Below are 51571 nucleotides of genomic sequence, written 5' to 3'. Positions count from 1 at the left end.
TTTCGGCGGCCATAGCGTGAGGGAAACGCCCGGTTTACATTCCGAACCCGGAAGCTAAGCCTCACAGCGCCGATGGTACTGCAGGGGGGACCCTGTGGGAGAGTAGGACACCGCCGGACTTCTTTTACACAGAAAAGCCACCCAATGTTGGGTGGCTTTTCTGCGTTAACGTGTGCGCAAGAGCAGTCGCCGACTGACCGGGCGCGGCAGAGAATGCGCAGCGTCAGCGCTTGAGCCGTGACTCGAGTACGGACGCCGTCTCGATCACGGCGTCCGCAAGGATACGCTCATCGAGCTCGCCGCCGGCCCAGGTCACAGCGACCGCGGCCACAGGCCAGCCCGCATGATCGCGGACGACGGCGCCGACGCTGCGCAGTCCGTCTGCCACCTCGCTGTCCTCGGTCGCATAGCCGCGTTCACGAACGGTGCGCAGCAGCTCGCGCAGTTCACTCGGCTTCCTGGGGCCGCGTCCCGTACGGTCGGGGAACGCAGACGCGCTCGGATACAGCGCACGCACCTGCTCGCGGGGGAGCGCAGCCAGCATGGCCCGCCCCGAGGCGGTGAGGTGCGCAGGCAAGCGGACGCCGACATCCGTCACGAGAGCCTGCCGTCGGGGAGCGCGCTCCTCGACGATATAGAGCACGTCGCCGCCGCTCATCACCGCCAGGTGGGTGCTCTCTCCGAGACGATCTGAGAGGGCGGCCACAAGAGGCCGCCCGATGCGCGCGAGCGGCTGCTGCCGCGCGTATCCGCCGGCGAGTTCGAATGCCGAGGTGCCGAGGCCCCAGCGCCGGTCTTCCTTCATGTGCAGCACGAACCCGTGCGCAGCGAGGGTCGTGAGCAGGTGATAGACGGTCGAGCGGGGCAGCTCGAGTTCTCGGGCGATCGCCGAGGCGGCGACGGGCGCGGGGCGTCCGGCCAGATAGCTCAGGATCCGCAGCGTGTTGTGGGCGGCGGGCACCTGCGCGGCGGCCTCCATGTTGTCTGGGATCACAGACACAGGATGTCACGATCGCCTGCCACGCGCGACCCGTCGGGTGTGGAATCGAGACATGACCGATCTTCCCGCCGTCCTCGTCGGCGATGCACCCCTGAGCCCCGCCGACGTCGTCGCGGTGGCGCGCCATGGCGCGAGCGTCACGATCAGCTCCGCCGCTCTCGACCGGGTCGCCGAGACGCGGCGCGTGATCGACGGACTCGCGGCAGATCCGCACCCGCACTACGGCGTCTCGACGGGTTTCGGCGCGCTCGCGACGACCTTCATCGCCCCCGACCGCCGCCTTCAGCTGCAGGCGAGCCTCATCCGCTCGCACGCGGCCGGCACCGGCGCCGAGGTCGAACGCGAGGTCGTCCGCGGCCTGCAGCTGCTGCGCCTTCAGACGCTCTCCTCCGGCCGCACGGGTGTTCGCCCCGTCGTGGTCGAGACTTACGCTGCTCTGCTGAACGCGGGCATCACCCCGATGGTGCGTGAATACGGATCGCTGGGGTGTTCCGGCGACCTCGCCCCGCTCGCGCACATCGCACTCGCGGCGATGGGAGAGGGCGATGTGCGCGACGCCGAGGGCACGCTCATCCCGGCATCCGACGCGCTGGCCGCCGCCGGCATCCATCCCCTCACTCTCGTCGAGAAGGAGGGCCTCGCGCTCATCAACGGCACTGACGGCATGCTCGGCATGCTCGTGCTGGCGCTGCACGACCTCGAGACGCTGCTCGTGACGGCCGACATGGCGGCGGCGATGTCGGTCGAGTCGCAGCTGGGCACGGATGCCGTCTTCGCGGCCGACCTCATGGCGCTGCGACCGCAGTCCGGCCAGGCCGAGTCGGCGGCGAACCTGCGGGCCTTCCTGCACGATTCGCCGATCGTGCACAGCCACAAGGGACCGGAGGACGGGCGCGTGCAGGACGCATACTCCCTGCGTTGTTCGCCGCAGGTCCACGGCACCGCGCGCGACACGATGGGCTACGCATCGACCATCGCCGAGCGCGAGCTCGCCAGCGTCATCGACAACCCGGTGATCACGGTCGATGGGCGCATCGAGTCGAACGGCAACTTCCACGGTGCACCGGTCGCAGCGGTGCTGGACTTCCTGGCCATCTCGGTCGCCGACGTGGCCTCCATCTCCGAGCGGCGCACGGACCGGGCGCTCGATCCGGCACGCAACCACGGGCTGCCGCCCTTCCTCGCCGACGAGGTCGGTGTCGACTCGGGGCTGATGATCGCGCAGTACGCGGCGGCCGGAATCGTCTCGGAGCTCAAGCGGTTCGCCGTTCCGGCATCCGTCGATTCCATCCCGTCCTCGGCGATGCAGGAGGACCACGTCTCGATGGGGTGGGCTGCTGCTCGCAAGCTGCGCCGCGCGATCGACGGCCTCGGCCGTGTCATCGCGATCGAGGTGCTCACCGGTGCCCGTGCGCTGGATCTGCGCGCTCCGCTGCAGGCCGGCCCCGCGACGGGAGCGGTGCGCGACCTGGTGCGCACGGTCGCCGCGGGCCCCGGACCCGACCGATTCCTCTCACCCGACATGGAGGCCGTGACCGCACTCGTGCAGTCCGGCGCCATCGCCCGCATCGCAAAGGAGCACGCGAATGACTGACATCACGACGGATACGACTCCGACCACCGGGCCGCGCACGGTTCGCGCCGCCCGTGGCAACCAGCGCACCGCCAAGAGCTGGGGTGCGGAGGCGGCGAAGCGGATGCTGATGAACAACCTCGACGCCGAGGTCGCTGAGCACCCCGAAGACCTCGTCGTCTACGGGGGCACGGGCAAGGCGGCGCGCAGCTGGGAGGCGTACGACGCGATCGTCCGCACGCTCGATGAGCTCGAGCCGGACGAGACGCTGCTCGTGCAGTCGGGCAAGCCGGTCGGCGTCTTCCGCACGCACGAGTGGGCGCCGCGCGTGCTCATCGCCAACTCGAACCTCGTGGGCGACTGGGCCAACTGGCCCGAGTTCCGCAAGCTCGAAGAGCTCGGTCTGATCATGTACGGCCAGATGACCGCGGGGTCGTGGATCTACATCGGCACCCAGGGCATTCTGCAGGGCACGTACGAGACGTTCTCCGCGGTCGCCCGCTCGCTGGGCAAGGACTCGCTCAAGGGAACGCTGACGCTGACCGGCGGTGCGGGTGGCATGGGCGGCGCGCAGCCGCTCGCGGTGACGCTCAACGACGGCGCCGTGCTGATCGTCGACGTCGACGAATCGCGTCTCGCCCGTCGTGTGCAGCACGGCTACCTCGACGAGTACACCACCGATCTCGATGCGGCGATCGCGCGGGTCGTCGCGGCGAAGGATGCGGGCGAAGCGCTCTCGGCGGGCGTGGTCGGCAACGCGGCCGAGGTCTTCCCCGAGCTGCTGCGTCGCGGGGTGCCGATCGACATCGTCACCGATCAGACCAGCGCGCACGACCCGCTCGCCTACCTGCCGGTCGGCATGGCCGTCGCCGACTGGAAGTCCGAGGCCGAGCGGGATGCGGAGGAGTTCACCCGCCGCTCGCGCGAGTCGATGGCTCAGCATGTCGCGGCGATGGTCGCGTTCCAGGATGCCGGGGCCGCGGTCTTCGACTACGGCAACTCGATCCGGGCCGAGGCGCAGCTCGGCGGATTCGATCGCGCCTTCGAGTTCCCGGGCTTCGTGCCGGCGTACATCCGCCCGCAGTTCGAAGAGGGTCGCGGACCCTTCCGCTGGGCGGCGCTCTCGGGCGACCCCGAGGACATCTACAAGACCGACCGTGCGATCGCCGAGCTGTTCCCCGAAGACAAGGCTCTCCACCGCTGGCTCGAGAAGGCCGGCGAGAAGGTGCACTTCGAGGGACTGCCCGCGCGCATCTGCTGGCTCGGATACAAGGAGCGCCACCTCGCCGGCCTCAGGTTCAACGAGATGGTGGCCTCGGGGGAGCTGGCCGCGCCGATCGTGATCGGCCGCGACCACCTCGACTCCGGCTCCGTGGCGTCGCCGTATCGCGAGACCGAGGCCATGAAGGACGGCTCGGATGCGATCGCCGACTGGCCCCTGCTGAACGCGCTGCTCAACACGGCATCCGGTGCATCGTGGGTGTCGCTGCACCATGGCGGCGGAGTCGGCATCGGGCGCTCGATCCATGCAGGGCAGGTGACCGTCGCCGACGGATCGGCGCTCGCCGCCGAGAAGCTCGAACGCGTGCTCACCAACGATCCGGGCACGGGTGTCATGCGCCATGTCGACGCCGGATACGAGCACGCTCGGGACATCGCCCGTGAACGCGGACTCAAGGTGCCGATGCTGTGAGCGCCTCGCTGATCACGAACATCGCCGAGCTGACGACCAACGTCGCCTCGCCCGACGGCGACCGCTTCGGCACGCTCGTCGACGCGGCCGTGCTCATCGACGGCGAGCGGATCGCATGGGTCGGATCCGCCGCGGATGCGCCGGAGGCCGACGTCGTCATCGACGCGGCGGGTCGCGCCGTCATCCCCGGTTTCGTCGACAGCCACAGCCACCTGGTCTTCGGAGGCGACCGCGCTGCGGAGTTCGAGGCCCGGATGGCGGGGCAGCGATACGCCGCCGGCGGCATCCGCTCGACCGTGGCCGCGACACGAGCGGCGAGCGACGACGAGCTGCGCGCGCGTCTGCGGGGATTCGTCGACGAGATGCTCGCCCAGGGCACCACGACGGTCGAGATCAAGAGCGGCTATGGCCTGAGCGTGCGGGACGAGGAGCGCCTGGTGCGCCTCGCGGCGGAAGTCACGCCCGAGGTCACCTTCCTCGGAGCGCACGTGGTGCCGGTGGAGTACGCCGACCGCGCGGACGAGTACGTCGACCTGGTGACAGGGCCGATGCTCGACGCGTGCGCTCCGCATGCGAAGTGGATCGACGTGTTCTGTGAGACGGGTGCGTTCTCGGTCGAGCAGTCGCGAAGGGTGCTCGAGGCGGGCATCGCACAGGGGCTCGTTCCCCGAGTGCACGCGAGTCAGCTCGGCCCGGGTGAGGGAGTACGCCTCGCCGTCGACCTCGGCGCGGCATCCGTCGACCACGGCACCTACCTGACCGACTCCGACATCGAGGCGCTGGCAGCATCCGACACGGTGCTCACGCTGCTCCCCGGGGTGGAGTTCTCGACGCGCCAGCCGTATCCCGACGCGCGACGACTCATCGACGCGGGCGTGACCGTGGCGATCGCCTGCGACACGAATCCGGGATCGAGCTTCACGTCGTCGATGCCGTTCTGCATCGCGCTCGCGGTGCGCGACATGGGCCTGACCCCCGCCGAGGCGGTGTGGGCGGCGACCGCCGGGGGCGCTCTGGCGCTGCGCCGCGACGATGTCGGCGTGATCACGCCGGGCGCGCGGGCGGACCTCGTGCTGCTGTCGGCGCCGACCCGCATCCATCTCGCCTACCGACCCGGAGTCCCGCTCGTCGAGCGGGTGTGGAAGGACGGCGTCGGGGTCTTCGCAGCATCCGGAACGGCAGAGGGGACGAATCATGGCACTGTCGCACGATGAGCTCTGGCCGCGCGCGGGCTCCTGGCCCGGGTTCGAGACAGGGGATGACGCGGATGCCGTGCTGCTCGGTGTGCCGACCTGGCGCACCTCGCTGTCACCGACCGGAGCACACGCGACGCCCGCCGCGATCCGCGAGGCGCTCACCCGGTACAGCGCGACGCTCATGGGGCCGCCCGTGGTCGATCTCGGGGCGGCACTCCGCGTGCTCGATGCCGGGGACGTCGACGAGCCGGACGGCGAGGACGGCATCGCGACCACCGTCCGGCGCGTGCGCGAGCTCGCTGACGCCACCCGTCTCGTCATCGCACTCGGGGGCGACAACGCCCTGACCTATCCGGTCGCGCGCGGTGCCGGGGCCACCGGACTCATCACCATCGACGCGCACTTCGATCTGCGTGACGGCATCTCGAACGGATCGCCCGTCCGTCGGCTGATCGAAGACGCGCCCGACGGCGAGAGGATCGACCCGACGAGGATCGTCCAGATCGGCATCGCGGACTTCGCGAACTCCGCCGCCTACGCGGCGCGTGCTGCCGGGTGGGGAATCCGCGTGATCACCCTCGACGAGGTTCGCCGCCGGGGCATCGAGGACGTCGTCGCGGAGGCGACGCGCATCGCCGGAGCGGGTGCCGCCGCCCGCATCCACCTCGACGTCGACGTCGACGCGGCCGACCGTTCCGCGGCGCCGGGCTGCCCGGCATCCGTTCCCGGCGGCTTCGCCGCGTGGGAGCTGCGCCACCTCGTGCGCGCGATCGTCGGCGACCCGCGTGTGGTCAGCGCCGACATCGCCGAGGTCGATGCGACCGCTGACACCGACGACCTGCGCACGGTGAGGCTCGCTGCTCTGTGCGTGCTCGAGATGCTCGCGGCGCTCGCGTCCCGCTGACACGGCGTCGGGAGAGCGCCACTCAGTTCAGCGCCGACGTCAGCCGGAACAGGCCGTCGAGGAAGGTCGACTTCGCAGGCTCGCGCAGCCATTCGTCGAGTGTCAGCTCCCGCCCGGCGGCGCGGTACTTCTGCTCGACCTGGCGCATCTGCGCGACGAAGGACCCGCCCCGCACCAGCAGCGACATCTCGGAGTTGAGGCTGAAGGAGCGGATGTCCATGTTGCTCGAGCCGATCACGGCGATGTCGTCGTCGATCGAGAAGTGCTTGGCGTGCAGGATGTACGGGGGGGGTAGAGGAAGATGCGCACTCCGGCTCGCAGCAGCGTCTCGTAGTACGACCGCTGTGCGTGATAGACCATCGCCTGGTCGCCGAGCTCCGATACGAACAGCTGCACGTCGAGTCCGCGCTGGCATGCCGTGGTGATGGCATAGATCATCGCCTCGTCGGGCGCGAAGTACGGGCTCGTCAGGATGACCTTCTCGGTCGCGCCGTGGATGAGCGAGAGGAACATCCGCAGGTTGTTCTCGGTGCCGTATGCCGGCCCGCTCGGCACCATCTGGCAGTGCAGATCGGCGGGTGGAGGTGCGGGAACCGCGGTGGCCGGTACGCGTTCGACCGCGGACAGATCCTCGCCGGTCTCGATGAGCCAGTCCGACAGGAACACCGCATCGACCTGGGCGACGACCGGTCCGTCGACGCGGGACACCAGCTCCTGCCACATGAGGCCGCGTCTGATGTTCTTCTCGGAGTTGTAGTCGCGGGAGATGAGATTCTGCGAGCCGACGAAGCCGACGCGGCCGTCGACGACGACGAGTTTGCGGTGGTTGCGCAGATCGGGGCGCTGGTACTCGCCCTTGAGCGGGCGAACCGGCAGCATCCATGCCCACGTCACGCCGACCCGGTCGAGCTCCGCGAAGGTCTCCTCCGACTTCGGGATCTTGCGCGAGGCGATGTAGTCGGCCAGCAGGCGCACCGTCACCCCGCGGGCGACGGCCCTCTCCATCGCGTCGAAGAAGCCCCGGGTCGTCTCGTCGCGCGCCGCGATGTAGAACTCCACGTGCACGTATCGCTCGGCGGAGTCGATGGCTGCGACCATCGCGTCGATCGATGCCTGGTAGTCGTCGATCAGTTGCGCCGACGAGGCACCGACCATCGGCAGGCCGGTGAGGGCGTGATTCTGCTGCGCGACACGCTGCAGCCACCGCGGAGCCTCGGCATCCGGAAGGTCGAGGGCGCGCTCGGCGATCATCGCCGTGATGCGCTGCTGCTCGTCACGGCGCTTCTTCGGCAGCCGGAAGTCTCCGATCAGCAGGTAGAGCGCGATGCCGATGAAAGGAAGCAGGAACACGAGCAGCAGCCAGGCCATCGCCGCGGTGGGCTTGCGATCGCGCGGGATGTAGATCAGCGCGAGCACGTTGATGCAGAACGCCGCGATCGCGAGCACCGACCAGACCAGGTTCGCGGAGAGCAGCGAGTCCATGACTCCTCCTTCGAGGGATGCCGGCATGCCAGAGGGGTTCCCGTGCGACCTGCGCGATTGAAGTGCACGCTAGCAGTGGCGCGGCCGCCCCTCCACAGGCCCTCACCCGGAGGGTGCGATGCCGTCAACCCTGCTCAGTGCTCAGACCCCGGGGATCAGCAGGTGCGCGATCGTGAAGATCGCCAGGCCCGCGAGCGCGCCGACGAACGTGCCGTTCAGACGGATGTACTGCAGGTCGCGGCCGACCATGAGCTCGATCTTCTCGGTCGTCTCGACCGGGTCCCACCGCTCGACGGTGTCGGTGATGATCGACGCGATGTCGTGGCGGTAGCGGTCGACGAGGAACACCGCGGCATCCGACACCCACGTGTCGACGCGGTGCTGCAGCGCGGCATCCGTCGTGAGCCTGTCGCCGATCTCCTGCAGAGCCTGTGCTGCCCGCACACGCAGACCGCTGTCGGGGTCGGCGAGGGCGGTGAGAAGTCCGTTCTTCGCCGTGTCCCAGGCCTCGGCGGCGAGGGCGCCCACGCGGGGGCTGTCGAACAGCGACGCCTTGGCGTTCTCGAGCTTGGCCCTCGTCGCGGGGTCGTTCTGCAGGCTGTCGGCGAGGCGGGCGAGGTAGCCGTCGACGGCGATGCGTGCCGGATGCTTCGGGTCGGCCTGCACGGCGCGGACGAACTTGACCGCCTCGTTGTAGGCGGTGTCGTCGACGAATCGGTGGGCGAGCTTCGGCACCCATCCCGGGAGCCTGCGCGAGATGAGTCCCGAGAACGACTCGGCGTTCGCATCCAGCCAGCGGGCGATGCTGTCGGCGGCGAGGTCGACCGCCCCGTGATGCGCATCGGCCTCGACGATCTTCTCGAGCCAGGCGCCGGCGGGCGGTCCCCACTCGGGAGAGACGAGGTGCTCGCGGGCGAGGTCGGTGATGAGGTCGCGCACGTCGTCGTCGCTGAGAGCGTTCAGGACGGCGGTCGCGATCGTCGCCCCCTCGGCCGCCACGCGGTCGGCGTGGGCGGGCTCACGCAGCCATTCACCGGCGCGCTTCGCGATCGCCGTGCTCGCGAGCTTGGTGCGCACGACGCTCGCCTCGAGGAAGTTCGTCTCGACGAACTCGCCCAGCGTGCGGCCGATCTCGTCTTTGCGGTTCGGGATGATCGCGGTGTGCGGAATGGGCAGCCCCAGCGGCCGACGGAAGAGCGCGGTCACGGCGAACCAGTCGGCGAGAGCACCCACCATGCCACCTTCAGCGGCGGCGCGGACGTAGGCCAACCACGGCTGTCGCTCCTGGAAGGCGAACGCGATCACGAACACGACCGCCATGAAGATCAGCGCTCCGAGAGCCACCGCCTTCATGCGGCGAAGAGCGCGAAGTCGTACCTGGTCTGCGGGCGACAGGAGCGCCATCGGGGTTCGCGGCATGACGTCATCCTTTCACGGGGAGTCCTCGCTGAGGTCGGCTTGCAGCGTCCGGTCCGTTCGCCCTTCACCGAGTCCACGCTGTGTAGTACTCTCACTACAGTTCGAAACGGGGTCCATCGTGTTCACCATGACCGCTCGAGAGTTCAACCAGTCCGTCGCGCGCGCTCAGCGCGTCGCCGACGGGCAGCCCGTGATGATCACGAGACGTGGCGAGCCCGCCTACGTACTGCTGAGCATCGGAGAGTACGAACGCCTCCGGCCCGCCGCTCTGACGGAGGACACGCGATCCTTCCTGGACGTCGTCCGGCCCCTCCCTGAGGGGGCGGATCCCGATGACGTCTTCGGTCAGATCATGGACGAGATCGCCGCCGACAGATCGCGTGACTTCGGACGAGAGATCGACCTGTGACACCGTTCCTGGTCGACACGAACGTGATCTCGGAGATCCGTCGGCCCAGGCCCGACCTCGGCGTGGCGCGGTGGTTCGGCGCGACGGCTCGGGAGTCCATTCACATCAGCGTGATCACCGGGCTCGAACTCGAGCGCGGCGTCCTCCTGGCGCGGCGACGGGATGCCGTCGCCGCCGCGTCTCTGGAACGGTGGCTGGATTCGGTCAGAAGCGGACTGGTGCACCCCGCTCTCGAGGTGACGCAGGCGATCGCTCAGATCACCGCAGCCATCCAAGTGCCGAACCGGCGTCCGCTCGGCGACTCGCTCATCGCGGCCACCGCGCTGCACCACGGACTGACGCTGGTCACCCGCAACGAGAGAGACTTCGACATCCCGGGACTCGCTGTCCTCAACCCGTTCTCGGGCTGACCGAGGCAGGATCCGAGTACCCTCGAATCGTGATCGAAGACATCAAGAAGCGTGCGCTGCACCGCACCAGCATCCTCGAGGGTCAGATGCGCGGAGTCGCGCGGATGATCGAGAGCGAGGAGTACTGCATGGACATCATCACGCAGTCCCGCGCGATCCAGCGCTCGCTCGAGTCCCTCAACCGCCTGCTGCTCGAGAACCATCTGCGCACGCACGTGACGCACATGTTCGACGAGGGCGGGGAGGAGCGCGACAAGGCCGTCGACGAGCTGCTCAAGGCGTTCGACTTCGACCGCAAGTAGCGCCGCGCTCCTCCGCTCCGCGTCAGCGTCCGCCGCCGAACACCTCGCCCTCCATGGCGTCGTAGCCCTCGGCCTGCGGGTCGCCGTGCGAACCGCCTGACAGCGCGTACTCCTCTTCGGGCGAGAGCACGAGGCGGTGTCGGAAGAACAGGCCGAATCCGAGCAGGATGATCGCGTAGACGATCGCGATCGCGATGATCGCCGGGCCGAACGTCGGGTTGAGCAGGAAGCCCACGAAGATCAGTGCCGCGATCACCAGGGCGATCACCGCGCCGGGGATGCCCCACGGGCTGACGTACGGACGGTCGACGTTCGGGAACTTCTTGCGCAGGATGATGAACGACACGAGCTGCAGCCCATAGGCGACGACGGCTCCCCAGACGGCGATGTTCAGCACGATCGCGCCGGCGACCGTTCCGGCACCCTCCGAGTCGACGGCCGTGAGCACGTCGAGCACGATCAGCGCGACGAAGCCGACCGCCGCGCCGACAGTGAGCGCGACCCACGGGGTCTGCCGCTTTCCGGTGAGCGAGAGGAAGCGGGGGTAGTAGCCGGCGCGGGACAGTGAGTACATGTTGCGTCCGTAGGCGAACATGATTCCCTGCAGCGACGCGAGCAGGCCGATGAGGGCGAACAGCGCGAGCACGGCGGCGAGCTGGTCGCCGACGATCGCGCGGAAGCCGTCGAGCAGCGGCTCACCGGCGGTGCCGGTGGCCTCGGCGCCGATCACGCCGGTGTTCAGGAACAGCACCAGGAGTCCGGTGACGATCAGGGTGCCGCGGGCCCAGAATCCTGCCTTCGGGATGTCGCGGGTCGGGTTGTGCGACTCCTCGGCCGCGAGCGGGAGCTCCTCGATGCCGAGGAAGAACCACATCGCGAACGGCAGCGCGAACAGGATCGGCAGGACGCCGTGCGGAAGGAACGCGGTCTGGCCCTCGTCGGGGACGATGTCCCACAGGGCATCCCACGAGAACGCGCCGGAGAAGATCGCCATGGCGGAGAACACCAGGATGATGCCGATGGAGATCACGGAGACGACGATCGCGAAGCGGAACGAGATGGCGGCGCCCGCGGAGTTCAGGGCGATGAAGACGACGTAGAGGATGAGGTACCAGACCCAGCCCGGCAGTTCGAGGCCGAGCAGCTCGCTCGTGATGCCGTTGGCATACGACGCCGAGAAGTAGACGATCACCGCCGTGGTCGCGACGTACTCGATGGTCTCGGCGGCTCCGGTGACGAGACCGCCCCACGGACCCATGGCCGAGCGGGCGAAGGAGTACGCGCCGCCGGTATGCGGCATCGCGGCCGCCATCTCGCCGATCGCGAAGATCATGCCGTAGTACATCGCCACGAGGATGGCGAACGCGATCAGCATCCCGCCGAAACCCGCGAAGTCGATGCCGAAGTTCCAGCCGGAGAAGTCGCCCGAGATCACCGCGGCGACCGCCAGACCCCACAGGCCCCAGACGCCGGCCGACCTCTTCAGCGTCCGTTTCTCGAAGTAGTCACTCCCGGCACGTGTATAGGTCGCTCCGGCGACCTTGCGGGATTCATTGCTCTGCTGGGACATCCGCTCTCCGTTCGCATGCGTGCAGGCGCCGGGTGCACCTTGCGGATGATTGTGACAGTCAATGGTGGTTTCGTCTACCTTTAGACGACGAGTTGATCTACTCTGAGGGCGAAGCCGGTCGGCCGATCGCTTCACCGCACGAGAACGGAGCGTCAGATGTCGGGCAACCTGAGCATCGAACAGCTGGATGCCGGCATCGCCGCCGGTGAGATCGACACGGTGATCGTGGCCTTCGCGGATGCGCAGGGGCGACTGGTCGGCAAACGCGTGTCGGCGCGGCTGTTCCAGGAGGACATCCTGGCTCACGGGGCCGAGGCCTGCGACTACCTGCTGTCGGTCGACGTCGACATGAACACCGTCGACGGCTATGCGATGTCGGGGTGGGACCGCGGCTACGGAGACATGGTGCTGAAGCCCGACGTCGAGACCCTGCGCAACATCCCGTGGCTCGAGGGCACCGCGCTGGTCATGTCCGATCTCGTGTGGCAGAACGGCGAACCCGTCGGGCCCTCGCCCCGGGCGATCCTCGATCGCCAGCGCGACCGCCTCGCCGAGCGGGGCTGGACCGCGTACTCGGGCACCGAGCTCGAGTTCATCGTCTTCGACAACACCTACCGCGACGCCTGGGCGCGCAAGTACGACGGGCTGACACCCGCGACCGACTACAACGTCGACTACAACCTGCTCGCCTCGACCCGCATGGAGCCGCTGCTGCGTGACATCCGCAACAGCATGGACGGCGCGGGCCTGTACTGCGAGGGCGTGAAGGGCGAGTGCAACTTCGGTCAGCAGGAGATCGCGTTCCGCTATGCGGAGGTGCGGGAGACCGCCGACCAGCACGCGATCTACAAGAACGGCGCGAAGGAGATCGCCGAGCAGCACGGCAAGGCGCTCACGTTCATGGCCAAGTTCAACGAGCGGGAGGGCAACAGCTGCCACATCCACCTGTCGCTGCGCGACGAGTCGGGTGCCCCGGTGATGGCAGGCGACGGCGAGCACGGCTTCAGTCCCGTGATGGAGCACTGGATCGCCGGCATCCTCGCCACTCTGCGCGAATTCACCCTGCTGCTCGCGCCCAACATCAACTCGTACAAGCGTTTCGCGAAGGGCAGCTTCGCGCCGACCGGTGTGGCATGGGGCATCGACAACCGCACCTGCGCTCTGCGGATAGTCGGCCATGGATCGGGGCTGCGGGTCGAGAACCGGGTGCCGGGCGGAGATGTGAACCCGTACCTCGCGATCTCGGCGATCATCGCGGGCGGTCTGCACGGCATCGAGAACGAACTGCCGCTGCCCGAGCGCTTCACCGGCAACGCCTACGAGGATGCGGTCGACCACCTGCCGACCACCCTGCGCGAGGCGGCGAAGCTGTTCAGCGAATCGACCATCGCGCGGGCGGCGTTCGGCGACGACGTGGTCGAGCACTATCTGAACCAGGCCCGCATCGAGGTGGAAGCCTACGACGCGGCCGTCACCGACTGGGAGCGCATCCGTGGCTTCGAGCGCCTCTGACCCCGCGCCGCTGATCGGCGTCACGACCTATCTCGAGCGCGCGCAGCAGGGGGTGTGGGATGTCAGGGCCGCGTTCCTGCCGGAGCAGTACCTCACAAGCGTGACCTCCTCCGGCGGCATCGCCCTTCTTCTCCCGCCCCAGGATCCGGATGCTGCAGATGCGGCGATCTCGGGCATGCACGGCCTCGTGCTCTCCGGCGGGGCGGATGTCGCGCCCGAGCTGTACGGCGAGGACCGGCATCCGCTCACCGACCCCGCGAGGGTCGACCGCGACGCGTGGGAGCTCGCGCTCTTCCAGGCGGCCGAGCGTCGTGGCATCCCGGTGCTCGCCATCTGCCGCGGTCTGCAGCTCGTCAACGTCGCCCGCGGCGGAACCCTGCAGCAGCACCTGCCCGAGTCGCTCGGCACCGAGAAGTACCGCATCGGCGGCGGTGTCTTCGCCGAGAACGACGTCGCGGTGTCGACCGACACACCCCTCGCCGACATCATCGGCGAGACCGAGATGCGGGTGCACAGCTACCACCACCAGGGGGTCGACCGTCTCGGCGAGGGGCTCGTCGCCGCCGCGCATTCGGACGACGGCCTCGTGCAGGCCTTCGTCGACACGTCAGCCGGCCACATCGTCGGCGTCCAATGGCACCCCGAGGAGAACGCCGAGGATCGGCGGCTCTTCACCGATCTCGTCTCACAGGCCCGTGCGTTCGCCGCAGGGCGGAAGGAGGACGCCCGATGAGCGCGTTCACAGTCATCAACCCGTCGACCGGTGCCGCGATCCGCGAGGTCGCGCGCGCCGACATCGCAGAGACGGATGCCGCGATCGCCCGCGCGGTCGCAGCGCAGCGCCGATGGGCCGCGCTCGCCCCGGTCGCGCGGGCTGACGCGCTGCGGTCCTTCGCTCGTGCGGTCGAGGCGGCCACGGAGGAGCTCGCACAGCTCGAGGTGCGGAACTCCGGGCATCCGATCGGCTCGGCCCGCTGGGAGGCGGGCCATGTCGCTCAGGTGCTCAACTACTACTCGGCCGACCCCGAGCGGCTGTCGGGCCGTCAGATCCCGGTGGCGGGCGGGCTCGATGTCACCTTCCACGACCCGTACGGAGTCGTCGGGGTGATCGTGCCGTGGAACTTCCCGATGACGATCGCCGCGTGGGCGTTCGCGCCGGCGCTCGCCGCAGGCAACGCCGTCGTCCTGAAGCCCGCCGAACTCACGCCGTTGACAGCCATCCGACTCGGCGAGCTCGCCCTCGAGGCGGGCCTTCCCGAAGGGCTGTTCGAGGTGGTCACCGGGTCGGGATCCGTGGTGGGGCAGCGTCTCGTCGAGCACCCCGACGTCCGCAAGGTCGTGTTCACCGGGTCGACCGAGGTCGGCATCGAGGTCGCCGCCGGATGCGCACGCGCGCTCAAGCCCGTGACGCTCGAGCTCGGCGGCAAGAGCGCCAACATCGTCTTCGCCGACGCCGACCTCGAGAAGGCCGTCGCCGCGGTGCCCGGCTCGGTGTTCGACAACGCGGGCCAGGACTGCTGCGCCCGCAGCCGGCTGCTCGTGCAGCGATCGGTGTACGACCGGTTCCTCGAGATGCTCGAACCCGCGGTCAGGGCGTGGCGTGTGGGCGACCCGTCGAGTGCCGACACCGACATGGGGCCGCTCATCTCGGCCGCGCATCGCGACACCGTGTCGGGGTTCCTCGACGACGCGAACATCGCGTTCCGCGGCAGCGCTCCGAGCGGCGACGGATTCTGGTTCGCGCCCGCCGTGGTGCTCGCCGACCCGTCCGACCGGATCGCCCAGCAGGAGGTGTTCGGCCCGGTCGTCGCGGTGATGCCGTTCGAGGACGAGGCCGATGCGATCCGCCTGGCGAACGACACCGCCTACGGTCTCGCCGGGTCGATCTGGACCGAGAGCCTCGGACGGGCCGTGCGCGTCTCGCGCGGCGTGCAGAGCGGCGTGCTCTCGGTGAACTCGCACTCGTCGGTGCGCTACGCGACGCCGTTCGGCGGCATGAAGGCATCCGGACTCGGGCGCGAGCTCGGTCCCGACGCCGCAGAGCACTTCACCGAGACCAAGAACGTCTTCTTCGCGACAGACGAATCCTGACCAGCGACACCCGGCCCGACCATCCCCACCTGCAACGGAGAGCACACATGACCATCGATCTGACCCAGCGCCTCAAGGACCGCGTCGCGATCATCACCGGAGGGGCGAGCGGGATCGGCTTCGCCACCGCTCAGCGCTTCGCGGCCGAAGGCGCGTTCGTCGTCATCGCCGACGTCGACCCCGCCACGGGCGAGAAGGCGGCGGCCGAGGTGGGCGGTGCGTTCCGTCCCGTCGACGTGGCCGACGAGACCATGGTGAACACGCTCTTCGACGGCGTCGCCGCGGAGTTCGGCCGTATCGACATCGCCTTCAACAACGCCGGCATCTCGCCCGCCGACGACGACTCGATCGAGACGACCGAGCTGCCGGCCTGGGATCGCGTGCAGGACGTGAACCTGAAGAGCGTGTACCTGTGCAGCCGTGCGGCACTGCGCCACATGGTGCCGGCGGGTCGCGGATCGATCATCAACACCGCGTCGTTCGTCGCCCTGCTGGGGTCGGCGACCTCGCAGATCAGCTACACCGCGTCGAAGGGCGGCGTGCTGGCGATGTCGCGCGAGCTCGGCGTGCAGTTCGCGCGACAGGGCGTGCGGGTGAACGCGCTGTGCCCCGGGCCGGTGAACACGCCGCTGCTGCAGGAGCTGTTCGCCAAGGATCCCGAGCGCGCGCAGCGACGACTCGTGCACGTGCCGATGGGGCGCTTCGCCGAGCCGTCCGAGCTGGCCGCCGCTGTGGCCTTCCTCGCCTCGGACGACTCATCGTTCATCACCGCCAGCGCCTTCGTGGTCGACGGCGGCATCACGAACGCCTACGTCACCCCGCTGTGAAGCGGGACCATGTCACTGTGACAAGGTGAAAGCATGAGCGAGCACCCTTCCGACGGCGATCTCGTCGAGGTGCGCCGGGCGGTCTACCGGCCGCTTCGCCGAGGCAACGCCCTCGAGGATGCGGTGGCTCGCCTCGTGCAGACCATCCGCCTCGGCGTCGTCGCCCCGGGGGAGTCGCTGCCGCCGGAACGAGAGCTCGCCGCCTCGTTCGGCGTCAGTCGCGACACCGTGCGCGAGGCGATCCGCGAACTCGCCGACACCGGATACCTGGTGCCCAAGCGGGGGCGGTACGGCGGCACGTTCATCGCCGATCCGCTGCCCCAGCCCTCGGACGCCGGGGAGGTCACGGCGGACGAGATCGACGATGTGCTGGGGCTGCGGCGGGTGCTCGAGACGGGAGCGGTGCGGGCTGCGGCGAGCCGGGCGCTGGATGCCGCGACCCGCGCCGACCTGTGGGCGCGACATGAGGCCGCGCTGCCCGCCGGGCCCGAGGAGTATCGGCGTCTCGACACGCTGCTGCACCTCGCGATCGCGGAGGCGGCCGGCATCCCCTCGCTCGTCGCGCTGGTCGCCGAGAACCGGGCCGACGTCAATGCGTGGCTCGACACGTTCCCGCTGATGCCGCGCAACATCCAGCACTCGGGTGAGCAGCATGAGCAGATCGTGACGGCGATCCTCGCCGGGCGGCCCGACGTCGCCGAGGCGGCGATGCGCGATCACCTCGCCGGTTCCGAAGCGCTGCTGCGCGGATTCCTGATCTGAACCCGCGCAGCAGCGGCTGCGCCTCACGGCACTGTCAGCTCGTGGCTGCCTCGTCGGCCACGGCGAGAGCCTCGTCGAGCACGGCCAGACCGCGCACGAGATCGTCCTCGCCGATCACGAGCGGCGGTGCCACGTGCATGCGGTTGAAGTGCGTGAACGGCCAGACACCCGCCTTCTTGGCGGCGGCGGCGAAGGCGGCGACGGGCGCGGCATCCACTCCGCTCGCGTTGAACGGCACGAGCGGCTCGCGCGTCTCCTTGTCGCGCACCAGCTCGACGGCCCAGAAGAGCCCGCGGCCGCGTACCTCTCCGACGCTCGGGTGGGTGTCGACCCAGCGGCGCAGGGTCGGCTCGACGATGCGCTCGCCGAGGTCGCGCACCCGCTCGAGGATGCCGTCGCGGCGGAACACCTCGAAGGTCGCGACGCCCGCGGCGCACGCGAGCGGATGCCCGGAGTACGTGAGCCCTCCGGCGAACGGCGTGGTGTCGAAGGCCTTCGCGATGCGCGCGGAGATGACGACGCCGCCGAGCGGCACGTACCCGGAGTTCACGCCTTTCGCGAAGGTGATCAGGTCGGGACGCCCGTCGTACGCGTCGATGCCGAACCACTCGCCGAGGCGGCCGAAGCCGACCATGACCTCGTCCGCGATGTAGACGATGCCGTAGCGGTCGCACAGCTCGCGCACGCCCTGCAGGTAGCTGGGCGGCGGCACGAGCACGCCGTTCGTGCCGACGACGGTCTCGATGATGATCGCCGCGATCGTCGAGGGTCCTTCGAGCTGGATGGTCTGCTCGAGGTGGGCGAGGGCGCGCTCCGACTCCTGCTCCGGCGTCTCGGCGTGGAACGGCGAGCGGTAGAGGTAGGGCCCGAAGAAGCGCACGGCTCCGGAATCCGGTGTGCCGTTCGCCCACCGGCGAGGGTCACCCGTCAGCGAGATCGCCGTGGAGGTCGACCCGTGATAGCTGCGGTACATCGACAGCACCTTGTGGCGGCCCGTCGACTGGCGCGCCATGCGCACGGCGTACTCGTTGGCCTCGGCGCCGCCGTTGGTGAAGAAGACCTTCTCGAAGCCCTCGGGCGCGACCTCGACGATGAGTCGGGCGAGCTCGCCCCGCACGTCGTTGGCCATCGCCGGCTGGATGGTCGAGAGGCGACCCGCCTGCTGCTGGATCGCGGCCACGAGGTCGGGATGCTGGTGCCCCAGGTTGAGGTTCACCAGCTGGCTCGAGAAGTCGAGGTAGGCGTTGCCGGCGTAGTCCCAGAACGTCGAGCCCTCACCCGCGGCGACGGGCAGCGGATCGATGAGTCCCTGGGCGCTCCAGGAGTGGAAGACGTGGCCGCGGTCGTCCGCCCGCACCTGCGCCTCGGCCTCGGGGGCGGGGAGCGGATGCGATGCGCCGTGGCGATCGATGAAGTTCGTCATGTCTCGTGTCTCGGTTCTCAGTGTCTGCTCGGGGGCTCAGTGGTTGCTCGGGAAGCCCAGGTCGATCTGCGAGGGAGTGTGGTCGGGCCAGCGCGTCGTGACCACCTTCGACCGAGTGTAGAAGTGCACCGACTCGGGTCCGTAGATGTGCGAGTCGCCGAAGAGCGAGTCCTTCCAGCCGCCGAACGAGTAGGCGCCGATCGGCACGGGGATCGGCACGTTGACGCCGACCATGCCGACCTCGATGTCGAACTCGTACTGACGGGCGGTGCCGCCGTCGCGGGTGAAGATCGCGGTGCCGTTGCCGTACGCGTTCGCGTTGACGAGCTCGACGGCCTCGGCATAGGTCTCGACGCGCACGACCGAGAGCACCGGGCCGAAGATCTCGTCGTCGTACACGTTCATGCCGGGAGCGACCCGATCGATGAGGCTGACCCCGATGAAGAAGCCGTCGGAGTCGAACTCCTTCGTCGTGCCGTCGACCACGACGGTCGCACCCTCCGCGGTGGCGCCGGTCACGTAGGAGGCGACGCGGTCGCGGTGCTCGCGGGTGATGAGCGGGCCCATCTCGCTCGCGGCGTCCGTGCCCGCGCCGATCGTGAGTCCGTCGATGCGCGAGGCGATCGCTGCGACGAGGTCGTCGGCGATGTCTCCCACCGCGACCAGCACCGAGACGGCCATGCAGCGCTCGCCGGCCGAGCCGTATGCGGCCGAGACCGCGGCGTCGGCCGCGGCGTCGATGTCGGCATCCGGCATCACGACCATGTGGTTCTTCGCGCCGCCCAGAGCCTGCACGCGCTTGCCCGCGTTCGCCGCCCGCTGGTAGATGGACCGGGCGATCGGGGTCGATCCGACGAAGCTGATCGCGTTCACCCGCGGCGACTCGAGCAGCGCGTCGACGGCCTCCTTGTCGCCGTTCACGACATTGAGCACGCCGTCGGGCAGTCCTGCCTCCTGGAAGAGCTTCGCGATCCAGATGGCCGCCGACGGGTCCTTCTCGCTCGGCTTGAGCACGACCGTGTTGCCGCAGGCGATCGCCGAAGCGACCATCCACAGCGGCACCATGACGGGGAAGTTGAACGGCGTGATCGCCGCGACGACCCCGACGGGCTGCTTGACCGAGTGCACGTCGACGCCGCGCGAGACCTGCTCGCTGCGCTCTCCCTTGAGCAGGTGCACGAGGCCGGCGGCGAACTCGACGTTCTCGATGCCGCGCGAGACCTCGCCGGCGGCGTCCGAGAGCACCTTGCCGTGCTCCGAGGTGACGATCGCCGCGAGCTCGGGCGTGCGCTCCTTGAGCAGCTGACGCAGGCGGAAGAAGACGTCGGCGCGCTTGATGAGGCTCGTCTCGCGCCAGGCGGGCAGAGCGGATGCCGCGGCGGCGATGGCCTGGTCGACCTCGGCGGTCGACGCGAAGGCGACCTGCTTCGACACCTGACCGGTGGCCGGGTCGAAGACCTGTCCCGTGCGCGCCGCGTCGGCGGTCTCTGCTCCATTGATGAGGTGACGGACGATGTCCACGGGGCTCCTTCGTGCTGCGTGATCGGTATCGAACACTCTGACCGAGCAGCGATACGCTGGGTTCTCTCCCATAATCACAGAGCACGAGAGGGCGAACAGGTGTCAGAACGTAGCGACTTCGAGCTGGGTCGGACAGAACGTCCGGACGGCAGTACGTTTCTCAGCGTCTCCGACGTGCTCTCCGAGCCCGCCGTGCAGCAGGGCGGCCCGTCGGTGCTCGTGGGCGGCGCCGCTCTCGATGTCGCCGTGCGGTGGGTGCATGTCTCCGACAGCCCGGACGTCGCGCGGCTTCTCGACGGCGGCGAACTGCTGCTGACCACGGGCGCCGGGTGGCCGAGCGACGTCGAGCAGCTGCGGGACTTCGCGACCAGCCTGCACCGCGCGGGCATCGCCGGCATCGTGCTCGAGCTCGGCACAGCCCGGGAGGCGGTTCCCCAGCCGCTGGTCGACCTGTGTGCGACGGCCGGACTGGCGCTCATCGCGTTGACCCGAGAGGTCAAGTTCGTCGCGGTGACCGAGGCGGTGCATCACGCACTCATCGCCGCGCAGACGCACGCGCTGCACGAGCGGCAGCACCTGCACGAGCTCTTCACCGCGCTGAGCCTGCAGGGCGCGCCGGCCGATGTCGTGGTGTCCGAGACCGCGCGGGCGCTGCGCGCACCGGTGATCCTGGAGAACCTCGCGGGTGAGGTGATCGCGGCCGAGGGGCTCGACTCTCCGATCGCCGACGTCCTGAGCTCGCGTGGCGACGCCGAGCGGGTGCCGGTGCAGGCGCGGGGAGTGCGCTGGGGCACGCTGCTCGCCCAGCCGGGACCGGCTCACCCCGCCGGGCGGGTCACGGTGCTCGAACAGGGGGCGACGGCCCTCGCGTTCGGCTGCATCGCCGACGGCGGCGACACCGAATGGTCGCTGCTCGCGCAGCGCACGGTGATCGATGACCTGCTGGGGGCGCGCTTCGCGAGGGCCGACGACATCGACGCGCGGCTGCGTGCCGGCGGTTTCGCCCTCGCCGACCGGCAGTGCCACGGGATCGTCGCCCGAGGGTCGGCGTCGATCAGCGAGCTCGCGTATCGCGCACGGCAGGCGGGGTTCGCCGTCATGGCGGCCAGGGTCGAGGGCGACGACGTCGCTCTGCTCTCGCTTCCGGCATCCGCAGTGCTGTCCGACGAGGTCGTGCTGCGCATCGCCGGTCCCGACCGCGCGGTGTTCGTCGGCCCGGTCGCCGATGACGTCGTCGGACTGCTCGGCTCGCTGCGCGCCGCGCGCGACCTCGCCGACAGCGACCGCGCCGAGGCGGGGGCCAGAGTGCGGCGGGTCGACGATCGCCCGCTCGAGAGGCTCGTCGCCACCCTGCGCGACGATCACCGGCTGCACGAGCACAGTGAGCGGATGCTGGCGCCGCTGATCCGTCACGACCGCGAGCGTCGCGGCGACCTGCTCGCAGTGCTCGCGGCTCTCGTCGCACACCCGGGCAACCGCTCGGCGGCGGCCGCCGCGAGTCACCTGTCGCGGTCGGTGTTCTATCAGCGCCTCACGCTGATCGGCGATCTGCTCGGTGCCGACCTCGACGACGGCGAGACGATCGCGGCGCTCCACCTCGCGCTCCTCGCGAGGCGGCGCACCGTGGTGACCGACTGAGTCAGAGCACCGACTGGGCGTCGGTGAGCACGCTCCGCAGGATCTGCTCGATCTGACGGAACTCCGCGGGGCCCACCGTCAGCGGCGGTGCGAGCTGGATCACGGGATCGCCGCGGTCGTCGGCACGGCAGTAGAGCCCGGCCTCGAACAGGGCGGGGGAGAGGAAGCCGCGCAGCAGCCGCTCGGACTCGTCGTCGTCGAAGGTCTCCCGCGTCGCCTTGTCCTTCACGAGCTCGATGCCGAAGAAGTAGCCGTCTCCGCGCACATCGCCCACGATCGGGATGTCGAGGAGCTTCTCGAGCTCGGCGCGGAACAGGGGCGAGTTCTCGCGCACGTGCTCGTTGAGCCCCTCCTCGTCGAAGATCGCGAGGTTCTCGAGGGCCACGGCCGCCGAGACCGGATGCCCGCCGAACGTGTAGCCGTGCGGGAACGACACGTCGCCCTTCGAGAACGGCTCGTAGATCCGGTCGCTGATGACGGTCGCGCCGATGGGCGAATAGCCGCTCGTCATGCCCTTGGCGCACGTGATCATGTCGGGCACGTAGCCGAGGCCCGTGCACGCGAAGGTGTGGCCCAGGCGACCGAACGCGCAGATGACCTCGTCCGACACGAGCAGCACGTCGTGGCGGTCGCAGATCTCGCGCACCCTGGCGAAGTATCCGGGAGGAGGCGGGAAGCATCCGCCCGAGTTCTGCACCGGCTCGAGGAAGACCGCGGCGACCGTGTCGGCGCCCTCGAACAGGATCATCTCCTCGATGCGGTCGGCGGCCCAGCGGCCGAAGGCCTCGAGGTCGTCGCTCGGGCCGCCCATCTCGGCCGCGCGGTAGAAGTTGGTGTTCGGCACGCGGAACCCACCCGGGGTGACGGGCTCGAACATGGACTTCATCGCCGGGATGCCGGTGATGGCCAGTGCGCCCTGAGGGGTGCCGTGATAGGCGACCGATCGCGAGATGACCTTGTGCTTGGTGGGCTTGCCCATCAGCTTCCAGTAGTGCTTCGCGAGCTTGAACGCGGTCTCGACCGCCTCGCCGCCGCCCGTCGAGAAGAACACGCGGTTCAGGTCGCCGGGCGCCTCGGCCGCGAGTCGATCGGCGAGCTCGATGGCCGCCGGGTGCGCATACGACCACAGCGGGAAGAACGACAGCTCGGAAGCCTGCTTCGCCGCGGCCTCGGCGAGCCGACGGCGGCCGTGGCCGGCGTTGACGACGAAGAGTCCGGCGAGGCCGTCGAAGTACTCCTTGCCCTTCGAGTCCCAGATGCGGTGACCGTCGCCCTTGACGATGATCGGGACGCCGCTCTTCTCCATCGTGGACTGCCGTGTGAAGTGCATCCACAGGTGGTCCTTGGCCATGGCCTGGAGTTCGGGCTCGGACGGTGTCGGGCGTTGCGTGCTCATCTGGTCCCCCAGTTGTAGAGCTGCTTCTGCAGCTTGGCGTAGATGAAGGTCTCGGTCGACAGGACCCCGTCGATCGGGCGGATGTGATCGTTGATGAGGGCGAGGAGGTCCTCGTCGTCCTCGCAGACGACCTCGGCGAGGATGTCGAACGAGCCCACGGTGATGACGACGTAGTCGATGGCGGCGATCTCGGCGATGGCCTCGGCCACGACCCTCGTGTCGCCCGAGACGCGGACGCCGATCATGGCCTGCCGGGGGAAGCCGAGCTGCATCGGATCGGTCACTGCGACGATCTGCATCACGCCGGACTCGGTGAGCCGCTGCACGCGCTGGCGGACGGCGGCTTCGCTGAGCCCCACCTCTCGCCCGATGTCGGAGTACGAGCGTCGCCCGTCCTCCTGCAGCAGTTCGATGATCGTCTTCGCGACATCGTCCAGTGGGGGGTGCTTCTTCGAGGACGCCATGATGCGATCCTCGCACCGCAGCGGCCGGTCTTCAACTGATTCCGCAGAATCGGCAGAGTCTCAGGGGTGAAACCGCAGAATATCGCGCTTATGCCTCGAGGGGTCCGAGCCAGGCGCTCGCCGCGGTGGAGTGCGCCGATTCGGGATCGGAGGGATGGAATGCGCCCGCGAGGACGTCCCGGTAGAGACGCGACAGCTCGTTCGACGAGAAGTACGAGCCGCCGCCGGCGACGAGCATCGCCTGATCGACGACGTGCTTCGACATCGTGATCGCCCGGTGCTTGACGCCCGACAGCAGCGTGAACCACCGAGCGCCGTTGTCGACCCTCTCATCGACATCGCGGGCGAGCACCGCGATCTGCGGCGGGAGCGCGTCGTACGCGAGGCCCATGTCGGCGATGCGCCAGCGGATGTCGGGATCCTGGCTGTACGTCGCACCCGTCTTCTTCGAACGGCGCATCTGCGCGGTGAGCACCGCCAGGTCGAGGGCACGGCGTGCGATGCCCGTGTAGACGGAGGCGAGCAGGATCTCGAAGACGGAGAAGATCCCGAAGACGATGGGGTCGGGGTTCGGGCCCGGATCGATGCGACGCACCACGTGCGCGGCATCCGCCACGGCTCCGTCGAGACGCGTCGTGCGGCTCTGGGTGCCCCGCATGCCGAGGGTGTCCCAGTCGTCGCCCGTGACGACCGCGTCGGTGCGGTCGACGAAGGCGAAGACCAGCTTCGGAGCGTCGGCGCTCGTCGTGTCGAGGCCGTGCAGCCCGAGCCTCGTCCATACGGGCGCGAGCGAGGTGAAGATCTTGGTGCCGGTGAACGCGTAGCCTCCGTCGGCGGTAGGCGCGGCCTCGGTGTCGCTGCCGAACAGCACCAGGTCGTTGCCGCCCTCGCTGATTCCGAAGGCGAAGACCTCGCCCGCGACCGCGCCGTCCTGCACGAACTCGAGACCCGGCACGCCGCGGTCGGAGAAGACCTTCGCGACGCCGGTCCACACCAGGTGCATGTTGATCGCGAGCGCCGTGGCGGGAGCGGCGGTCGCGAGACGCTGCTGCAGGATCGCCGCCTCGGCGAGGCCGAGCCCCGCGCCCCCGCGTTCGGCGGGCACGAGGATCGACAGATATCCCGCGTCGCGGAGCTCATCGAGGTCCTGCTCGGGGAACGTGTTCTCGCGGTCGTGGATCGGGGCCCGCTCGCGGATGCGCTCGAGAAGGTCGTCGGGAAGGTACGCGGTCGGATCGAAGGTGCTCACGCGAGTGCCTCTCTCAGCTGTCGGACGGTCTCTTCGGGCTTGTCGCGGTGCAGCGAGTGCCCGGCGCCCTCGACGACCGACATCGTGACGAGGGGGTTGGAGGCGAGGACGCCGGCCGCGACCTCGCCGGTGAAGATGCTGTAGACCGCGGGATCCGAGGCGATCACATGGGTGGGAACGGTCAGCCGGGCGGCATCCGCAGTGACGTCCCACGGAGTGTTCTGCGCACTCGTCTGCTCGACCGCCCAGGCGCTCGCGCGGTGCACCGCGTCGACCTTCAGCTCCCAGTCCTGCGGGTGCCAGTGCGGATGCTCCTGCCGCACCAGCTCCACCCTGTTGTCGGCGAAGGCGCGCTCCTGGCTCCTGCGGACGATCGCGGCATCCCGGCCGCCGACGAGGATCGCCGGATCGAGCAGCACGAGTCGGCGCGTCCACTCGGGAGCGGATGCCGCCGCCGCCGTGCTGGAGGCCCCGCCGAGCGAGTGGCCGACGACGGCATCCCAGGGTCCCCCTCCGTCGGGCGTCGTGGTGGCGAGGTCTGCCGCGTAGGCGGCGACCGAGTAGTCGAGGGCGCGCGGGGCGTCGCCGTGGCCACGCAGATCGACGGCGGTCGCATGCCATCCGGCGTCGGCGAGGTCGGAGCCGACGCGCCACATGAGAGCCGCGGACGAGCCGAGCCCGTGCACGAGGAGAACGCGACGATCGGATGCCGGGTCGCCCCAGGAGATGCGGGGCAGCGTGAGCGGTGCGAGCATGCAGCAAGCCTACGACCGGCTCGCGGCGGTGAGGCCTGCGGAGTTCAGTCGAGGGGCGGCAGGTCGCCGTGCGTCGTCAGCACGCGGGCCGCGGCGGTGTGGCCCGCGGACAGCCGTGCCGACAGATCTGCGCCGTCGAGGGACGCGGCGAGGAACCCGGCCGCGAACGCGTCTCCGGCGCCGACCGGCTCGACGACCTCGACACGGGGAGCGGGCACGAACACCGGCTCGTCGTCGCCGAGGAACGCGGTCGCCCCGACGTCGCCGTCCTTGACGATGAGCAGCCCGCAGTGCGGCAGACGGGTGCGGATCTCGGCGGCGGTCGCGGTGCCCCAGATGCGCTCGGCCTCGTCGCGTCCGACGAAGGCGATGTCGGCGCCGTCAGCGAGGCGGGCGAGGGTGTCGGCGGCATCCTGCATCGTCCACAGTGCGCGGCGATCATTGACGTCGAAGGACACGAGGGCGCCGACGGCGCGAGCGTCGACGAACAGCTGATCGACCATCGCGCGGCAGGACGGCGAGAGCGCCGGGGTGATGCCCGTGGTGTGCACGATGCGGACGCCGGCGAGCTGGGCGGCGTCGAGGAACCCCGGTGCCATCAGCGAGGCGGCCGAACCGCGCCGGTAGTAGTAGACCGACGACGACTCCACGCCGGGGTCCTTGAACATGACGCCGGTGGGAGCATCCGCATCCGTCGTCACCCAGAGGTCGACGCCGCGCCGCTCGAGCTCGGTCGAGATGCGCACGCCGATCGGGTCGTCACCGAGGCGTGAGGCCCACGCGGCGCGGTGCCCTGCCGACACGAGCCCGACCGCGACGTTTCCCTCGGCTCCCGCCAGACCGAGCGCAGCCGTCTCGGTCTCGGCGAGCGGGGCTCCGAGAGCGGTGACGAGTCCCATGGACTCGCCGATGCAGACGACCTCGGGGGCGGCGGATGCGGGGGAGGGGGCAGAGCTCATGAAGGGGTGACCGCCAGAGGTTCGGTGTCGGGGTGGGGACTCGCGTCGCGATGGCGCAGGTCGGGGAAGGAGCGGACGAAGACGATCGAGACGACGAGGCCGGCTGCGGCGAACAGCGTCGCGGCGAGGTAGGCGCCGCGCGGATCCGTCGCGTCGACCAGGAAGCCGGCGACCGCCGAGCCCGCCGCGGCACCGATGAGCTGTCCCGTGCCCGCCCAGCCGAACGCCTCGGCGGTCTCGCTGAACTTCACGCTCGCGGTCGTGATGGCGAACAGCACGGCGAGGGCCGGCGCGATGCCGATGCCGGCGAGGACCAGCGTGCCGCCGAGCCAGAACACGTTGAGGGAGAACATGGTGAGCGCCAGGCCGACGGTGACGATCGCGAGACGGCGGGCCATCGCCCAGGGGCCGATGGGGATGTGTCCGAACGCGAGTCCGCCGGCGAGGCTGCCGACCGAGAAGACGGCGAGCACGAGGCCGGCGGCGAGGCTGCCGTGCTCGAACGTGGCGACGACGCCGACCTCGACGGCGGAGCAGGCGCCGATGAGGAGGAACCCGATGACGGTGGCGAGCAGCACGGGCGGCTTGAGGACGACCTTGCCGAGGGCGTTGCGGCTGCGGGGGATGCGCACGCGACCGACCTCGGGCGAGAGGATGAACCACGCCCCGCCGCCCACCAGCACGACGGCGACGAGCAGGAGACCCTCGGCGGTGCCGACCTGGGTCGAGACGAGGGTGATCACGACGGGCGCGATGACCCAGATGATCTCCTGCAGCGAGGCATCGAGGGAGAACAGCGGAGTGAGCTGCTTCGAGTTCACGAGCTTCGGATAGATGGTGCGCACGGCGGCCTGCACCGGCGGGGTCGAGAGACCGGCGATCATGCCCAGGATCATGTAGCCGGGGATGCTGAGGGGGAGGAGCGCGAGCCCCAGCACGGCGACGACGCAGACGCTGAGCGTCAGGGTGAGCACGCGGCGCATGCCCCAGGCGCCCATCCACCGACTCGTGATCGGGCCGGCGACGGCCTGCCCGACGCTCGTCGCGGCGAGCACGAGGCCCGCCGAGCCGTATGACCCGGTCTGCTGCTCGACGTGCAGCAGGATCGCGAGCGAGGTCATCCCGTTGGGGAAGCGAGCGGTCAGCTGTGCAGCGATCATGCGCGCCACTCCGGGCGTGCGAAGAAGGTCCCGATATCCCGCCACGGGTCAACGCTACCGGGAGGCGCGGACGCGGGTCCAAGCGGCTCCTCCGCGACACGCCGCGACACGCCCAAACCGAGTTTCCACAGAAAATCCGATGTCCGAGGTCGGCCGTATCGTCCCCCCTGTGGATGGATCTCTCACAGGTCGTTCCCAGCCGCGATTTCTCGCGGTTCGGAGGCACTGTCAAGGGGGCTGTGCCTGTGGAAGAAACGGTGGAGAACCTGTGTTGTAACAGTGGAGAGCGGTGGAAAACTACACGTATGTAACTACTACCCCTAGTGGTCACCCTGAATGTCCGTACCTATATGTAGTATTGAGATCCCGGTGAGGGTCTACCGGAAAACAGCCTGATTCAGATGCAGGCCAGAGATGTGAGGGGAAGCGAAAAGATGTCGATCACGGTCTACACGAAGCCGTCCTGCGTTCAGTGCAACGCCACCTACCGCGCGCTCGACGCCAAGGGCATCGAGTACGAGATCCTCGACCTGTCGGAGGACGCCACGGCGCTCGAGCAGGTCAAGGCGCTCGGCTACATGCAGGCACCCGTCGTCGTCACCGACGAGGGTCATTGGTCGGGCTTCCGCCCCGACAAGATCGACGAGCTCGCCTCGCGTCTGGCGTGATCCGCCATGAGCGCCGTCGCGACCGCCGCGCCGCTCCTGGTCTACTTCTCGAGCGCCTCGGGTAACACCGCGCGCTTCGTCGAGAAGCTCGGGCTCCCGGCCCGACGCATTCCCCTTCTCCGACAGCAGGAAGAACTCGTCGTCGACGAGCCCTTCGTGCTGGTCACCCCCACCTATGGCGGGGGTGAGGGGCGCGGCGTCGAACGAGGCGCGGTGCCCAAGCAGGTCATCCGGTTCCTCAACGACGAGCGCAACCGGCGTCACATCCGCGGAGTCATCTCGGCGGGCAACACCAACTTCGGCGACTCGTTCTGTCTCGCCGGTGACATCATCAGCCGCAAGTGCAACGTGCCTCACTTGTATCGGCTCGAGATCTTCGGCACACAAGACGATGTAGATCGCGTGAGCGACGGATTGGAGCGACGGTGGGTACCGCAGTTGACGAGCAGGCAGGAGCCGACTCAGTGACGGATACGGTGGCGTTCAAGATGAACCCGACCTACGAGGGCCTGGACTATCACGCCCTCAACGCGATGCTGAACCTGTACGACGCGAACGGCAAGATCCAGTTCGACGCCGACAAGCGGGCGGCGCGCGAGTACTTCCTGCAGCACGTCAACCAGAACACGGTGTTCTTCCACTCGCTCAAGGAGCGCCTCGACTACCTCGTCGAGAAGGAGTACTACGAGCCGGCCGTGATCGAGCAGTACTCGCTCGAGTTCATCCAGAAGCTCAATGACCTCGCCTACGGCAAGAAGTTCCGCTTCGAGACGTTCCTCGGCGCCTTCAAGTACTACACGAGCTACACGCTCAAGACGTTCGACGGCAAGCGCTACCTCGAGCGCTTCGAGGACCGCGTCGTGATGACGGCCCTCGGCCTCGCCGGCGGCGACGAGCAGCTCGCCGTCGCACTGGTCGAGGAGATCATCTCCGGCCGCTTCCAGCCCGCGACCCCGACCTTCCTCAACTCGGGCAAGGCCCAGCGCGGCGAACTCGTCAGCTGCTTCCTGCTGCGCATCGAGGACAACATGGAGTCGATCGCCCGCGGCATCAACTCCGCCCTCCAGCTCTCCAAGCGCGGCGGCGGAGTGGCGCTCCTGCTCTCGAACATCCGTGAGGCCGGTGCGCCGATCAAGCAGATCGAGAACCAGTCCTCGGGCATCATCCCCGTGATGAAGCTCCTCGAAGACAGCTTCAGCTACGCCAACCAGCTCGGTGCGCGTCAGGGTGCCGGCGCGGTGTACCTCAACGCACACCACCCCGACATCATGCGCTTCCTCGACACCAAGCGTGAGAACGCCGACGAGAAGATCCGCATCAAGACGCTGTCGCTCGGCGTCGTCGTGCCCGACATCACGTTCGAGCTGGCGAAGAACGGCGAGGACATGTACCTCTTCTCGCCGTACGACGTCGAGAAGGTCTACGGCGTCCCCTTCGGCGACATCTCGGTCACCGAGAAGTACCGCGAGATGGTCGACGACCCGCGCATCAAGAAGACGAAGATCAACGCGCGCGAGTTCTTCCAGACGATCGCCGAGATCCAGTTCGAGTCGGGCTACCCGTACATCATGTTCGAGGACACGGTGAACAAGGCCAACCCGATCAAGGGCCGCATCAACATGTCCAACCTCTGCAGCGAGATCCTGCAGGTGAACACGCCGACCACGTACAACGACGACCTGTCGTACGACCAGATCGGCAAGGACATCTCCTGCAACCTCGGCTCGATGAACATCGCGCTGTCGATGGATGCCGATGACCTGGGCCAGACGGTCGAGACCGCGATCCGTGCGCTGAGCGCGGTGAGCGACCAGAGCCACATCCGCTCGGTCCGCTCGATCGAGGACGGCAACGACCGTTCGCACGCGATCGGCCTCGGCCAGATGAACCTGCACGGCTACCTCGCCCGCGAGCACGTGCACTACGGCTCCGAAGAGGGCATCGACTTCACGAACATCTACTTCTACACGGTGCTGTTCCACGCGCTGCGCGCCTCGAACAACATCGCGATCGAGCGCAAGCAGGCCTTCGACGGCTTCGAGGACTCGACCTACGCGTCGGGGGAGTTCTTCGACAAGTACATCGAGCGCGCCTGGGTTCCCGAGACCGAGAAGGTCAAGGAGCTCTTCGCGGGCAAGCACATCCCGACGCAGGAGGACTGGGTGGCGCTGAAGGCGTCGATCCAGGAGCACGGCATCTACAACCAGAACCTGCAGGCGGTGCCCCCGACCGGCTCGATCTCGTACATCAACAACTCGACGTCGTCGATCCACCCGATCGCGTCGAAGATCGAGATCCGCAAGGAAGGCAAGCTCGGCCGCGTCTACTACCCGGCGCCGTTCATGACGAACGACAACCTGGAGTACTACCAGGACGCGTACGAGATCGGCTACGAGAAGGTCATCGACACCTACGCCGCCGCCACCCAGCACGTCGACCAGGGCCTGTCGCTGACGCTGTTCTTCAAGGACACCGCCACGACGCGTGACATCAACAAGGCTCAGATCTACGCATGGCGCAAGGGCATCAAGACGATCTACTACATCCGTCTGCGTCAGATGGCGCTCGAGGGCACCGACATGACCGAGTGCGTCTCGTGCATGCTCTGATCCGGCCCTGAACACGAGAAACGACGAAGAATCATGACTCCTCACCCCCCGCTCAAGCTGGTCGACAGCGTTCAGGCGATCAACTGGAACCGCATCCAGGACGACAAGGACCTCGAGGTCTGGAACCGCCTGGTGAACAACTTCTGGCTGCCGGAGAAGGTGCCGCTGTCGAACGACGTCCAGTCGTGGAACACGCTCACGCCCGATGAGCAGCTGCTCACCATGCGCGTGTTCACCGGTCTGACGCTGCTCGACACGATCCAGGGCACCGTCGGCGCCGTCTCGCTGATCCCCGACGCGATCACGCCTCACGAAGAGGCCGTGTACACGAACATCGCGTTCATGGAGTCGGTGCATGCGAAGAGCTACTCCTCGATCTTCTCGACGCTCGCGTCGACGAAGGAGATCGATGAGGCGTTCCGCTGGTCCACCGAGAACCCGAACCTTCAGAAGAAGGCTCAGATCATCATGGACTACTACCAGGGCGACGACCCGCTCAAGCGCAAGGTCGCCTCGACGCTGCTCGAGTCGTTCCTGTTCTACTCGGGCTTCTACCTGCCGATCTACTGGTCGTCGAAGGCGAAGCTCACGAACACGGCCGACCTGATCCGCCTCATCATCCGTGACGAGGCCGTGCACGGGTACTACATCGGCTACAAGTTCCAGAAGGGTCTCGAGAAGGAGACCGAGGAGCGCCGCCAGGAGCTGAAGGACTACACCTTCAACCTGCTGTTCGAGCTCTACGACAACGAGGTGCAGTACACGCAGGACCTCTACGACGGCGTCGGCCTGACCGAGGACGTCAAGAAGTTCCTGCACTACAACGCCAACAAGGCGCTGATGAACCTCGGCTACGAAGCGATGTTCCCCTCGACCGTCACGAACGTGAACCCGGCGATCCTGTCCGCGCTCTCGCCGAACGCCGACGAGAACCACGACTTCTTCTCGGGATCGGGATCGTCGTACGTCATCGGCAAGGCCGAGGCGACGGAAGACGACGACTGGGACTTCTGAGTCACCTGCTGAACGACACGAAGGGGGCGGATGCTGCGGCATCCGCCCCCTTCGTCGTGTTCCGCTGCGCGGATCACCCGACGAGTGGCCCACCTCGACGCCAGTAGCCGAGGAAGGAGACCCGTTCCTTCGAAATGCCGAGGTCGGAGGTCAGATACCGGCGAATACCGGTGGTCATGCCGGACTCACCCGCGATCCACGCGTAGAAGGCGGTGTCCTCGCGGGCGGACGCACCGTGGGTGGCGCCCCAGGCGTGCACCGCCCGTTCGATCGCCGTCGAATCCGGGGCGTCGCGCAGCACGCGATGCACGCGCGCGGTGTCGGGGGCAGCCGGCGAGATGAGATCATCGGCGGGGTGACCGCATTCGAGGATGACCTCGGCGCGCGCGTCCGGCCCGAGGGAGTCGAGGATGCCGCGCACAGCCGGGAATGCCGTCTCGTCGGCGATGATCAAGAACCGCCCCGCATCGCCGGGATGCCAGTGCAGTCCGTACCCGGTCCACCCCATCCGCGCGTCGGGACCGTTGACGACGAGGCGGTCACCCGGGGACGCCGCGGCCGCCCATGCAGAGGCGGGCCCGGCGGGCTCGTGGAGGAAGAAGTCGATGTCGATCTCGCGGTCCTCGGCTCTGATCGCGGCGGGGGTGTAGGTGCGCAGCACGTTGCGTTCGTCTTCAGGGAGGGCGCGCCACCGTGTGTACCAGTCGGAGGGATGCGGTGTCGGCTCGTCGAGCAGTCCGAAGTCGGCGATGCCTCCGTCGGCCAGCGGCAGGACGACCTTGATGCGCTGATCCATGCCCCAGTCGGCGAAGTTCCGCAGACTCTCACCGCCCAGGGTCAGCCTGACGAAATGCGGGCTGAGCATCACGCGTGCGCGAACCTCCACCGGGAAAGCGCTGTAGGCCCATGGGCGCTCGGCGGTCACGACCGCACTCCCGCAGGAGTCGAGCCGCGCAGCGGCACCACCAGCGGTCCTCCGGTGACGGGATCATCGATCACGACGTTCGCCAGGCCGAACACCTGCTGCACTCGTTCGCTCGTGATGACCTCGCGGGGTGGGCCTTGAGCGACGATGCGGCCCTCGCGCATCGCGATGATGTGGCTCGCGTAGCGTGCGGCGTGATTGAGGTCGTGCAGAACGGCGACGAGTGTGCGTCCCTGCGTATTGAGATGCGCGAGCAGCTCCATGAGATCCACCTGGTGGGCCACGTCGAGGAAAGTGGTCGGCTCGTCGAGCAGCAGCAGATCCGTCTCCTGCGCGAGCACCATCGCCACCCAGACGCGCTGGCGCTGCCCACCGGACAGAGCATCGACGGGGCGTGACGCGAGATCTGCTGTTCCTGTCGCGTCGAGAGCGTGCCGCACAGCACTCTCATCGGCATCCGACCATTGGCGCATCAGACTCTGGTGCGGGTAGCGTCCGCGGGCGACCAGGTCGGCCACGGTGATGCCGTCCGGCGCTGTCGCACTCTGAGGAAGCAGCCCCAGCCGGCGGGCCACCTCCTTCGCCGGGTACTCGCTGATCGACCGGCCGTCGAGCACGACGCGCCCGCTCGAGGGAGGCAGCAGGCGCGACAGGCCGCGCAGCAGGGTGGACTTGCCGCACGCGTTCGGCCCGATGATCACCGTGAAGCCTCCTGCGGGCACAGCCACGGAGAGTTCGCGGACGATCTCGGTGCGGTCGTATGTGAGCGTGATGCTCTCGGCTCTGAGGCTCGAGGCGGCGCTGGGGTCGGGCGAGGTCGAGTTCTCAAGCACGGCGGCGGATCTCCAGGATGATCATCAGGACGAGGTAGGCGCCGCCGACCGACACGGTCACGACGCCGACAGGCAGAGCAGTCGGCAGCATGTGCTGGGCGATGAGGTCGGCACCGAGCAGGAGGACTCCTCCGAACAGCGCCGACAGCATCAGCGAGAGGTGCGGGGTGCGGGCCACGAGGCGCGCGATCTGCGGTGCAGCGAGCGCGACGAACGCCACGGGGCCGGCGACGGTCGTCGCGGCGGCGACGAGTGCGACGCCGATGAGCAGCGCCACGACCCGGATCCGCCCCGGCCGAGCCCCTGTGGCTGCGGCCGTGTCGTCGCCCAGCTCGAGCTGGCGCAGTCGCGGCACCAGGAGAAGCGCTGCGACGGCGAACGGCAGGGCGCACAGGAGCGCGCCCGCGAGCGGGCCTGCGGTGACGCCGTTCAGTGATCCAGTGCCCCAGGCAGACGCGAACATCGCGGTCTCGAGCTCGATCTGCAGGAGCAGCCAGGTGTTGAGAGAGGCGAGGATCGCCGAGACTCCGATGCCCACGACGATGAGGCGGAAGCCGTGCACACCGCCTCGTGCCGACAACAGCCAGATCACCACGGCTGTCGCGAACCCGCCGATGAGAGACCCGGCGGTGAGCACGGGCCAGCTCCCCGAGACCAGCACCAGCGCGATCAGCATGCCCGTGAACGCGCCGTTGGACAGGCCGAGGATGTCGGGGCTCGCGAGCGGATTCCTCGTGACGGTCTGGAAGAGCGCGCCGGCGATGCCGAGGAGCGCACCGACGGTGATCGCCGCGATCGCGCGTGGCAGGCGCCAGTCGATCACGACCGTGCGGTGCAGGGCGTCGCCCCCGCCGAGCAGCGTCTGCACGACCTCCTGGGGAGTGAGGGGATAGCTCCCCAGCCCCAGCGCCAGGATGCCCAGAACGATCAGAGTGGCCGCTGCAGCGACGCCGACGACGATGCTGCGCCGGCGAACCGGCATCCGCAGCGGCCCCAGGTGCAGGATCATCCTGGAGCGGGTGGCGTCCGTGAGCGCCGAGGCGATCGACGCGCTCACAGGGCACTCACCTGGCGTCGTCGCGCCAGCACGATCAGCACCGGCGCTCCGACGAATGCCGCGACGATTCCGACAGGCACTTCCGCCGGGGCGATGATGACCCGGCCGAGGACGTCGGCGAGAAGCAGGATCACCGGTGCCAGCACGGCGGAGAGCGGCAGGATCACTCGCTGGTCGACGCCGAACGTCCAGCGGATCACGTGCGGCACCATCAGCCCGATGAACGAGATCGGGCCGGCGAGGGCGGTCGCCGCGCCCGCGAGAAGGGTGACGGCGATGATGACCCCGACGCGGATGCCTGCGACATTCGCGCCCTGTGCCCGAGCGACGTCTTCGCCGAGGCCGATGGCGTTCAGGCCGGGACCGAGCAGCACTGCGAGTGCGACTCCGACAGCGACGAACGGGAGGACGGGAATGATGACGTCGAAACCACGTCCGAGCAGCGTTCCGGCGTTCCAGCTGCGCATCGAGTCGAAGGCTTCCGGATCGCTGAGGGAGATGCCCGTCGTGATGCCGGAGAGCACGGCTCCGAGTGCGACCCCGGCGAGCGTGAGGCGGAGCGGGTCAGCGGAGCCGCGTCCCGCCGAGCCGATCAGGTAGACGGCCACCGTGACGATGAGGGCGCCGAGGAAGGCGAGCCAGACGAACTGCGACACGTCGCGCAGGCCGAGCAGGCTCACCCCGAGGGCGACCGCGAGCGCGGCGCCGGCGTTCACGCCGAGGATGCCCGGGTCGGCGAGCGGATTGCGGGTGAAGGCCTGGATGAGAGCGCCGGCCACGCCCAGCGCCGCACCGGCGACGAGCCCCGTGACGGTGCGAGGTATGCGCAACTCGAGCACGATGTAATCCATCTCGGTCGTGCCCGCGCCCCGCAGGGTCGTCCAGACCGCTTCGGGGGAGAGGGGATTCGCGCCGATCGCGAGGGAGAGGACGACGGCGGCCGCGAGCGCAGCAAGAAGGACGATCGCACCGACGACCGCACGACGGCCGCGTCGGGGGATCCGCGCGTGCGGAGCCCCCGACGTCTCGACCGGGGTGAGAGTCGTCACCGGCTCTCTTCGAGGTACGCCTCGATGTCATCGAGCACGGCCTGTGCGCCCTTCGGCCCGACTCCTGAGACCCAGTAGCTCGTGTCGACAGGGGTGACCGAGGGGAAGTCTGCGGCGTTCTGCGTGATCGCGGTGGGGATCTCCGAGGCCGCGTCGACGTCGGTCACGGTGACGAACACATGGTCCGCTGCCGCCGAGACGATGTTCTCGGGCGAGATGTCTGCCTGCAGCCCATCGGCCCACTCCTGCGCGGGGATCGTGAACCCGGCGCACTCGAGGAGGCTGCCCGAGAACGACACCGGTCCGTAGAGGCTCAGGGTCGTCTCGTCGCGGGGGCGGATCAGCTGCACGCTCTCGCCGTCGATCGCATACTCGCCGGCCAGCGACTCGCACCGGTCGTCGACGGCCGAGAGCAGATCGGCGACCTCGGCCTCGCGGCCCAGCGCTTCGCCGATGAGCATGGCGTTGTCTCGCCACGGGTCGGCCTGGGTCTCGATGAACACGGTCGGGGCGATCGCCGAGAGCTGCTCGTAGAGCTCGGAGTGCCGGGCCTCGGTTCCGAGGATCAGATCGGGCTCGAGCGCGGCGATGGCCTCGAGGTCGGGTTCGGGAACAGTGCCCACGGGCTCGACGTCGTCGGCGCCGAGGTATGCCGGTGCTCCTGCGACGTTGCTCGCGACCGCAGCGCCGACCGGCTCGATGCCGACCGCGACGGCGGTGTCGAGCTCGAGCGGTTCGAGGGTCACCACGCGCTGCGGCTCGTCGGGGACCGCGGTGGTGCCGCGGGCATGCTCGACGTCGTGGGTGCCGGCGGATTCCCCCGCCGCATCGGTGACGGCGGTCGGCTCAGCGGCGCAGCCGGCGAGCAGAAGCAGTGCGCATCCTGAGGCGGCCAAGGCCGTGACGGCGCGAAGACGGAGGCTGGAGGGCATGGTGAATGACCTTTCGGGACCGGGGAGGGGAACGACACCGACCAGATCGATGTTGGTTAGGCAACCCTAACAGTTTGGTCACTGGTGCCGTGCGCCATGACGCCCCACCGTTCCGAGCAAGGGGTGAAAACAGGGGGTGAATCTCCCCGATCGGTCCGATCGCGGCGGTGCCGATGGTCTGCGCCGCCATCGCGCTCGATCTGGTCCTGCCGCTCCAGCGGGGAACGAGGGCGAGCGCACGCCGCATCCTCCTTGCCGCTGCGGTCGCCGGCGTCGTGCTGTTCCTCGTCGCCTTGCCGGTGTTCTCCCCCGAGCACTTGGTGCCTGGCGTGCTGACGGCGACGTTCGGCGCGCCCATCGTCGGCGAACTGGCGGTGGCGTCAGGCGTGATCGGCGTGCGGCGGTTGCTCGTGCGGGCCGGGACGATTCGCTGAACGCCCTGTCAGACGGCGCACGAAGGGGGCGGATGCTGCGGCATCCGCCCCCTTCGTCGTTCCCGCGCGTTCAGGCCGGGGTGTCGTTCGGGTCCAGCGTGCGCAGGGTGTCCTGCTCGACCTCGTTGTCGGCCGTCAGCTGGTCTTCGGTGTTCTCGTCGCCGCCGATGGCCGCGTCGCGGTCGGGGCTGGCGTCGCCCTGGATGGCGCCGCGGGGTGATTCGCCGTGCGAGCTGTCGCCCTGGATGGCGCCGCCCTGGGCAGCGCCCTGTGCGTTCTCCTCGTCGGCGTCACCCTGGATGGCACCGCGCGGCGAGTCGCCGTGCGAGCTGTCGCCCTGGATCGCGCCGCCCTGAGTGGAGCCCTGGGCGTTTCCGTCGAGCTCGTCGGGCTGACGCCCGGCGTCTGCCGTCGACTGGCCGTCAGGAGCGGTGTTGTGCTCGGGGATCACGTCGGGGGAGCCTTCTGCGGGCTGCTCGGGGTGCGGGGTGCGTCCTGTGTTCTGGTCCATGACGTGACGGTACGTCCACCCCGCCTGCGCGTGGAGGGCATTGACAAACCGGTCTCACGCGTTCCGCCCGCGATGCCCGGTCAGAACGCGGTCAGTCCTTCTTCGAGGTGCGGATCGGCGTGGTGACGGCTGCCTCGTCGCTGAACTCGACCGGTTCGGCCTTCTTCTCGAGGATCTCGGCCTCGTCGACGATGTTCAGCGGTCGCGTCTCGTCGAGCGTCATGAGGAATCGGCTGCCCTCGGAGCGGTGCAGTCGTCCGGAGGTGAAGACCCAGATGGCGCCGATCGCGCACGCGACGAAACCGGCGGTGCCGCCGAGCATGATCGCCGTGCGCGGCCCGAAGGTGTCGGCCACCCACCCGGCGATCGGGGCGCCGACCGGCGTCGAGCCCATGATCACGGCCATGTACAGCGCGAGCACGCGGCCGCGCAGGGCAGGTGCCGTGGTCATCTGCACGTAGCCGTTGGCGGTCGTCAGCAGAGTCACGATCATGAACCCGGTGAACGTCAGCGTGATCGCGTACGTCAGATACGTGGGCATGGATGCGGAGACGAACGCCGCGACGCCGAATCCCCCGGCAGCCAAGATCACGACACGCACCCTGGCTCGGTCACGCCGGGCAGCCAGGAGCGCACCGGCGAGCGAGCCGATCGCGAGCACCGAGCTCAGCACTCCGTACCCGTCGGCGCCCGCCCCGAACTCGATCGCCATGGTCGAGGCGAAGATGGGGAAGTTCATGCCGAAGGCGCCGATCAGGAACACCGTCACGAACACGACGCGCAGATCGCTGCGCCCCCACACATAGCGGAAGCCCTCGGCGAGTCCGCCGGGGCGGCGGTTCTTCAGGCGCGGTGCGAGCTGGCCGGTGCGCAGCATCAGCAGCGCGACGAGCATCGCCAGGAACGTCACGGCGTTCGCCATGAACACCCAGCCCGAGCCGATCGCGACGATCAGCAGGCCGCCGACGGCCGGGCCGATCATGCGGGCCAGGTTGAAGGATGCCGAGTTGAGGGCGACCGCGTTGGACGTGTCGCCGGCGGAGACCATGTCGGAGACGAACGCCTGCCGCGCGGGGGCGTCGAAGGCGTTGACGACACCGAACGCCGCAGCGAAGCAGAACATCATCGGCAGCGTCATCACCCCGTTGAGCAGCAGCACGCCGACGGCGATCGCGAGCATCAGCAGGGCGCTCTGGGTGGCGAGCAGGATGCGGCGGCGCTCGAAGCGATCGGCGACCCATCCGGTGAGGCTCACGAGCACGAGCGGCGGACCGAACTGCAGCGCCATCGTGACGCCCATGGCCGCGGCGTCGTTGTCGGTGAGCTCGGTGAGCACGACCCAGTCCTGGGCGGTCGCCTGCATCCACCCGCCGATGTTCGAGACGAGGGCGCCGGCGAACCAGATGCGGTAGTTGATGTTCGAGAAGGAACGGAACATCGCGCTCATCGGTCGACCACCTTTCGCATCAGGGCGCTCGCTGCGCGCAGCGTCGCCAATTCGTCCTCCGTGAAGTCCAGTTCGCCGAGCATCTCGGCGAGCAGCTCGTCTCTTCGTCGGATGGTCTGCTCCACGATCTCGGTGCCTGCCTCGGTGATGTCGACCTGCACGCGGCGGCGATCTTCGGCATCCGGAGTGCGGAGCACGAATCCCTGCTCTTCGAGCCCGTTGATCATGTTCGTCATCGACGGCGCGGTGACCCGCTCGCGCTCGGCCAGGGAGCTGATGGTGCGGCGGCCGTGCATGCGCAGCGTCGCGAGCACCGCGAGCTGCGCGTCGCTCATCGCGTCGACGGCGCGAGCGCATCGCAGGCGCCGTGCGAGCCGGAACGTCGCCATGCGCAGGTCTGTCGCGGTGAGGTGGAGGGAATCATCAGGCGCAGACATTACTTAGACAGTCTAAGTAATTTACGCCCGGATCGGAAGTCGGTGGCAGGACGCACCCGCCGCACGGGTCACAATGGACGGGTGACCCGAACCCCCGCGATCGAAATCGCCGTCCAGGATCCCGCCGGAGTGCGCATCGCCGGAGCCGTCGGCGCCGCGCGCGTCGAGCTGGCCCAGGCCCTCGCGCTCGGCGGCCTCACTCCGTCGCCGGCGACCCTCGACCTGTCGATCGACGCCGCGCATGCCGTCGGCGTCGAGGTGCACGTGCTCGTCCGGCCTCGCGCGGGCGGCTTCCGCTACTCCGCCGACGAGATCGCGATCGCCGAGAACGATGTCCGACGTGCGATCGAGGCGGGAGCCGACGGTGTCGTGATCGGCGCCCTCGACGACGAGGGGCTGCTCGACATCCCCGCCATGCGGCGTCTGCGCGACGCCGCCGGGGCGGCATCCGTCACCCTGCATCGCGCGATCGACGTGACCCCCGACCCCGTCGCCACGCTCGTCGCCGCTCGCTCGCTGGGCCTGCGCCGCGTGCTGACCTCGGGCGGCGCCTCGGTCGCGATCGACGGCATCGACACGCTCCGGGCGCTCGTCGCCGAGGCCGCCGGCGAGATCGAGATCATGGCGGGCAGCGGAGTGGATGCCGCCAGCGCCGCCGCCCTCGCCGCCGCCGGTGTCGACGCCCTGCACTTCTCCGCGAAGCGCACGGTGAGCGAAGACGGCGGCGTGCGCATGGGCTCCGCCGCCGACGGCGTCGGAGGATACGAGGTCACCGACCTCGAGATCGCCCAGGGCGTCATCGCCGCGCTGTCGAGCTGACGCGTCCGACGCGGTCGGCCTGACGCATGTCGCGCACTCTCAGTAGGGTGGGGGCGTGACCGATACGCGCGAATTCACGGATGCCGACGGCATCGCCATCGTCTACGACGTACACCCGGCGGTCGGTGATGCGCGGGGAGTCGTGCAGCTGCTGCACGGGGTGGGCGAGCACGCCGGTCGGTACGGCGCGCTGATCGCCGCGCTCACGGAGGCCGGATTCATCGTCTACGCCGACGATCATCGGGGGCACGGGCGCACCGGCATCCGTCAGCACGGCGGACCCGAGAAGCTCGGTCGACTCGGCAAGGGCGGTCTGCGTGCGGCGGAGGCGGCGATCTGGCAGCTCACCGGCATCATCAAGGACGAGCACCCCGACCTGCCCCTCGTGCTGCTGGGGCACTCGTGGGGATCATTCCTCGCGCAGATGCTCGTGAACGACCACCCCGAGGCATGGGATGCGGTGATCCTCTCGGGCTCGGCTCTGCGTACGCCCGGATCGCTCAACGCTGCACCGCTCAACGCCCGCTGGGCCGCCGACGACGCGACGGGCCTCGAGTGGCTGAGCCGCGATCCGGCGGTGTGGACGGCGTTCGACGAGGATCCGCTCACCACGAACCAGCCGCTGCTGAAGCTGTTCGGCCCCGTCGAGGCGGCCAAGCTCTACGGCCGTCCGCGCAAGGACCTCGGCCGCGACATCCCGCTGTTGCTGCTCGTCGGTCGCGACGATCCGGTCGGCGGTCCGCGCAGCGTGCACAAGCTCGCCGACGAGTACCGCACCCGATCGGGACTCACCGACATCACGACGCTGGTGTATCCCGACGCTCGTCACGAGATCTTCAACGAGCTGCAGCAGGACGAGGTGCGCGCCGACATCCTGTCGTGGCTCGACACCCGCATTCCCGCTCGCTGACCGTCGCCTCGATCCGGGCGAGCCGTGCCATGATCCGGGCGGCTCGCGCGTCGGCGTGTTACGCCCCGTGAACGGACGTTACAGCGGGTGAATCCGCGTGACGTCATCCCGGCACATCGGCCTCTCCTCCGCATAGATTCGCGGCGAGAGGGAGGTGCGGGGTGGGATTCGAAGACGAGTGGCGTGCATGGCACGACGCGCGAGAGCGCTATGCCGGCGCGGAATACGGCCCGGCCGCGCTCGAGTCGACGAACTGGCTCATCACCGAACCCGCCGCCGTGGAGGGGGTCCCGGGTCTCTGGGCGCTCACGGGAGACGGAGGGATCCGCGGCAGCGATCTCGGCACGGCCGGGTCGGTCGTCACGCTGAGGGGCCGTGAGACGCTGCGGCTCGGACGCCGCGAGCTGCGTGTGTTCGACCGGCGCGGCGAGGTCGCGCTGCGGGTGTTCAACCCCCGACGCCCCGAGCGCGAGCGGTTCAGCGCGATCGACGCGTATCCGCCTCGGGAGGGATGGCGGATCCCGGCGGTGTTCGAGCCCACGCCGGGCGAGACGATCACCGTGACCTCGATCGACGGGCGCTCGCACGACACCGACCTCGCCGGACGGCTGCGGTTCACGCTCGACGGTGTCGCGGTGGCGCTGGCCGCGACGCGTGCGCCGCAGGGCGGCCTGAGCGCCGTCTTCGCCGACGGGACCAACGGCACCGAGACCTATCGGTTCCGCTTCCTGCCGGTCGAGGAACCGGCATCAGACGGCTCGGTGGTCATCGACTTCAACCGGGCATACCTGCCTCCGTGCGCCTTCTCCGACCAGTTCGTCTGTCCTCTGCCGCCGGCGGGCAACCGCTTCTCGGCTCCGATCCGCGCCGGCGAGAGGGCGGTCGTGCTGGGGCGCTGAATCCGCGGCGCACCGCGCCTGAGCGACGGGCTCGCCTTAAGCTGTAACCGTGCACGGTGAATACAAGGTTCCAGGAGGAAAGCTCGTCGTCGTCGACCTCGAGGTCGAAGACGGCAGGATCGCCCGCTTCCGGCTCGCCGGCGACTTCTTCCTCGAACCCGACACCGCACTCGATGACATCGACCGGGCGGTCACCGGTCTGCCGGTCGAGACGGATGCCACGGCCATCGCCGCTGCAGTGCGCGGCGCTCTGCCCGACGGTGCACAGCTGCTCGGGTTCACTCCCGAAGCGGTCGGCACGGCCGTGCGTCGAGCACTCGTCACGGCACCGGGATGGAACGACTTCGACTGGGAGATCGTGCACGAGAAGGCGGTCTCGCCGCGCATGAACCTCGCGCTCGATGAGGTGCTCACCTCTCGGGTCGGTGAGGGGCGCCGTCGTCCGACGCTGCGCATCTGGGAGTGGGACCAGTCAGCCGTCGTCATCGGCTCATTCCAGTCGTACCGCAACGAGGTCGACCCCGAAGGTGCTGCCCGCCACGGCTTCGACGTCGTGCGCCGCATCTCGGGCGGTGGCGCGATGCTCATGGCGGCGGGGCAGATCATCACCTATTCGCTCTACGTGCCGGCGTCGCTCGTGCAGGGCATGACCTTCGCCGACTCCTATGCCTTCCTCGACGACTGGGTGCTGCAGGCCCTGCGCTCGCTCGGCATCGACGCGATCTATCAGCCCCTCAACGACATCGCCAGCTCGTCGGGCAAGATCGGCGGAGCCGCGCAGAAGCGCCTCGCCAACGGGGGAGTGCTGCACCACGCGACCCTGTCGTACGACATCGACGGCCAGACCATGACCGAGGTGCTGCGCATCGGCCGTGAGAAGCTCAGCGACAAGGGGACGACGTCGGCCGCGAAGCGGGTGGATCCGCTGCGCAGCCAGACCGGCCTCGCGCGGGCCGAGATCATCGAGCGCTTCAAGGACACCTTCCGCTCGCTCACCTCGGCGGAGGACGGCACGATCAGCGCCGACGAGTACGCGGATGCCGAGGCTCTGGTGGAGTCGAAGTTCGCCACCGACACGTGGCTGCACCGGGTTCCGTGACCGACCCCGCGCCTGACCCCTCGTCTGATCCCGGGGCGGTGGATCCCGCTCCAGTCGTCCGCGGTGACGTCTCGATCATCCAGGGCGACAACCTCGCCGTCGCGGCGACCCTGCCGTCGGCGTCGTTCACGCTCGTCTACCTCGACCCGCCGTTCAACACGGGCCGGACGCAGGAGCGACAGGTGGTCACCGCCCGTCGCACGTTCACGACTCAGCAAGAACCGGGTGCGTCCGGAATCGGACTCCCGGAATCCCGCGGGTCGGATGCGGCGGTCACGCCGATCGTGCTGAGTTCTGAACCGGCGGCGCCGCCGGCCGAGGTGCGGCACGGTTTCCACGGCCACGCCTATGAGCGGGTGCGCGGGATGCTCCGCACCTACGACGACCGCTTCGACGACTACGGCGCCTTCCTGATGCCGCGACTCGAGGAGGCGTGGCGACTGCTGGCCGACGACGGCACCCTCTACCTGCACCTCGACTACCGCGAGGCGCACTACGCGAAGGTGATGCTCGATGCGGTCTTCGGCCGCGACTGCTTCCTGAACGAGCTCATCTGGGCCTATGACTACGGTGCGAAGTCCCGCCGTCGGTGGCCCACCAAGCACGACACGATCCTCGTCTACGTGAAGAACCCCCGCGAGTACGTGTTCAACTCCGACGACATCGATCGCGAGCCGTACATGGCTCCCGGGCTCGTCACGGCCGAGAAGGCCGCCCGAGGCAAGCTGCCCACCGACGTGTGGTGGCACACGATCGTGCCGACGACCGGCCGCGAGAAGACCGGATATCCGACGCAAAAACCCGAGGGCATCCTGCGGCGCATCGTGCGGGCGTCCAGCCGTCCGGGCGACCGTGTGCTCGACCTCTTCGCCGGCAGCGGCACCACCGGGGCCGTCGCCTCGGCTCTCGGGCGCGACTCGGTGCTCGTGGACGACAACCCCGAGGCCGTGCGCGTCATGACGGAGCGGATGCCCGACGCCGTGGTGACCCGCATCGGGGAGTAGTCCCGCACGCGGAGCACTCTCAGCAAGGATGCTCGCCTGCCGCAACAGGCGTCAGCGTGGTGCGTGGGTTCTCGTGTGCGCGTGGCAACGCGCGAGCAGGTCGGCGCGGCGTCTGATGGCGGCTTGTGCGCTCTCGGTGACGCTGCGACCCACGCTGCTCGGGGTGGTCACATCGAGACCGGCGCGGGCGAACAGGACGTCGTAGAACGGAGCGAGAGTCTCGTCGGAGAACTTGAGCGTGCGACTGAGCGTCTGCAGCGGCGTGCCCCACCGACTGCCGCTGTCGGCATTGATATCCGCACCTTCATCGATCAGGCGGGCGAGCAGAGGCGCTTCGGCGGTGAAATCGTGTGCTGTCGCGCTCAGCAACACGTGCAGAGCGTTCACGTGGCTCTCGGTCGCTGCGGCGGCATCAGCACCGTCGTCGAGCAGTCGCGTGGCGATCGCGACCCGGCTGGCGGGATCGGCGTTGCGGAGGGCTCGCATCAGCAGGGTCGATCCGTCCTCGTCTGCCCATCGTGCGAGCGAGGGCTCGTAGTCGGCGAGAAACTCGGCCTCGTTCGTGATCGCGGAGAAGTAGGCGCGGGGGTAGACCATGACGTCGACACTAGGCGACGGGCGCGGTCCGTGGCGGGACCATACGGGACGAGGATCGGCCGACGGGACACCTCCCGGGCTGCCGTTCGGCGGGAGAGAGTCTCGGCGTGAGAGTGTGAGAGTCATGACCGAGTACGTCGAGGTGCAGACCGCCGCGGGGCGGGTTCGCGGGCGCTGGCGCCCGACCACCGGAGGCAGGGGCGCACCGCGGTCGGCGGCCTTCCTCGGCATCCCGTTCGCGGAGGCGCCGGTCGGTGACCTGCGGTTCCAGGCGCCGGTGCCGAAGGCGCCCTGGGACGGCATGCTCGACGCCCTCGAGTTCGCTGCGACCGCCCAGCGCGGCGATCCCGGGGCGACACTGATCCCCGAGCCGAGTGTCGAGGGCGACTCGACGCTGAACGTCAATGTCTTCACGCCCGACCCCACGGCGGCGGGTCTTCCCGTGCTGGTGTGGATCCACGGCGGCGGATACTTCGCGGGCTCTCCGGCGAGCCCCTGGTACGACGGCCGGAACTTCAACCGCGACGGCGTCGTCACCGTGTCGATCTCGTATCGGCTCGGCTTCGACGGATTCGGCTGGATCGAGGACGCCCCGTCGAACCGTGGCGTGCGCGACTGGCTGCTCGCTCTCGAATGGGTGCGGCAGAACATCGCCGCATTCGGCGGAGACCCCGAGCGGGTGACGATCGCCGGGCAGTCCGCGGGCGGCGGCGCCGTGCTGACCCTGCTCGGCATGGAGAAGGCGCAGCACCTGTTCCACGGCGTCTATGCGATCTCGGGAGCGCTCGGCGATGTCGCGGCACCGCGAGCCGAGGCATTCGGGCGGGCGCTCGCTGCGGCGGCGAGCGTCGACCCCACCGTGGCCGGATTCTCATCGGTCGCGGAAGAGCGTCTGCTCGCGCTGCAGAAGAAGGCCACCCAGCTCGGTCCGTCGTCGATGACCAGCATGATCGATGAGGGGCTTCCGCTCGGTCCCGCGATCGACGGCGACCTTCTCGTACGTCCGACCCCTGACTCTCTGCGTGCCGGCGTCGGTGCCGACAAGCCGCTCGTGATCGGCGCAGCCGACGACGAGTTCACCATGGCGTTCACGGGCAGCGCCGCGAGGGCGCTGCGCTGGGTGCCGCAGGGCGTCCTCTTGACCCGGCTGGGCCTGCGCAAGACGATCCGCGCGGACTATCTCGCCGCGAACGCCGACGTCGCCCGTCTCGGCAAGGCCCGCCTCGCCGGTCGCGTCCTCACCGATCGGATGTTCCGCAGCGGAGTTCCCCGCATCGCAGCCGCCCGGGGCGACGCGCCCACCTGGCTCTACCGGTTCTCGTGGCCGTCGGGGCATTTCGGCTTCGCGGAGCACTGCCTCGACGTGCCGTTCTTCTTCGACTGCCTCGACGGCCCCTCGATGGAGGCGCTCGCCGGACCGAATCCGCCGCAGGAACTCGCCGACGAGCTGCACGGTGCCGCCGTCGCGTTCCTCACCACGGGTGATCCCGGCTGGCCGGAGCACCAGGGGGATGCCGGAATGGTGCGGGTGTACGACCTGCCCACCCGCGACGTCGCCGATGCGTACGCGTCGGTGCGTGCGCTGGTCTGACACGCCTCGACGGGCCCGAGCCGGGCCCGAGCCGGGCCCGTGCGCGGCTGCGGGGCTCAGCTCACCCGGTAGGCGCGGTATCGCACGGCATCCGCCTGCCTCTGAGCGGCCGAGAGGAACAGGGTTCGCTGCAGGTGGGCCAGTGCCGGCGCGGCCGTCTCGATCTGCACGGTCGTGCGGAAGTAGTACGCGCCCGGGTCGACGTCCTCACCGCGTCGCAGCTGCTCGAGCACGTCGGGAGTCCCTGTGCGGAGTCCCTTCGCGTGCAGCAGCAGCAGGTCGCCTCCGTCGGTCCGTGCCGAGTAGCGGCCGTCGATCTCGATCGTCCCGTCGGGTCGCACGATCTGCCAGTCCGCTCCGCCGGCCAGGATCTCGGCCTCGACGGCGCCCGTGATGCGCCCGCCGAGGATCGGCACGACACGGCGATGACCGACGCTCGTGGCGTGGTGATCTTCGAGCGGGCCGAGGTCGACGGTGACGTCGAAGGCGAACTCGAGGTCGGGTCGGGGGAGTTCATCGTGCGAGGTCATCGGGTCTCCTCATGGTCGGGGGCGAGCAGGTCGCAGAGTCTCTCCAGCACGGGAACCGCGGCCGCGAGCGCGGTTCGCTCCTCATCGTCGAGCCGACTCGTCGCCTGTACGACGAGAGCGGAGTTCGCGGCGTCGAACCGGTCGAACAGGTCGAGCGCCTTCGCCGATGCCTGCACCATGACCCGACGGCCGTCGGAGGGCGCCGGGCGTCGTTCGATGAGGCCCTCGCCCTCCATCGCCCCGAGGAGATTGCTCACGGTCGATCGGCTGAGACGCAGCCGCGCGGCGATCTCCGCCGGACCCTTCGAGGTGCCGCGTGGCAGGGCCCGGATCACGTCGATCTGGGCATCCGACAGCTCGGGAAGCCCAGCCTCCGCCCGCGTCGCGGCGAGGAGCGCGCGCCGCAGGGGGGAGATGACGCCGGCGAGTCGAGCCGCATCGAAACCGCTCATCGACTCACCGCCGACGCCGGGGTGAGCGAGGGGCGCTCGTTGAGGATCTCGGGAAGGAAACCGGCCGCCTTCTTGTAGTCGGCGGCGATCCGCTCGCGCTCGTCAGAGGGGATCACGTCGTCGATGTCGGCGAAGCCCTGCGGCGCGCGCTCGCGAGCGAGCTGCATCACGCGCTCCGGCCCCGTGGCGCGAGTGCCGGCGAGCAGAGCGGTCATCGCGGGGCGGCGGTCCTGCTCGTATGCGGCGAGACCCTCGTCGATGCTCGGGGCTGTCGCGAGGTGGAAGGCCAGCGTGCGCGCATCGAGGATCGCCTGGGATCCGCCGTTCGATCCGTTCGGGTACATCGCGTGCGCGGCATCACCCAGCAGCGTGGTGCGACCGAACGTCCACTGCGGCAGTGCGTCTCGGTCGACCATGGGGTACTCGAGGATCTCGTCGGCGGCGGCTATCGCGGCCGGCACATCGAGCCAGTCGAAGCGCCAGTCGCGGAAGAGCTCGGCGATCGGTCCGGGCTCGACCTGGCGGTTCCAGTCGGCGTCTCCCGTGCCGCCGACGCGACGTTCGGCGATGAAGTTCACCAGCATCCGTCCGTCGGCGTCGGCGTCGGCGTCTGCGGGTGCGAGCGGATACGCGACGAACTTCTGCTCGCCGTCGCCCGCCATGATCATGGTGCGGCCGTCGAGGAACGCCGGAATCCGCGTGACCCCGCGCCACAGCGTGAGGCCGCTCCAGGGCGGGGCTCCTTCACTCGGGTAGCGCAGAGCACGCAGTGCCGAGTGGATGCCGTCGGCGCCGATGATCACGTCGGCGGTCTCCTCGACCGTGCCGTCGGCGGTGGCGAAGCGCGCGGTCTCGGTGCCGTCATCGTTCGTGGTGACGTCGATGAGGCGGTGATCGAGGCGGATGGGCTCTGCGAGTCGCGCTGCAGCGAGGTCACGCAGAGCGAGTTGCAGACGACCGCGGTGCACCGACAGCTGCGGCCAGCGGTATCCGGCCTCGCGCCCGCGCGGTTCGCTCCAGATCGGCTGCCCGAAGCGGTTGTAGTAGGCCAGCGTCTGCGGTTCGACCCCCAGCTCGGCGATGGTGTCGGCGATGCCGAGTTCGGTGAGCTCGCGCAGTGCGTGCGGCAGCAGGTTGATGCCCACGCCGAGCCCACGGATCGCCGTGCTCCGCTCGAACACGGCGACGTCGCGCAACCCGGCCTCGTGCAGGCTGACCGCTGTGGCGAGTCCGCCGATCCCCGCCCCGATGATGATGATCTTCATTGATCGCTCCTGTTCGCGGCTCATCCGAGCCGCCGTCAGATATAGTTTTGTCACAAAACCATATCTGACGCAAGAGGCGGATCGACCTAGCTCCTCAGCGAGCGGCGGCCGTGCGTGCGGCCTCGATGATCACGTCGACGCCCAGCAGGAAGAGCTCCCGGTCCTGCAGATCCGACAGCAGCGCGCTGTTCTCGGCGATCAGGGGGAACTGTCGCGGATCGGCGAGCAGCGGCGAGTCGATCCAGGGGCTGTCCTCGCCGTCGTGGCTGCGGTCCGCTCTCGCTCGAGCGATCCCCGCGGCGCCAGAAAGCACGTGCGAGGCGAGCAGTGCGTAGTGCCGCACCAGCTCCTGCCCTCGCAGCCCGGCGCGGTGGAAGGCATCGAGCATCAGCTCGATCGCCGCGAGCTCGCCCGCGCCGTGCGTGGTCAGGCTCGTCGCCTCCGCGCCGATGGCCGGGTAGCGGGTGAAGGAGGCGAGGGTCGCTTCGCTCAGCATGCGCAGGCGGCCCGCCCAGTCGTCGACCGGAAGGTCGACGCTTGCTGCGGCCTGGCCGTTGAGCTCGTCGAGGAGTGCGCCCATCAGGGCGTCCTTGCTCGCGAAGTGACGGTAGATGGCGGTCGGGTCGGCGCCGAGATGGGCACCGAGCTCTCGCACCGAGATGGATGCCGCTCCGGTCTCGGCGAGCTCCATGCCGGCGTCGATGATCGTCGCCCTGTCGAGCCGCACGCGCGCGGATGCCTTGTTCGCCATTCGTCTCTCCGGTCTTCTCTGCTCCATCGTGCCATGCGATGCGGCGATCCCGAGCCGATGGCAACGGAATCGCATCGCCTCTGACAACACTGTTGACACCATAGATGACCGAGGATACGTTTGTCGCGTTCCAGCAGCATCGACGATGAGGGAAGGTCCACTATGGCGAGCGAGTTCGTCTTCCACGGAGGTCTCGTGTTCACCGGCAGCGGTTCTCCGCTCGCGGATCATGCCGTCGTCGTACGCGACGGTCGCATCGCGGCGGTCGTCCCGGAATCCGAGGCGGACCTCGACACCTTCCCCGACTCGTGCCGCATCGACCTCGGCGGGGCGCTGCTCAGCCCCGGCTTCCAGGACGCGCACATCCACCCGGTGGGCGGCGGAATCGAGCTGCTGCAGTGCAATCTCTCGGACGCGGCCGATGCGGACGACACCGTCGCGATCATCCGCGCGTACTCACAGGCGCACCCGGAGGAGGAATGGATCCTCGGCGGAGGCTGGAGCATGGACCACTTCGCCGGGGGCAACCCGCGGCGTGAACTGCTCGACGACGCGACAGGCGGTCGGCCCGTGCTGCTGCAGAGCCGGGATCACCACAGCACGTGGGCGAGCACGGCGGCCATCGAGCGGGCGGGGATCACGGCCGAGACGGAGGACCCGGCGGACGGCCGGATCGTCCGCGATATCGACGGCTCTCCCGCCGGTACGTTCCACGAGGGCGCCGGCGACCTCTTCGCCGCGGTGCGCCCCGCGACCTCTGCCGATCTCGCCTACCAGGGACTTCTGCGTGCACAGGAAGAGCTCATCGCCCTCGGGATCACCGGGTGGCAGGACGCCATGGTCGGTGCGGACTCCGGCGGGATCTCGGATCCGCTCGCCGCGTATGAGCGGGCCGCAGCCGAGGGGCGATTGCTCGTGCACGTCGTGGGGGCGCAATGGTGGCTGCGAGACGGCGGAGTCGACCAGGTCGCCCGCATGACCGAACGCCGCGAGCGCGCCGCCGCCGCTCATCCCGATCGTCGGATCGACCTCGGAACCACGAAGATCATGGTCGACGGCGTCGCAGAGAACCAGACCGCGGCGATGCTCACCCCCTATCGGGACGAGTCCGGACACGACACGTGCAATCACGGGCTGAGCTTCATCGACCCGGACCGGCTGCGCGAATACGTGACGGCCCTCGACGCCTCCGGTCAGCAGGTGCACATGCACGCGCTCGGCGACCGCGCCGTGCGCGAGGCCCTCGATGCTCTGCAGGTCGCCCGTGACGCCAACGGCGACACCGACGGACGCCACCACCTCGCGCACCTCCAGGTCGTCTCGGAGGACGACACCACCCGCTTCGCGCCGCTCGGCGCGATCGCCAACATCCAGGCGCTCTGGGCGACCCACGAAGACCAGCTCGACGACCTGACGCTGCCGTTCCTGCAGGACGGACAGGTGGACCGCCAGTATCCGTTCGGCGATCTCGTGCGACAGGGTGCGCGACTGGCGGCGGGCAGCGATTGGCCGGTCTCCACGGCAGATCCGCTCGCGGCCATCCATGTCGCCGTGAACCGCTCGTATCCGGGGTCCGAGCGGCCGCCGCTCGGGGGAGCGCATCAGCGACTCGACCTCGAGACGGCATTCGCCGCGTACACCTCGGGGTCCGCGTACGTGAACCGACGCGATGACGATACCGGCAGCATCCGCGAGGGATACCTCGCCAATCTCGTCGTGATCGAACCGAATCCCTTCCGACTGCCGGTGGCGGAACTGCACCGGGCGCGCGTCACGTCCACCTGGATAGACGGGCGCCGCGTCCACACGGCAGACGCTCTCGCCTCCACCTCGCCCGGCACCGACCGCAAGGAGTCCCGATGAACCGCACGCTCCGCTCCCGTTCCCTCGCCCGAGGAGGCGCGACCGCGCTCGTCGGCGTCCTTGCCGTCGCGGCGCTCGCCGGCTGCGGCCCGGCCGACACGACCGGCTCCGGGTCGGACGAGCCGATCGACTGGGAGCTGACCGAGACGACGGCCGCGCC

50 protein-coding genes, 1 rRNA gene and 1 pseudogene (1 of these 52 running past the window's edge) are annotated in these 51571 nt (G+C 69.1%); 27 read left to right on the top strand and 25 right to left on the bottom strand.

Features of this window, described 5'->3' with window-relative positions:
* Nucleotide 1: 1 nt before the first annotated feature.
* Nucleotides 2–119, top strand: a 5S ribosomal RNA gene (gene rrf, locus LQZ85_RS11680).
* 104 nt (nt 120–223) lie between these two features.
* Here the strand turns inward: rrf and LQZ85_RS11675 are convergent.
* Nucleotides 224–979, bottom strand: a complete 756-nt coding sequence (locus LQZ85_RS11675; RefSeq protein ID WP_230100906.1) for an IclR family transcriptional regulator — start codon at nt 977–979, stop codon at nt 224–226.
* Nucleotides 980–1052: 73 nt separating this feature from the next.
* Here LQZ85_RS11675 and hutH point away from each other — a divergent pair, with 73 nt between their 5' ends.
* Genes hutH through LQZ85_RS11655 form a run of 4 tightly spaced genes read left to right on the top strand, consistent with a single transcriptional unit; the run spans nt 1053 to nt 6366 of the window.
* Nucleotides 1053–2594, top strand: a complete 1542-nt coding sequence (hutH, locus tag LQZ85_RS11670; RefSeq protein ID WP_056279135.1) for a histidine ammonia-lyase — start codon at nt 1053–1055, stop codon at nt 2592–2594.
* On the top strand, nt 2587–4266 hold the full coding sequence (hutU, locus tag LQZ85_RS11665) for a urocanate hydratase (RefSeq protein ID WP_230100903.1): 1680 nt from the start codon (nt 2587–2589) through the stop codon (nt 4264–4266). The genes hutH and hutU overlap by 8 nt, the downstream gene beginning before the upstream one ends.
* Nucleotides 4263–5480, top strand: a complete 1218-nt coding sequence (hutI, locus tag LQZ85_RS11660) for an imidazolonepropionase (RefSeq protein WP_056279140.1) — start codon at nt 4263–4265, stop codon at nt 5478–5480. Before hutU ends, hutI begins: the two co-directional genes overlap by 4 nt.
* Entirely contained in the window at nt 5461–6366 is a 906-nt protein-coding gene (locus tag LQZ85_RS11655; RefSeq protein WP_053097818.1) for an arginase family protein, read from the top strand. The genes hutI and LQZ85_RS11655 overlap by 20 nt, the downstream gene beginning before the upstream one ends.
* A 22-nt stretch (nt 6367–6388) precedes the next feature.
* Here the strand turns inward: LQZ85_RS11655 and cls are convergent.
* Nucleotides 6389–7848, bottom strand: a pseudogene (gene cls / locus LQZ85_RS11650) (cardiolipin synthase).
* A gap of 141 nt (nt 7849–7989) precedes the next feature.
* Nucleotides 7990–9267, bottom strand: a complete 1278-nt coding sequence (locus LQZ85_RS11645; RefSeq protein ID WP_056279141.1) for a DUF445 family protein — start codon at nt 9265–9267, stop codon at nt 7990–7992.
* A 127-nt stretch (nt 9268–9394) separates the two neighbouring features.
* Between LQZ85_RS11645 and LQZ85_RS11640 the strand changes: the two genes are divergently transcribed.
* From LQZ85_RS11640 to LQZ85_RS11630, 3 genes are read left to right on the top strand one after another with little or no spacing between them, the layout of a single operon-like run.
* Nucleotides 9395–9676 (top strand): type II toxin-antitoxin system prevent-host-death family antitoxin, encoded by a 282-nt coding sequence (locus LQZ85_RS11640; RefSeq protein ID WP_053099257.1) that lies wholly within the window; start codon nt 9395–9397, stop codon nt 9674–9676.
* Nucleotides 9673–10086, top strand: a complete 414-nt coding sequence (locus LQZ85_RS11635) for a type II toxin-antitoxin system VapC family toxin (RefSeq protein ID WP_056279143.1) — start codon at nt 9673–9675, stop codon at nt 10084–10086. The genes LQZ85_RS11640 and LQZ85_RS11635 overlap by 4 nt, the downstream gene beginning before the upstream one ends.
* Nucleotides 10087–10115: 29 nt before the next feature.
* Nucleotides 10116–10388, top strand: a complete 273-nt coding sequence (locus LQZ85_RS11630) for a metal-sensitive transcriptional regulator (RefSeq protein WP_053097810.1) — start codon at nt 10116–10118, stop codon at nt 10386–10388.
* Nucleotides 10389–10410: 22 nt separating this feature from the next.
* Here the strand turns inward: LQZ85_RS11630 and LQZ85_RS11625 are convergent, their stop codons facing one another.
* Nucleotides 10411–11958 carry an amino acid permease gene (locus LQZ85_RS11625; RefSeq protein WP_053097808.1) on the bottom strand — a complete coding sequence of 516 codons (1548 nt, stop codon included), beginning with the start codon at nt 11956–11958 and terminating at the stop codon, nt 10411–10413.
* A gap of 156 nt (nt 11959–12114) precedes the next feature.
* Here LQZ85_RS11625 and LQZ85_RS11620 point away from each other — a divergent pair, with 156 nt between their 5' ends.
* The 5 genes from LQZ85_RS11620 to LQZ85_RS11600 are packed head-to-tail and all read left to right on the top strand — an operon-like array spanning nt 12115 to nt 17150.
* On the top strand, nt 12115–13470 hold the full coding sequence (locus LQZ85_RS11620; protein ID WP_056279145.1) for a glutamine synthetase family protein: 1356 nt from the start codon (nt 12115–12117) through the stop codon (nt 13468–13470).
* Nucleotides 13451–14203: a gamma-glutamyl-gamma-aminobutyrate hydrolase family protein gene (locus LQZ85_RS11615; RefSeq protein WP_056279147.1), complete on the top strand. Its 753-nt coding sequence runs from the start codon at nt 13451–13453 to the stop codon at nt 14201–14203. Before LQZ85_RS11620 ends, LQZ85_RS11615 begins: the two co-directional genes overlap by 20 nt.
* Nucleotides 14200–15561, top strand: a complete 1362-nt coding sequence (locus LQZ85_RS11610; protein WP_056279149.1) for an aldehyde dehydrogenase family protein — start codon at nt 14200–14202, stop codon at nt 15559–15561. The genes LQZ85_RS11615 and LQZ85_RS11610 overlap by 4 nt, the downstream gene beginning before the upstream one ends.
* 47 nt (nt 15562–15608) lie before the next feature.
* Entirely contained in the window at nt 15609–16388 is a 780-nt protein-coding gene (locus tag LQZ85_RS11605) for a 3-oxoacyl-ACP reductase (protein ID WP_053097800.1), read from the top strand.
* Nucleotides 16389–16421: 33 nt separating this feature from the next.
* Entirely contained in the window at nt 16422–17150 is a 729-nt protein-coding gene (locus LQZ85_RS11600) for a GntR family transcriptional regulator (RefSeq protein ID WP_053097799.1), read from the top strand.
* 34 nt (nt 17151–17184) lie between these two features.
* Here LQZ85_RS11600 and LQZ85_RS11595 read toward each other — a convergent pair whose 3' ends face one another.
* Together LQZ85_RS11595 and LQZ85_RS11590 are read right to left on the bottom strand one after the other, a co-directional pair.
* The gene (locus tag LQZ85_RS11595; protein WP_056279151.1) at nt 17185–18573 is read right to left on the bottom strand and encodes an aspartate aminotransferase family protein; all 1389 of its coding nucleotides are present in this window, start codon (nt 18571–18573) and stop codon (nt 17185–17187) included.
* Between the two features lie 36 nt (nt 18574–18609).
* Nucleotides 18610–20094, bottom strand: a complete 1485-nt coding sequence (locus tag LQZ85_RS11590; protein WP_230100902.1) for a CoA-acylating methylmalonate-semialdehyde dehydrogenase — start codon at nt 20092–20094, stop codon at nt 18610–18612.
* Nucleotides 20095–20268: 174 nt separating this feature from the next.
* Here LQZ85_RS11590 and LQZ85_RS11585 point away from each other — a divergent pair, with 174 nt between their 5' ends.
* Nucleotides 20269–21732 carry a PucR family transcriptional regulator ligand-binding domain-containing protein gene (locus tag LQZ85_RS11585; RefSeq protein WP_230100901.1) on the top strand — a complete coding sequence of 488 codons (1464 nt, stop codon included), beginning with the start codon at nt 20269–20271 and terminating at the stop codon, nt 21730–21732.
* 1 nt (nt 21733) lies between these two features.
* Here LQZ85_RS11585 and LQZ85_RS11580 read toward each other — a convergent pair whose 3' ends face one another.
* The 6 genes from LQZ85_RS11580 to LQZ85_RS11555 all read right to left on the bottom strand — a co-directional run bounded on the left by LQZ85_RS11580 (nt 21734) and on the right by LQZ85_RS11555 (nt 27760).
* The gene (locus tag LQZ85_RS11580; protein WP_056279156.1) at nt 21734–23128 is read right to left on the bottom strand and encodes an aspartate aminotransferase family protein; all 1395 of its coding nucleotides are present in this window, start codon (nt 23126–23128) and stop codon (nt 21734–21736) included.
* A complete protein-coding gene (locus tag LQZ85_RS11575) occupies nt 23125–23592 on the bottom strand; it encodes an Lrp/AsnC family transcriptional regulator (RefSeq protein ID WP_053097793.1) in 468 nt (155 codons plus the stop codon). Before LQZ85_RS11575 ends, LQZ85_RS11580 begins: the two co-directional genes overlap by 4 nt.
* 88 nt (nt 23593–23680) lie before the next feature.
* Nucleotides 23681–24841 carry an acyl-CoA dehydrogenase family protein gene (locus tag LQZ85_RS11570; RefSeq protein WP_053097792.1) on the bottom strand — a complete coding sequence of 387 codons (1161 nt, stop codon included), beginning with the start codon at nt 24839–24841 and terminating at the stop codon, nt 23681–23683.
* Complete coding sequence (locus LQZ85_RS11565) at nt 24838–25596, bottom strand: alpha/beta hydrolase (RefSeq protein ID WP_056279158.1); 759 nt, start codon at nt 25594–25596, stop codon at nt 24838–24840. The genes LQZ85_RS11570 and LQZ85_RS11565 overlap by 4 nt, the downstream gene beginning before the upstream one ends.
* A 44-nt stretch (nt 25597–25640) precedes the next feature.
* Complete coding sequence (locus LQZ85_RS11560; RefSeq protein WP_056279160.1) at nt 25641–26555, bottom strand: sugar kinase; 915 nt, start codon at nt 26553–26555, stop codon at nt 25641–25643.
* Nucleotides 26552–27760: an MFS transporter gene (locus LQZ85_RS11555; protein ID WP_187250725.1), complete on the bottom strand. Its 1209-nt coding sequence runs from the start codon at nt 27758–27760 to the stop codon at nt 26552–26554. Before LQZ85_RS11555 ends, LQZ85_RS11560 begins: the two co-directional genes overlap by 4 nt.
* A 389-nt stretch (nt 27761–28149) precedes the next feature.
* Here LQZ85_RS11555 and nrdH point away from each other — a divergent pair, with 389 nt between their 5' ends.
* From nrdH to nrdF, 4 genes are read left to right on the top strand one after another with little or no spacing between them, the layout of a single operon-like run.
* Nucleotides 28150–28383, top strand: coding sequence for a glutaredoxin-like protein NrdH (gene nrdH / locus LQZ85_RS11550; RefSeq protein ID WP_042537838.1), 234 nt, complete (start codon nt 28150–28152; stop codon nt 28381–28383).
* A gap of 6 nt (nt 28384–28389) precedes the next feature.
* Nucleotides 28390–28851, top strand: coding sequence for a class Ib ribonucleoside-diphosphate reductase assembly flavoprotein NrdI (nrdI, locus tag LQZ85_RS11545; protein ID WP_053097788.1), 462 nt, complete (start codon nt 28390–28392; stop codon nt 28849–28851).
* 20 nt (nt 28852–28871) lie between these two features.
* Entirely contained in the window at nt 28872–30992 is a 2121-nt protein-coding gene (gene nrdE / locus LQZ85_RS11540) for a class 1b ribonucleoside-diphosphate reductase subunit alpha (RefSeq protein WP_056280194.1), read from the top strand.
* A 33-nt stretch (nt 30993–31025) separates the two neighbouring features.
* Nucleotides 31026–32006 carry a class 1b ribonucleoside-diphosphate reductase subunit beta gene (gene nrdF / locus LQZ85_RS11535; RefSeq protein ID WP_056279164.1) on the top strand — a complete coding sequence of 327 codons (981 nt, stop codon included), beginning with the start codon at nt 31026–31028 and terminating at the stop codon, nt 32004–32006.
* A gap of 73 nt (nt 32007–32079) precedes the next feature.
* Here nrdF and LQZ85_RS11530 read toward each other — a convergent pair whose 3' ends face one another.
* From LQZ85_RS11530 to LQZ85_RS11510, 5 genes are read right to left on the bottom strand one after another with little or no spacing between them, the layout of a single operon-like run.
* Nucleotides 32080–32931 carry a siderophore-interacting protein gene (locus LQZ85_RS11530; protein ID WP_056279166.1) on the bottom strand — a complete coding sequence of 284 codons (852 nt, stop codon included), beginning with the start codon at nt 32929–32931 and terminating at the stop codon, nt 32080–32082.
* Entirely contained in the window at nt 32928–33764 is an 837-nt protein-coding gene (locus tag LQZ85_RS11525; protein ID WP_056279167.1) for an ABC transporter ATP-binding protein, read from the bottom strand. Before LQZ85_RS11525 ends, LQZ85_RS11530 begins: the two co-directional genes overlap by 4 nt.
* A complete protein-coding gene (locus LQZ85_RS11520) occupies nt 33757–34821 on the bottom strand; it encodes an iron chelate uptake ABC transporter family permease subunit (RefSeq protein WP_230100900.1) in 1065 nt (354 codons plus the stop codon). The genes LQZ85_RS11525 and LQZ85_RS11520 overlap by 8 nt, the downstream gene beginning before the upstream one ends.
* Complete coding sequence (locus tag LQZ85_RS11515; protein ID WP_082586634.1) at nt 34818–35870, bottom strand: iron chelate uptake ABC transporter family permease subunit; 1053 nt, start codon at nt 35868–35870, stop codon at nt 34818–34820. The genes LQZ85_RS11520 and LQZ85_RS11515 overlap by 4 nt, the downstream gene beginning before the upstream one ends.
* Complete coding sequence (locus LQZ85_RS11510; RefSeq protein WP_056279169.1) at nt 35867–36802, bottom strand: iron-siderophore ABC transporter substrate-binding protein; 936 nt, start codon at nt 36800–36802, stop codon at nt 35867–35869. Before LQZ85_RS11510 ends, LQZ85_RS11515 begins: the two co-directional genes overlap by 4 nt.
* A 173-nt stretch (nt 36803–36975) precedes the next feature.
* Between LQZ85_RS11510 and LQZ85_RS11505 the strand changes: the two genes are divergently transcribed.
* Nucleotides 36976–37236 (top strand): hypothetical protein, encoded by a 261-nt coding sequence (locus LQZ85_RS11505; RefSeq protein WP_230100899.1) that lies wholly within the window; start codon nt 36976–36978, stop codon nt 37234–37236.
* A gap of 70 nt (nt 37237–37306) precedes the next feature.
* On the opposite strand, the gene LQZ85_RS11500 is transcribed toward LQZ85_RS11505, so the two are convergent.
* From LQZ85_RS11500 to LQZ85_RS11490, 3 genes are all read right to left on the bottom strand, one after another.
* On the bottom strand, nt 37307–37747 hold the full coding sequence (locus tag LQZ85_RS11500; RefSeq protein ID WP_056279180.1) for a hypothetical protein: 441 nt from the start codon (nt 37745–37747) through the stop codon (nt 37307–37309).
* Between the two features lie 91 nt (nt 37748–37838).
* Complete coding sequence (locus tag LQZ85_RS11495; RefSeq protein ID WP_082586691.1) at nt 37839–39185, bottom strand: MFS transporter; 1347 nt, start codon at nt 39183–39185, stop codon at nt 37839–37841.
* Between the two features lie 5 nt (nt 39186–39190).
* The gene (locus LQZ85_RS11490) at nt 39191–39631 is read right to left on the bottom strand and encodes a MarR family transcriptional regulator (RefSeq protein WP_056279186.1); all 441 of its coding nucleotides are present in this window, start codon (nt 39629–39631) and stop codon (nt 39191–39193) included.
* 81 nt (nt 39632–39712) lie between these two features.
* On the opposite strand from LQZ85_RS11490, the gene LQZ85_RS11485 reads away from it, so the two are divergent.
* From LQZ85_RS11485 to LQZ85_RS11465, 5 genes are all read left to right on the top strand, one after another.
* Nucleotides 39713–40450 carry a copper homeostasis protein CutC gene (locus LQZ85_RS11485; RefSeq protein WP_056279187.1) on the top strand — a complete coding sequence of 246 codons (738 nt, stop codon included), beginning with the start codon at nt 39713–39715 and terminating at the stop codon, nt 40448–40450.
* A gap of 55 nt (nt 40451–40505) precedes the next feature.
* Nucleotides 40506–41360, top strand: a complete 855-nt coding sequence (locus LQZ85_RS11480) for an alpha/beta hydrolase (RefSeq protein ID WP_053097778.1) — start codon at nt 40506–40508, stop codon at nt 41358–41360.
* Nucleotides 41361–41521: 161 nt separating this feature from the next.
* Entirely contained in the window at nt 41522–42259 is a 738-nt protein-coding gene (locus LQZ85_RS11475) for a DUF1684 domain-containing protein (RefSeq protein ID WP_056279190.1), read from the top strand.
* A gap of 49 nt (nt 42260–42308) precedes the next feature.
* Nucleotides 42309–43358, top strand: coding sequence for a biotin/lipoate A/B protein ligase family protein (locus tag LQZ85_RS11470; RefSeq protein ID WP_056279192.1), 1050 nt, complete (start codon nt 42309–42311; stop codon nt 43356–43358).
* A 38-nt stretch (nt 43359–43396) separates the two neighbouring features.
* On the top strand, nt 43397–44362 hold the full coding sequence (locus LQZ85_RS11465) for a site-specific DNA-methyltransferase (protein WP_056279195.1): 966 nt from the start codon (nt 43397–43399) through the stop codon (nt 44360–44362).
* A gap of 51 nt (nt 44363–44413) precedes the next feature.
* On the opposite strand, the gene LQZ85_RS11460 is transcribed toward LQZ85_RS11465, so the two are convergent.
* Nucleotides 44414–44959: a hypothetical protein gene (locus LQZ85_RS11460; protein WP_056279197.1), complete on the bottom strand. Its 546-nt coding sequence runs from the start codon at nt 44957–44959 to the stop codon at nt 44414–44416.
* Nucleotides 44960–45083: 124 nt separating this feature from the next.
* Between LQZ85_RS11460 and LQZ85_RS11455 the strand changes: the two genes are divergently transcribed.
* Complete coding sequence (locus LQZ85_RS11455; protein WP_056279200.1) at nt 45084–46550, top strand: carboxylesterase family protein; 1467 nt, start codon at nt 45084–45086, stop codon at nt 46548–46550.
* 56 nt (nt 46551–46606) lie between these two features.
* Here the strand turns inward: LQZ85_RS11455 and LQZ85_RS11450 are convergent, their stop codons facing one another.
* From LQZ85_RS11450 to LQZ85_RS11435, 4 genes are all read right to left on the bottom strand, one after another.
* The gene (locus tag LQZ85_RS11450) at nt 46607–47080 is read right to left on the bottom strand and encodes a DUF3237 domain-containing protein (protein WP_056279203.1); all 474 of its coding nucleotides are present in this window, start codon (nt 47078–47080) and stop codon (nt 46607–46609) included.
* Entirely contained in the window at nt 47077–47532 is a 456-nt protein-coding gene (locus tag LQZ85_RS11445; RefSeq protein WP_056279205.1) for a MarR family transcriptional regulator, read from the bottom strand. The genes LQZ85_RS11450 and LQZ85_RS11445 overlap by 4 nt, the downstream gene beginning before the upstream one ends.
* On the bottom strand, nt 47529–48797 hold the full coding sequence (locus LQZ85_RS11440) for a flavin-dependent oxidoreductase (protein WP_056279208.1): 1269 nt from the start codon (nt 48795–48797) through the stop codon (nt 47529–47531). The genes LQZ85_RS11445 and LQZ85_RS11440 overlap by 4 nt, the downstream gene beginning before the upstream one ends.
* 94 nt (nt 48798–48891) lie before the next feature.
* Entirely contained in the window at nt 48892–49548 is a 657-nt protein-coding gene (locus tag LQZ85_RS11435) for a TetR/AcrR family transcriptional regulator (protein WP_072591912.1), read from the bottom strand.
* A 162-nt stretch (nt 49549–49710) separates the two neighbouring features.
* Between LQZ85_RS11435 and LQZ85_RS11430 the strand changes: the two genes are divergently transcribed.
* Together LQZ85_RS11430 and LQZ85_RS11425 are read left to right on the top strand one after the other, a co-directional pair.
* Nucleotides 49711–51411: an amidohydrolase gene (locus tag LQZ85_RS11430; RefSeq protein ID WP_072591911.1), complete on the top strand. Its 1701-nt coding sequence runs from the start codon at nt 49711–49713 to the stop codon at nt 51409–51411.
* On the top strand, nt 51408–51571 hold the beginning of the coding sequence (locus LQZ85_RS11425; RefSeq protein ID WP_056279213.1) for an ABC transporter substrate-binding protein. Its footprint extends 1495 nt past the window's final position; only the first 164 of its 1659 coding nucleotides appear in the window; its start codon is at nt 51408–51410; its stop codon lies off the right edge, out of view. The genes LQZ85_RS11430 and LQZ85_RS11425 overlap by 4 nt, the downstream gene beginning before the upstream one ends.

Source organism: Microbacterium sp. Bi98 (assembly GCF_918698045.1).
GTDB lineage: Bacteria > Actinomycetota > Actinomycetes > Actinomycetales > Microbacteriaceae > Microbacterium.
This window is presented reverse-complemented; position numbering and strand designations above follow the sequence as displayed.

Coding starts and splice junctions, on each gene's coding strand:
- LQZ85_RS11675 (WP_230100906.1), bottom strand. CDS start 979: ATGGAGGCCGCCGCGCAGGTGCCCGCCGCCCACAACACGCTGCGGATC.
- hutH (WP_056279135.1), top strand. CDS start 1,053: ATGACCGATCTTCCCGCCGTCCTCGTCGGCGATGCACCCCTGAGCCCC.
- hutU (WP_230100903.1), top strand. CDS start 2,587: ATGACTGACATCACGACGGATACGACTCCGACCACCGGGCCGCGCACG.
- LQZ85_RS11655 (WP_053097818.1), top strand. CDS start 5,461: ATGGCACTGTCGCACGATGAGCTCTGGCCGCGCGCGGGCTCCTGGCCC.
- LQZ85_RS11645 (WP_056279141.1), bottom strand. CDS start 9,267: ATGCCGCGAACCCCGATGGCGCTCCTGTCGCCCGCAGACCAGGTACGA.
- LQZ85_RS11640 (WP_053099257.1), top strand. CDS start 9,395: ATGACCGCTCGAGAGTTCAACCAGTCCGTCGCGCGCGCTCAGCGCGTC.
- LQZ85_RS11625 (WP_053097808.1), bottom strand. CDS start 11,958: ATGTCCCAGCAGAGCAATGAATCCCGCAAGGTCGCCGGAGCGACCTAT.
- LQZ85_RS11620 (WP_056279145.1), top strand. CDS start 12,115: ATGTCGGGCAACCTGAGCATCGAACAGCTGGATGCCGGCATCGCCGCC.
- LQZ85_RS11610 (WP_056279149.1), top strand. CDS start 14,200: ATGAGCGCGTTCACAGTCATCAACCCGTCGACCGGTGCCGCGATCCGC.
- LQZ85_RS11605 (WP_053097800.1), top strand. CDS start 15,609: ATGACCATCGATCTGACCCAGCGCCTCAAGGACCGCGTCGCGATCATC.
- LQZ85_RS11600 (WP_053097799.1), top strand. CDS start 16,422: ATGAGCGAGCACCCTTCCGACGGCGATCTCGTCGAGGTGCGCCGGGCG.
- LQZ85_RS11595 (WP_056279151.1), bottom strand. CDS start 18,573: ATGACGAACTTCATCGATCGCCACGGCGCATCGCATCCGCTCCCCGCC.
- LQZ85_RS11580 (WP_056279156.1), bottom strand. CDS start 23,128: ATGAGCACGCAACGCCCGACACCGTCCGAGCCCGAACTCCAGGCCATG.
- LQZ85_RS11575 (WP_053097793.1), bottom strand. CDS start 23,592: ATGGCGTCCTCGAAGAAGCACCCCCCACTGGACGATGTCGCGAAGACG.
- LQZ85_RS11565 (WP_056279158.1), bottom strand. CDS start 25,596: ATGCTCGCACCGCTCACGCTGCCCCGCATCTCCTGGGGCGACCCGGCA.
- LQZ85_RS11560 (WP_056279160.1), bottom strand. CDS start 26,555: ATGAGCTCTGCCCCCTCCCCCGCATCCGCCGCCCCCGAGGTCGTCTGC.
- nrdH (WP_042537838.1), top strand. CDS start 28,150: ATGTCGATCACGGTCTACACGAAGCCGTCCTGCGTTCAGTGCAACGCC.
- nrdI (WP_053097788.1), top strand. CDS start 28,390: ATGAGCGCCGTCGCGACCGCCGCGCCGCTCCTGGTCTACTTCTCGAGC.
- nrdE (WP_056280194.1), top strand. CDS start 28,872: ATGAACCCGACCTACGAGGGCCTGGACTATCACGCCCTCAACGCGATG.
- nrdF (WP_056279164.1), top strand. CDS start 31,026: ATGACTCCTCACCCCCCGCTCAAGCTGGTCGACAGCGTTCAGGCGATC.
- LQZ85_RS11510 (WP_056279169.1), bottom strand. CDS start 36,802: ATGCCCTCCAGCCTCCGTCTTCGCGCCGTCACGGCCTTGGCCGCCTCA.
- LQZ85_RS11505 (WP_230100899.1), top strand. CDS start 36,976: ATGGTCTGCGCCGCCATCGCGCTCGATCTGGTCCTGCCGCTCCAGCGG.
- LQZ85_RS11500 (WP_056279180.1), bottom strand. CDS start 37,747: ATGGACCAGAACACAGGACGCACCCCGCACCCCGAGCAGCCCGCAGAA.
- LQZ85_RS11495 (WP_082586691.1), bottom strand. CDS start 39,185: ATGTTCCGTTCCTTCTCGAACATCAACTACCGCATCTGGTTCGCCGGC.
- LQZ85_RS11490 (WP_056279186.1), bottom strand. CDS start 39,631: ATGTCTGCGCCTGATGATTCCCTCCACCTCACCGCGACAGACCTGCGC.
- LQZ85_RS11460 (WP_056279197.1), bottom strand. CDS start 44,959: ATGGTCTACCCCCGCGCCTACTTCTCCGCGATCACGAACGAGGCCGAG.
- LQZ85_RS11455 (WP_056279200.1), top strand. CDS start 45,084: ATGACCGAGTACGTCGAGGTGCAGACCGCCGCGGGGCGGGTTCGCGGG.
- LQZ85_RS11450 (WP_056279203.1), bottom strand. CDS start 47,080: ATGACCTCGCACGATGAACTCCCCCGACCCGACCTCGAGTTCGCCTTC.
- LQZ85_RS11445 (WP_056279205.1), bottom strand. CDS start 47,532: ATGAGCGGTTTCGATGCGGCTCGACTCGCCGGCGTCATCTCCCCCCTG.
- LQZ85_RS11440 (WP_056279208.1), bottom strand. CDS start 48,797: ATGAAGATCATCATCATCGGGGCGGGGATCGGCGGACTCGCCACAGCG.
- LQZ85_RS11435 (WP_072591912.1), bottom strand. CDS start 49,548: ATGGCGAACAAGGCATCCGCGCGCGTGCGGCTCGACAGGGCGACGATC.
- LQZ85_RS11430 (WP_072591911.1), top strand. CDS start 49,711: ATGGCGAGCGAGTTCGTCTTCCACGGAGGTCTCGTGTTCACCGGCAGC.